Here is a 57,671-nt window from a genome sequence, read left to right as displayed (position 1 = left end):
ATCGACATTTTGCTGCGGCGATGGCCAGATCAATTTCCTGAAATCGCCGAGGGGCTGCCGACAATCCTCTCGAACCCCGATGGATACCAGGCTGTGCTGGCAGCCATCAGGGCCGCGGCGCCCTGGAGAGCCAATCTGTTGGTCGCGCTGGGCCAAACCCCCGACGGGCTCGATTTCGCAAATCGGCTGCTGCTCGATTTGACTGGATCAGATGCGCCACCAAACTCGAGCGAAGTGTCCGCTGTGATCAATGGGTACATTGGTCACAAAGAATATGAACAAGCGTATCGGTTGTTTCTTTTCAGTCTGTCCGATCAGGAACGGAAATTGGGCGGGTACATTTTCAACGGCACATTTGAACCGGTATCTCGCGGCAGGCCTTTTGATTGGCAGGTCGGCAATCAGTCTGGCCTGGAAGTTACGTTTGCAACATCCCGAGATGCGGTCGAAGGTGAGGGCGGAGCGACGGTCCGCTTCCTGAATACGCCCGTCAAGAACACGGCTCTTCAGCAGTATATCCAACTGCCTCCAGGCTCCTATAAGATTTCCCTGGCTGCGTCTGCAAGCAACCTGAAGCTTCCAAAGGAGTTGTTCTGGTCGATCAGGTGCGTGGGGTCTGCTGGTGAAATAGCGCGGTTCAATATTCCGGAGGGTACATATAATCGTAAGGCGCTCAGTCTGGATTTTTCGGTTGGACCGGCTGGGTGCCCCATGCAATTATTGAAGCTGGAAACTGCCGCCATTGCCGAGAGCTGGCGCTTTCGATATGTCGGCACGCTGGTAATGCACAAATTGAGCATCGAGAGACTTTCATCTTGAGCGACCGGCCATCGGAATGGGATAAATATCTCCTCGGATCGGTTCTGTTTATATCGCTGCTGATCGGCGGTGGCACTGCAAGCGGCCTTTACACGGACACGCTGATTGAGGTCGCGGCAATTGTCTCGGCGGCGGCGGTCTTTTCACAGACCTCCGGCCAAAGGATCCCCCATTCTGTTCTGTGGCTGCTTATGTCCGCTGTGGCGCTGGTGATTTTGCAAATCGTTCCGCTGCCTGCGGCGATATTCAGCCGATTGCGACCGGAGCAGTTGCTCGCAGATTCCGGGCTGGTTGGAGAAACCCGAGTTCGGTTCGTCAGTGTCGGTGTTGGACGGACGATCGAATCTCTGCTGTATCTGGTGGCGTTGGCAGCGTTTTTCTTGAGCGTATTGCGTTTGCGTGCCGAGCAGGTCCGTGCGCTTCTGCCGTTCTTTTTTATGGGTGTTATCTGCAACGGCTTGGCAGGCGCGATTCAATATTCGCTCTCGGATGACATCGCCATAGAGGGATTGTTGCCTTTCACGATCAATGCCGGGCTTTTTGCCAACCAGAATCATTTTGCGGCGTTGCTTTTTGTGTCTGTCCCCTTTGTCGCTTATTACGGTCTGTTCCGAGGACATCTTTTGTCCGGATCGCTCGGGCTGGCCACGCTTTTGCTGCTCCTGTTGGCCGCCGGTTCGCGTGCCGGCGTTCTGATCGGATTAGCGATCACCGTGCTGTCGATAGTCTTTCTTTCAGCGCGTTCCAGGGCGAGTCGGCTCAGCATCCTTGCTGTTTTCATAGGACTTTCGGCCTATACGATAGGCGCATGGACGAAGATCGAGGCCGACGCGATTGATCCAGCTTTCGGGCGAGGAGAGTTTGCTCGCACCACCATCGAGGGGATCAAAGAGAATTGGGCAACCGGCGTTGGGTTTGGAAATTTTCAAAAGGCCTACCAGATATATGAAAAGGAAGAGATGATTTTCAAGAAATATGTAAATCATGCTCACAATGAATATCTTGAAATAGCTTTCGAAGGCGGAGCTCTTGCTGTTCTGTTAATGGCGCTTTATTTCATAATGCTTTTTATGGCACTTACTAAAGTTCGCCGCGATCCCCTTCAAAAGGCGGCGTTTCTCTCGGTGTCGTTTCTTCTCATCCATTCACTCGTCGATTATCCATTGCGGACCGAGGCGCTTGCAATGACGTTCGCCTTTATGAACGCCATTATCTTCCACAAAGGATTTGCAGGCCGTTCGGCCCAGAAGAACGAATTGATCGAGATCGACCACAACGGTGACAAGTTGTTTGTTCCGATCGGAACTTCGTCGTAGCGCCTCTTGGCGACGGCTCCGATCTTCCATCAGCGGCAGGTAGGTAGGTCCTGACCCAGGAAATGTCCCTGAAACCAGGAAGATCATCAGGACCGCGTCCAGAGAGGATTGCGATTGTCCCAGCCCGCACAGGCTGATCTCGGCCCTTCAAGAATATTTTTCTTGGGCCGCCAAGCCCATCAGCCCGCTGAGCAGGAATTTTCGGGTTCTGGTCCCCGCGTGGAAAATTCATTCCCGAACCACTCCAGGGCAGGTCTGTCTTGCATTGTTATAAACGATGGCGATCTGCTAGAAGGCCCGCACGAAGACACATTGTCCAGAAGTGAAGCTTGAACCGGGCCGCTGAAAATTGCGCCTGATGCATCGATGCAAGGTCTGGATTGGCACGAGAGAACGCTTACAGTCCATGAATATCGCGCTTACGCACCTTCAGCGGCTTGAGGCTGAATCCATCCATATCTTTCGCGAGGTAGCGGCGGCCTTCGCCAAGCCGGTCATGCTCTATTCGGTCGGCAAGGATTCCTCGGTGCTGATGCATCTTGCGATGAAGGCGTTTTATCCGGCCAAGCCGCCCTTTCCCTTTCTCCACGTCGACACGACCTGGAAATTCCGCGAAATGATCGCGTTTCGCGATCAGATGGCGCAGAAGCTCGGCTTCGATCTCCTCGTCCACGTCAACGCCGATGGTGTGCGTGACAACATCAATCCCTTCGACCATGGCTCGAACACCCATACGCATGTGATGAAGACGGTGGCGCTGCGGCAGGCGCTCGACAAATACGGCTTCGATGCAGCCTTCGGCGGGGCGCGGCGCGATGAGGAGAAATCGCGCGCCAAGGAGCGGATTTTCTCCTTCCGCAACACCCAGCACGTCTGGGATCCGAAGAACCAGCGGCCGGAGATGTGGAAGATATTCAACACCCGCATCGCGACCGGTGAGTCGATCCGGGTGTTTCCGTTGTCGAACTGGACCGAACTCGATATCTGGCAGTATATTCTCCAGGAAGACATCCCGATCGTGCCGCTCTATTTCGCCAAGGAGCGACCGGTCGTCGAACGCGACGGCATGCTCATTCTGAAGGATGACGACCGGATGGAACTGCGTCCCGGCGAGACGGTTGAGAACCGGCTGGTGCGGTTTCGCACGCTCGGCTGCTATCCGCTGACCGGCGCGATCGAATCCGACGCCGATACGCTGGAGGCCATTGTCGGCGAAATGCTGACGGCGCGCACCTCCGAACGGCAGGGCCGCCTGATCGACCGTGATGAAGCCGGCTCGATGGAAAAGAAGAAGCGCGAGGGGTATTTCTGAGCATGCGCCACATCACGGCCGAGAGCCTCGCGCCCACCGACGGCATTCGTGACTACCTGGCGGTGCAGGAACAAAAGTCGCTGCTGCGCTTCCTGACCTGCGGTTCGGTGGACGACGGCAAGTCGACGCTGATCGGGCGCCTGCTTTCGGATACCAAGCAGATTTTCGAGGACCAGCTTGCCGCGCTCGAGCGTGATTCGCGCAAGCACGGGACGACGGGCGACGACGTCGATTTCGCGCTGCTGGTCGATGGCCTCGAGGCCGAGCGCGAGCAGGGCATCACCATCGATGTCGCCTATCGCTTTTTCGCCACGCCGAAACGCAAATTCATCGTTGCCGACACGCCCGGCCACGAACAGTACACGCGCAACATGGCGACGGGCGCATCGACCGCCGATCTGGCCATCGTTCTGATCGACGCCCGGCAAGGCGTGCTGCGCCAGACAAGGCGTCACTCGATCATCGCCTCGCTGCTGGGCATCCGGCACATCGTGCTCGCCGTCAACAAGTTCGATCTCGTCGGCTTCGACAAGGCCGTGTTCGAACGGATCATCGAAGACTATCGACAATTTTCGCACAAGCTCGGCTTCGACACGATCGTGCCCATCCCGATGTCTGCCCGTTACGGCGACAACGTCACCAGCCGCTCGGACGAGACGACGTGGTATTCCGGGCCGACGCTGATCGAGCATCTGGAAGCCGTGTCGGTCGATGAAGCCGTTGTCGAACTGCCGTTCCGTTTTCCGGTGCAGTATGTGAACCGCCCCAATCTTGATTTTCGCGGTTTTGCCGGCACGATTGCGTCCGGCTCCGTCTCACCAGGCGACGAGGTCGTTGTCGCCAAATCCGGCAAGTCTTCTCATGTCAGGCGCATCGTCTCGCATGGCGGCGATCTGAGCCGAGCGGTGGCCGGCCAGGCCATCACTCTTGTCCTCGACGACGAGGTAGAGGTCTCGCGCGGCAATATGCTGGTGTCGCCGTCGGCGCGGCCGCAGGTCGCCGATCAGTTCGCCGCCAACATCGTCTGGTTCGACGAGCACGCGCTGCTGCCGGGCCGCTCCTATATCCTGCGGACCGAGACCGATCAGACCAGCGCAACCGTCACCGACCTGAAATACCGCGTCAACGTCAACGACTTTGCCCATGAGGCGGCCAAGTCGCTCGAAATGAACGAGGTCGGCATTTGCAACATCTCGACGCGGGCGCCGATCGCCTTCGATACGTTCGCCGAGAACCGCACGACCGGCGCCTTCATCCTGATCGACCGCATCACCAACGCCACGGTCGGCGCCGGCATGATCCTGCATTCGCTGCGGCGTGCCGAAAACATCCACTGGCAATCGCTCGATGTCGGCAAGCACGGCCGCGCCGATCTGAAGAACCAGCGGCCTGCCGTGTTCTGGTTCACCGGTCTCTCGGGCTCGGGCAAGTCGACCATCGCCAACCTTTTCGAGAAGAAGCTGTTCGCCACCGGCCGGCATACCTACATCCTGGATGGCGATAATGTCCGCCATGGCCTCAACCGCGATCTTGGCTTCACCGACGCCGACCGTGTCGAAAACATTCGTCGCGTTGCGGAAGTGGCGCGCCTGATGGCCGATGCCGGGCTGATCGTCATTGTTTCCTTCATTTCGCCATTCAGCGCCGAGCGGCGCATGGCCAGGGAATTGATGACCAATGGTGAGTTCGTCGAGGTGTTTGTCGACACACCCTTTGAGGAATGCGCCAGACGCGATCCGAAGGGCCTCTATGCGCGGGCGTTGAATGGCGAAATCAAAAATTTCACCGGCGTCGATTCACCGTATGAAGCCCCGGAAAACCCCGAAATCCATCTCAAGACACTCGGCAGGTCTGCCGAGGAGATGGTAGAGGCCCTGGAACTCTGGCTGAACGAGCGCGACATTGCCGAAAACCAATATGATAGCGGCGGCGGCATCTGACGACGAAGCGATGCTCGGCGTGTTCGAGCGCCTTGCCTTGGCGGCGGGGCGAGAGGTGATGCGCGTCTTCGATGCCGGCTGCGCTGTCGACCAGAAATCAGACGCCTCGCCGGTGACCGAGGCCGATCGCGAGAGCGAAAAGATCATTCTCGACGGGCTGCGCGCGGCGTTCCCCGATATCCCTTGCGTGGCTGAGGAAGAGGCATCGGCCGGCATCGTGCCGCCCGATCTCGACGACGCCTTCTTCCTGGTGGATCCACTCGACGGCACCAAGGAATTCGTCAATCGCAGGACCGACTTCACCGTCAACATCGCACTCGTTCGCCACGGCGTGCCGGAGATCGGTGTGGTCTTCGCGCCATGCACCGGACGCTTCTTTTCCGGCCGACCGGGCAGCGCGGAAGCAATCGATGTCAATGGTGACTACCAGATCATCGGCCGTCGGCCGATCTCGGTGAGGGCGGGTGTGGCGCCACTGACCGTCGTCGCCAGCCGGTCCCACAATACGCCGGAGACCGAAGCCTATATTCGCACGGTGGGCGCTGCCGAGATCGTCTCGGTCGGCTCGTCGCTGAAATTCTGTCTTGTCGCCGGCGCCGAGGCCGACGTCTATCCGCGCTTCGGCCGCACCATGGAATGGGACACCGCGGCGGGTGACGCGGTGCTGCGCGCTGCAGGCGGCATAACGCGCACGCTCGATGGTCAGCCGCTCGCCTACGGCAAGCGCAACCAGAGCGATGACGTGGACTTCGCCAATCCGCATTTCATCGCCAGCGGCAAGGTAGCCAGGCCAATCTGACGCCATGCAAGCGCGTCCTCGAAATTGCTGACGGAAGCGCTCCCACAAAACCTTATGCTCTCCTGATGGACGGTTGCCATCACGTGTTGGCATTATTATATTCACGTCTACACACAGGAGATTCGCTATGCCGCTCAACATTCGCAGTGAAGAGGTAAACCGGCTTGCCGAAAAGCTGGCGGCGCGCACGCGGTTGAACAAGACGGCTGCCGTGAAGCTGGCCCTGGAGAACGAATTGCGCCGTGCCGAGGAGGCGATCCCTCTGTGGGAGCGGCTGAAGCCTTTGCGCGCAAAGATCGCGGCCTATCCGGACACCGGCCTTGCGGCGGACAGGGCGTTTTTCGATGACCTCAGCGGAGACTACTGATGTTCGTCGATGCGTCTGCAATCCTCGCCATTATGACGGAAGAGCCTGAGGCCGAGGACCTTGCGGCGGCGCTCGATGCCGCGCGCTCGCCGCTGCCGATCACATCGGTCGTGGCTGCATGGGAGGCGACTGTTGGGCTGTTTCGCAAAAAGCGCATTCCCATGGCAGAAGCTGAAGCGCGAGTGCAGGAGTTCCTTGAAGCGGCTGGGGTCCAGGTTCTGGCGATTTCGAGCCGTGAGTTGACCGCCGCGCTGCAAGCCTTTGATCGCTATGGACGGCACCGCTATCCGGACGCTGAACGGAATAGTGCGCTCAATCTTGCCGACTGCTTCCATTATGCCACCGCGAAATCCTACCGGGCGCCGATCCTGACCATAGATGCGGGATTTGCGCTTACCGATGTCGCGACTGTGGGTGCCAAGACCTGAGACCTCGGAGGACTTGGTGCCCGAGCTCGCGGAAACGAGATGCCGTCATTGGCCTTTCTTCCGGAATTTCGCGATGGGCTATTCTTCAATCAGTGAAGGAGATTGAAGTTTCGCTTCGACGCTACGCGCGAGATCGGCTGATGCCCATTGTCGATGCCGCGATCGGCGTATTGCTGGAGGGTATACCGGTGATCGCGCCTGTGAGGCTCTATGCTGCGGCGATTTGCGCCGAATTCGAGCCGATATAGTTGCGGATCGTCTCGATGATCCGGTCCTGGTCGGCTTCGCTCAGATAAGGGTGCATCGGCAGGCACAGGATGCGCTTCGGCAGCTCTTCCGAGACGGCAAGACCTGTCGGCGTGCGCGGATAATTGCGGTAGGCGATCTGGCTGTGCAGGGGCTTCACGTAATAGATCACCGACGGGATGCCTTTTTCGCCAAGATGTGCCTTCAGCCCGTCGCGCATCGGTGTCTCGATGGCATATTGCGCCCAGGCCGAACGGCTGCCTTCTAGGTTGCGCGCCGCCTTGACGATGTCGCCGAGGCCTTCGGCATACCGGTTGGCGACCGCTTGCCGGGCGACCATCTCGTCTTCGAGAATGGCCAGCTTCTCGATCAGGATCGCCGCCTGCAGCGTGTCGAGCCGCGAATTGATGCCGACGCGGACATTGTCATATTGGGTTTCGCCCTTGCCGTGGAAGGCGAACGAGCGGAGCTGTTCGGCCAGCGCATCGTCATTGGTGAACATCGCGCCGCCGTCGCCATAGCAGCCGAGCGGTTTTGCCGGGTAGAAGCTGGTCGAGCCGACCGCGCCGAACGAACCTAACATCTTGCCGTCGATCGAGCCGCCGATCGCCTGGGCGGCATCTTCGATCACCATCAGCCCTTCGCGGCTGGCGATGGCCATGATTGGCTCGTAGTCGGCGGCGAGCCCGAACAGGTCGACGGGAATGATCGCCCTCGGCTTCAGCCGCCCTTCCGCCTTGATCATGGCGACGGCCGCTTCGAGGCTGGCGATGTCGATGTTGTAGGTCTCGGGATCGACATCGACGAAAACCGGCTCGGCCTTGGCCAGCGCCACCACTTCCGCCGTGGCGGCGAAGGTGAAGCTCGGCACGAACACCGCGTCACCTGGGCCGATGCCGGCCGCAAACAGCGGCAGCAGCAGTGCGTCGGTGCCGTTGGCGCAGGCGACAACATGCTTGGTGCCGATATAGGCGGCGAGCTTGTTTTCGAATTCGGTAACTTGGGGGCCGAGAATGTAACGTCCCTCGTCGACGACGCGGTCGATGGCTGCTTTCAGCCTGTCGCGGATTCGTTCGCGCTGCGCGCCTAGATCGATGAACTGCATGTCGGCCTCAAAACGGTACTAGCCAGATAACCGGCCGCTGGTAGCAGACTTGGCGCGGCCGAGAAAGCTGCACGAACAAAGCCGCGAATTGCTCAAATGTCGCAGCCTGTTACCTCTGATTCCGACAGGTCCGCGTCGGACGCCGGAAATCCGGGGCTTTGTTGCGCACGATACGACACTTGTGTCGCACGCGCTCGGCTGGGCGAAACATAAAGTGATCGATGTTTAGCGCACCTTCAGCGCATCGCCGTCCAATCAGGCGATTTCATGCCGCCAGGGCGGATTGGCGCCGGCCCGCGACACGGTTACCGCCGCAGCCTTGGCGCCAAGCGCCAGCGCCTTGTGGATGGCGTCTTCCGGCAGCTTGGCGATCGCCTCCTTCGACAGCAGGCCTTGCTCGTGCAGCGAGGCCAGGATGCCGGCGTTGAAGGTGTCGCCGGCGCCGACCGTATCGACCACCTCGACCTTGTCCGGCACGACCGTGACCTTGTGATCCCTCGTATAGCCGACGGCGCCTTCGCTGCCATGGGTGACGACGATCAGCGTCGGACCGCGATCCAGCCAGTTGCGGACGACGTCTTCGTGTGAGCCGGCTTCGCCGAACCAGTTTAGGTCCTCATCCGACAGCTTCACGACATCGGCCATGGCCATCATCGAGCGGATGCGCCTGAGATGCTTGGCCTTGTCCGGTATGAAATTCGGCCGAATGTTGGGGTCGAGCATCATGACGCGGTGGCTGTGCTCGCGCCGCATGAATTCCTCGTAGGCTGATCCGGCCGGCTCCGAGATCAGGCTGATGGCGCCGAACAGCATGGCTTCGATCTCGCTGCCGAGTTCCGGCAGATCGTCGATGGTCAGCATGCGTCCGGCTGTGTTTTCATCGTAGAACGTGTAGGTCGCGTGGCCGTTGTCCAGCCGCACGAAGGCGAGCGTGGTCGGCCGGGGCGATGTGTGCGCATAGGTGGAACTGACCTGGCTTGCCCTCAGCGCGTCCTTGAACTGGCTGCCGAACAGATCCGTCGACAGGCCGGAAAAGAAACCGGCGGGTGCTCCCAGCCGGCCGAGCGCTATTGCCGTGTTGAAGACCGCGCCGCCGACATAGGGGGCAAAGGCCGGCTCGCCCTGTGTCGTGGTGCGTGGCAGCATGTCGATCAGGGCTTCGCCGCAACAGAGGATCATGATTTCCTGGTCTCCGGCGGATAGATCACACCCTTGCGGATGATGATGTTGGCGTAGAGCCGCGGCTCGCTTGTCGCGACGATCGCGTGCGCAGACCTGACCCGTAAATAGAAGTCGGCGCCGGCAAGCGCAACCACCTCGCGGCCAGGCGCGCGCGTGGCGCAGATCGCCTCCATCTCGTGATGAACGGGATCGGCAAGCATGGGATCGCCTTTGACCGAGGCGCGAAACAGCGCCGCCGGCACGGCGTCATCGACAGGTAATAGGCTGAGGATGGCGTCGAGCATCGGAACAAGATGGTGACCGTCGGCGCGGATGAGCCGGTGTGCCTGCTCCTTCGCCGGGTAGTTTCCGTCGACAAGGGCGATCTCGTCGCCATGGCCCATGGCACGCAGCATCGCCAGAAGCTCCGGGCCGAGCAGGGCCGGGATTCCGATCAGCATTCAGGTGCTCCTGGAAATCGTGGTCGAACCGATGAGGAAGCGCTCGGAAAGCGGCAGGCTGGCCCCGCCCAGGGCACGTGCATGAATGCCGACAGTCCCCTCGCGAACGTCCGGAAGCTTCAGGCCTTCACCGTCGATCTTGCCGATGGCTTCGATAACGGCATCGACGAGCCGGCGCCGCACGGCCTTCGGCATCCATCCGTCGATCACCGCTGTCTCGAAATCGATAACCGAGGACGCCGCCACGATGGCATAGGCGAGCGCCTGCGAGGCGCAGGCGATCCAGTCGTCGAGCTCGACGCCGATCTCGCCCCAATCCTCCGGTGACGTCCACAGATGCGAGGCTTCGACGCCGCGCGCGTTGAGCGCCTTTTCCAGCATGGCGATCGACGCCACGTCGATCAATTGGGTCGGCTTGCCGTCCGGTCCGGGCACCGGCATCGAACCCAGCGCGCCGGCATTGCCGGTCGGCCCGCCGAAAAGGTGACCGTTCAGCACGATGCCGCCGCCGGCGAAGGCACCGATATAGAAATAGACGAAGTCGCGCGCCACGCCCGCCTTGCCGAACACCAGTTCGGCGCCGCAAGCCGAGGTGGCGTCATTCTGCAGGTAGACCGGGAATTCGCACTGCGCCTGGATGTCGGCGCGGATGTCTCGGTGGCGCCATTCGTCCATGACCTCGCGCGGCGCACCTGCCGTATCGGCCCAGTTCCACAATTCAAACGGCATGGCGATGCCAAGTCCGGCAATGCGCTTGTCCTGCGCCGGGGTGAGTTCGCCGCGCATCGTCTTCATGCCGGAGGTGACGAATTCGACCGTCTCGCGCGGTGCCGGATAGCGGTAGGAATGCTGCAGCATCGAGCGTACATTGCCGAGAAAATCGATCAGCACGAGTTCGGCGCTGCGACGGCCGATCTTCAGGCCGATGAAATAGGCACCATCGGGATTGAGCGCCATCGGAATGGAAGGTTGGCCGATCTTGCCGCGCAACGGCGCCTGGCGGACAAGGAGGTTGTCCTCCTCGAGTTCACGCATGATGACCGAAACCGTCTGGGCCGAAAGTCCGGTCATGCGCGCAATGTCGGACTTGGCCAGGCTGCCGTGCCGGCGCACCAGCGACAGCACAAGCCGCTCATTGTGGTCACGCATGCCGCTCTGGTTGGTGCCGCGGTGAATGCGGCTCTCGGCTGCCTCGGGCGAACCGTGCTTTGTAGTGCCGGTCTCCACCCCTGTTCCTCCGTCTTTTCCCCTCAATGCTTTTGGGCCAGAATGAGTGAACGATGCAGCGCTGTCAATAATAAATAAGAGTGATTTAATTATTGACAGGACCCTCGGTCTGGTATTCTGTTGGGGCAGGCGTCCACGCCGGGAGAAGTCGTCTGAATGCTTTGTGCAGATGCCGGTTGGCCGGCATCCGAAATGGTTCCACTGGGAGGAAATCGTGACCAAGACAACACTACTAAAATCCACCGTGTTTGCCGCGGCCGGACTGGGCCTGATGGCGTTCACCTCGGCTGCGTCCGCCGCGGATGTCGGAGCTTGCCTGATCACCAAGACCGACACCAACCCGTTCTTCGTCAAGATGAAGGAAGGCGCGTCCGCCAAGGCCAAAGAACTCGGCGTCGAGCTCAAAGCCTACGCCGGCAAGATCGACGGCGACAGCGAGAGCCAGGTGGCGGCGATCGAAAGCTGCATCGCCGACGGCGCCAAGGGCATCCTGATCACCGCGTCGGATACCAAGGGCATCGTCCCGGCGGTGAAGAAGGCACGGGACGCCGGTCTGCTCGTGATCGCGCTGGACACGCCGCTTGATCCGCTCGACGCCGCCGATGCGACCTTCGCGACCGACAATCTGGAGGCCGGCAAGCTGATTGGCGCGTGGGCCGCCGCGACGCTCGGCGACAAGGCGAAGGATGCCAAGATCGGCTTCCTCGACCTGACGCCCTCGCAGCCGACGGTCGACGTGCTGCGCGACCAGGGCTTCATGATGGGCTACGGCATCGACGTGAAGGACCCCAACAAGATCGGCGATGAGGACGATCCGCGCATCGTCGGCCACGACGTCACCAACGGCAACGAGGAAGGCGGCCGCAAGGCGATGGAGAACCTTCTCCAGAAGGACCCCGGCATCAACGTCATCCACACCATCAACGAGCCGGCAGCCGTCGGCGCCTACCAGGCGCTCAAGGCCGTGGGCCTCGAAGGCAACGTGCTGATCGTGTCGGTTGACGGCGGCTGCCCCGGCGTGAAGTCGGTCACCGAGGGCGTGATCGGTGCGACCTCACAGCAATATCCGCTGCAGATGGCGGCACTCGGCATCGAAGCGATCGCCGCTTTCGCCAAGGACGGGACGAAGCCCAAGCCGACCGAAGGCAAGGATTTCTTCGACACGGGCGTCAACCTCGTGACCGACAAGCCCGCGGAGGGCGTGAAGTCCATCGACACCAAGGAAGGCCTTGCCAAGTGCTGGGGCTGATGCCGGTCTGACAGGCAACAGAACCGATCGGCCGGGGCTTGATCCCCGGCCGCTTCGGGTGGACGATGCGGTAATCGCAAGCGCGAGCAATCCCGGCGGCAGATCGGGAATGGTTGGACGGGCGTCGGCGTGGCTGAAGCCCCACGGGAGGAAACATGGCTCAGGTTCAGGAATTCGAAAAGGCTCTCTCGAACAGCGAGACAAGCGTTGCTGCTTTTGACGAGCACGGCACGTCGATCGTCAAGCGCATCCAGCATTTCCTGCATTCCACTCCGGCTGCAGTGCCGCTGATCGTGCTGGTTCTGTCGATCGCTGTCTTCGGCGTCACGATTGGAGGACGGTTCTTTTCGTCCTACACGCTGACGCTGATCCTGCAGCAGATCGCCATCGTCGGTATTCTCGGCGCCGCGCAGACGCTGGTCATCCTTACAGCCGGCATCGACCTGTCAATCGGCGTGATCATGGTGATTTCGGCCGTGATCATGGGCAATTGCGCGGTCACCTATGGTCTGCCGACCTTGCTTGCCGTGGTGATCGGGCTTGCCGCCGGCGCGGCCTGCGGGCTGCTCAATGGCCTGCTGGTCGCGTACATGAAGCTGCCGCCCTTCATCGTCACGCTCGGCACCTGGAACATCGTCATGGCCACGAACTTCATCTATTCGGCCAATGAGACGATCCGCGATGCCGACGTCGACGTCCAGGCGCCGCTGCTGCATCTGTTCGGCCTGAACTTCAAGGTCGGCACGGCGGTGCTGACGTTCGGCGTCATTGCCATGGTCGTGCTGGTGCTGATCCTGTGGTACGTGCTCAATCACACGGCCTGGGGCCGCCATGTCTACGCCGTCGGCGACGACCCGGAGGCGGCCAAGCTGTCGGGCATCCAGACCAAGAAGGTGCTGATCTCGGTCTACACCCTTGCCGGGCTGATCGCCGCTTTCGCTGCCTGGGTCTCGATCGGCCGCAACGGCTCGATCTCGCCGTCCGCAGCCGTCACCGACTATAATTTGCAGGCGATCACCGCGACGGTGATCGGCGGCATTTCCCTCTTCGGCGGGCGCGGCTCGATTCTGGGCACGTTGTTCGGTGCGATGATCGTCGGCGTCGTCTCGATGGGCCTCAACATGCTGGGCGCCGATCCGCAATGGAAAGTGCTGCTCACCGGTGTGCTGATCATCGGCGCCGTGGCGATCGACCAGTGGATCAGAAAGGTTTCGGTGTAACCATGACCCAGGAGCCCATCCTCACCGCGCGTGGCCTCGTCAAGCGCTACGGCCGCGTTACCGCACTGAACAGCTGCGACTTCGATCTCTATCCGGGAGAAATCCTGGCCGTGATCGGCGACAATGGCGCCGGCAAGTCGACGCTGATCAAGGCGATCTCGGGCGCCGTCGTCCCGGACGAGGGGATCATTGAGTTGGACGGCAAGCAGGTGCTCTTCAAGTCGCCCATCGAGGCCCGCGAAGCCGGCATCGAAACCGTCTACCAGAACCTGGCGCTGTCGCCAGCGCTGTCGATCGCCGACAACATGTTCCTCGGTCGCGAGATCCGCAAACCGGGTTTTCTGGGCGACTGGCTGCGCATGCTCGACCGCCCGGCAATGGAAAAGCGCGCGCGCGACAAGCTCACCGAACTTGGCCTGATGACCATCCAGAACATCAGCCAGGCCGTGGAAACGCTCTCGGGCGGCCAACGCCAGGGCGTGGCGGTGGCGCGCGCCGCCGCCTTCGGCTCGAAGATGGTCATCATGGATGAGCCGACGGCGGCGTTAGGCGTCAAGGAGAGCCGCCGCGTGCTCGAACTGATCCTCGACGTGAAGAAGCGCGGCCTGCCGATCGTGCTGATCTCGCACAACATGCCGCATGTCTTCGAGGTGGCCGACCGCATTCACATCCATCGGCTGGGCCGTCGCCTCTGTGTCATCGATCCCAAGCAATATACGATGTCCGACGCCGTCGCCTTCATGACCGGGGCGAAGCTTCCGCCGGAGGCGGCACTGGCGGCCTGATGCATGTCGCCCCGCAGCGGTTTTGGGATGACGACATGCACATAGTTAAGAACTAAGGCGCGTCGCAGAGGCCGCCCAAACGCGACGCCTTTGAGTTTCTAATTGCCGTTGGGTAAGCTTCCCCGCGGCAATCTAACTCGATTGAACGCTTAACAATATGCGCTAGCATGGGCTGGGAGGAATGGTGAAAGCCGGTATGATCATGGCAACCGCACGAGAGGCAGCATGACGCGCGCGATGACATCCAAAGCTCCCATTCTCGAAAACTCCGATCCAAAGGCGCTTGCCGACGAAGTCTTGAAGGCCCTCAAATACAGGCTCGGCAAGGGGACCAGCGTCGCGACGCAATACGACTGGCTCACGGCCTCGATAAAGGTCGTGCGCGACCATATCGTCGATCATTGGATGCAGGCAACGCAAGAGGCCTACGCCCATCAGGAAAAGCGCGTCTATTACTTGTCACTGGAATTCCTCATCGGCCGCCTGATGCGCGACGCCTTCTCCAATCTCGGCCTGATGGACAATATGCGCGAAGCGCTGCGGTCTCTCGGCGTCGACCTCGACCTCATCGCGGCCCTCGAACCAGATGCAGCGCTTGGCAATGGCGGCCTCGGCCGGCTCGCCGCCTGCTTCATGGAAAGCATGGCAACCGTCGACATTCCCGCGCATGGCTATGGCATTCGCTACGCCAATGGCATGTTCCGGCAGGAAATCCATGGCGGCTGGCAGGTTGAGCTGCCCGAGACCTGGCTCGATCACGGCAACCCCTGGGAGTTCGAGCGGCGCGAACGCTCATTCGAGGTCGGTTTCGGCGGCTCGGTGGAATCGATCACCTCGAAGGACGGCAGGCTTGAGCGCCACGTCTGGAAGCCGATCGAACATGTTCTGGCGGTTGCCTACGATACGCCGGTGGTTGGCTGGCGGGCCAACCGCGTCAACACGCTGCGGCTCTGGTCCGGCATGCCGATCGATCCGATCCTGCTCGACAAGTTCAACGCCGGCGACCACATCGGCGCGCTCGCCGAGAGCAACAAGGCCGATGCCTTGTCGCGCGTCCTTTACCCTGCTGATTCCCACAAGGCCGGTCAGGAGCTGCGGCTCAGGCAAGAGTATTTCTTTTCCACCGCATCGTTGCAGGACATCATTCAGCGTCATCTCAGCCAGTATGGCGACCTGCAGTCGCTGCCCGACAAGGCGGCGATCCATCTGAACGACACCCATCCGGCCATCGCAGTGCCCGAGCTGATGCGCCTGTTGATGGATGTCCACGGCATGGATTTCGACCAGGCCTGGAGCATCACCAAGCGCACTTTCGGCTATACCAACCATACGCTGCTTCCAGAGGCGCTCGAAAGCTGGCCGGTGCCGCTGTTCGAGCGGCTGTTGCCGCGCCATATGCAGATCGTCTACGCCATCAACGCAGAAGTGCTGCTGGAGGCGCGCGCCTCCGACCAGTTTTCTGACGAGCAGATCAGTCAAATCTCGCTGATACAGGAAAACGGCGAGCGCCGCGTGCGCATGGGCAATCTGGCCTTTGTCGGTTCGCACTCGATCAACGGCGTCTCTGCCCTTCACACCGAGCTGATGAAGGAAACGGTGTTTGCCGAGCTCCACCGGCTCTACCCCGACCGCATCAACAACAAGACCAACGGCATCACGCCGCGGCGCTGGCTGATCCAGTGCAATCCCGGTCTTACCGCGCTCACCCGCGAGGCGATCGGCGACCGCTTCCTCGACGATATAGACGCGATCAAAGAGCTCGATGCCTTTGCCGACGACGCCGCCTTCCGCGACAAGTTCGCGGCAGTCAAGCGGGCGAACAAGGCCAAGCTTGCCAACCTCGTGGCCGACCGCCTCGGCATCAAGGTCGATCCCTCGGCGCTGTTCGACATCCAGATCAAGCGCATCCACGAATACAAGCGCCAGCTCCTGAACATCCTCGAAACAGTCGCCCTCTACGACCAGATCCGCTCCCATCCGGAGCGCAACTGGATGCCCCGCGTCAAGTTCTTCGGCGGCAAGGCGGCGCCCAGCTATCACAACGCCAAGCTGATCATCAAACTCGCCAACGACGTCGCCAAGGTCATCAACCGCGACCCGGCCGTTCGCGGCTTGCTCAAAGTGGTGTTCGTGCCGAACTACAATGTCAGCCTGGCCGAGATCATGATGCCGGCCGCCGATCTTTCAGAGCAGATATCGACTGCCGGCATGGAAGCCTCCGGCACCGGCAACATGAAGTTTGCGCTGAACGGTGCTTTGACCATCGGCACGCTCGACGGCGCCAATGTCGAGATCAAGGAATGCGTCGGCGACGACAACATCTTCATTTTCGGCCTGACCACCGAAGAGGTCGCCGAGCGGCGCAGCAACGGCTACGATCCGCGATCGGTGATCGAAGCCTCTCCCGAACTGGCGCAGGCAGTGGCTGCCGTTTCGTCGGGCGTCTTTTCGCCTGACGATCCGGAACGCTATCGCGACCTGATGAACGGCCTCTATCAGAGCGACTGGTTCATGGTCGCCGCGGATTTCGATGCCTACGCCTCCACCCAGCGCGATGTCGACGCCGTCTGGCGCAACAGCCCGGATTGGTATGCCAAGGCAATCCGCAATGTCGCTCGCGTCGGCTGGTTCTCGTCCGATCGTACGATCCGCCAATATGCGAAAGAAATCTGGAACGTGCCCGTCTGATATGATTGCATGAGGCCACGAACAACGTGGTCCGGGTGCCGGGGAGGGTCACTGCCTGATGAGGAAGCCGCGCGCGACCGCTGCGACAAGCGGGCCGGATGGACTGGCGTCAGCCGGTGATGTCTCGGCAATTGTCGCCGGCACGCATGGTGATCCTTTCGCTGTCCTCGGTGTGCACGAGGTTGACAAGGGCTTTGTCGCCCGCTGCTTCGTCCCTCATGCCGAGTTCGTCACTGCCTACACGCTGACCGGCAAGAAAGTCGGCGAACTCTCCAGGCGCGACGAAGGCGGCTTCTTCGAGGGCAGCCTGTCGCTCAAAAAGCGTCAGCCGCTGCGCTATCACGCGCGCAATGCCGGCGGTGACTGGTGGCTGACCGATCCCTATTCGTTCGGTCCGGTGCTCGGTCCGCTGGACGACTATTACATCGCCGAAGGTTCGCACCTCAGGCTGTTCGACAAGCTTGGTGCGCATCTCATCGATCACGAGGGTGCGTCCGGCGTGCATTTCGCCGTCTGGGCGCCCAATGCAAGGCGCGTTTCGGTGGTCGGCGACTTCAACGAATGGGACGGCCGCAGGCATACGATGCGCGTCCGCCGCGACACCGGCATCTGGGAGTTGTTCATTCCCGACATCGGCGCCGGCCGACCCTACAAATACGAGATCATCGGGCCCGATGGCGTGAGACTCCCGCTGAAGGCCGATCCGTTTGCTTTCAAGTCCGAACTGCGCCCGGCCACCGCTTCGGTGACGGCGCTTCCGCCGGCTCATCAATGGGGTGACGAGGCGCACCGCAATTTCTGGCGCAACGCCGATCCCAGGCGCGAGGCGGTGTCGATCTACGAGGTCCACGCCGGCTCCTGGCAGCTTCACGACGACGGCAGCTTCCTGTCATGGGACGAGCTTGCCGGCCGGCTGATCCCGTATGTCGTCGACACGGGCTTCACCCATATCGAATTCATGCCGATCTCCGAACATCCCTATGACCCGTCCTGGGGCTACCAGACGACGGGCCTCTACGCACCGTCGGCCCGCTTCGGCGATCCGGACGGTTTTGCCCGGTTCGTCGACGGCGCCCACCGCGCCGGCGTCGGCGTCATCCTCGACTGGGTGCCGGCGCATTTTCCGGTGGATGCGCATGGCCTGGCCAATTTCGACGGCACCGCGCTCTATGAGCATGCCGACCCGCGCAAGGGCTTCCATCCCGACTGGAACACCGCGATCTACAATTTCGGCCGGCGCGAGGTGGTCTCATTCCTGGTCAACAATGCGCTGTTTTGGGCCGAGAAATACCATGTCGACGGTTTGCGCGTCGATGCCGTCGCTTCGATGCTCTACCTCGACTATTCGCGAAAGGCCGGCGAATGGATTCCCAACGAAAAAGGTGGGCGCGAAAACCTTGAGGCGGTCAGCTTCCTCCAGAGGATGAACAAGGAAGTCTACGGCCATCATCCGGGTGTGATGACGATCGCCGAGGAATCGACCTCATGGCCAAAAGTTTCGCAGCCGGTGCATGAGGGCGGGCTGGGTTTCGGCTTCAAGTGGAACATGGGCTTCATGCACGACACGCTGGAGTATTTCTCCAAAGAGCCGATTTTTCGCAAGCATCACCACGGCGACATCACCTTCGGTCTGGTCTACGCCTTCTCAGAGAATTTCGTGCTGCCGCTCTCCCATGACGAGGTCGTGCACGGCAAGGGGACGCTGCTCGGCAAGATGGCCGGCGACGACTGGCAGAAATTCGCAACACTGCGCGCCTACTACGCCTTCATGTGGGGCTACCCCGGCAAGAAGCTGTTGTTCATGGGGCAGGAATTCGCCCAGCGCCGCGAGTGGAGCGAGGCGCGCGCACTCGACTGGAACCTGCTCGATTTCCGGGCCCATCGCGGCGTCTGGCAGACGGTGCGCGATCTCAACTATCTCTACCGCTCACGCCCGGCGTTGCATGCGCGCGATTGCGAGCCGGAGGGCTTTTCCTGGCTGATCGTCGACGATAGCGCGAACTCTGTCTTTGCCTGGCTGCGCAGCGCGCCGGGCGGAAACCCGGTCGCCGTCATCTCCAATTTCACACCGGTGCCGCGTGACGATTATCGCGTGCCGTTGCCGACGGCTGGAAGATGGCGCGAGATCATCAACACGGACGCCACCGACTATGGCGGTTCCGGCAAGGGCAATGGCGGTGCCGTCGAGGCTCGGGCGGAAGGAGGAGGCATCTCGGCGACGATGCTGTTGCCGCCGCTGTCGACGATCATGCTCGAACTTGCTCCGGACTAAGCGATGTCTCGCAGCGCGTAACTTGGGAGGATAAAAATGGCAGAGATAAAACGGACCCAGCCGCTGGCGCGCGATGCCATGGCCTATGTTTTGGCCGGCGGCCGTGGCAGCCGCCTGAGGGAGTTGACCGACCGGCGCGCCAAGCCCGCGGTCTATTTCGGGGGCAAGACGCGCATCATCGATTTTGCGCTCTCCAATGCGCTCAATTCCGGTATTCGCCGCCTCGGCGTCGCCACCCAGTACAAGGCACACTCGCTGATCCGCCACCTGCAGCGCGGCTGGAACTTCCTGCGGCCCGAGCGCAACGAGAGCTTCGACATCCTGCCGGCCAGCCAGCGCGTATCGGAAACGCAATGGTATGAGGGGACGGCCGATGCCGTCTACCAGAACATCGACATCATCGAGGCCTACGGCCCCGAATACATGGTCATCCTGGCCGGCGATCACGTCTACAAGATGGATTACGAGCTGATGCTTCGCCAGCATGTCGACGCCGGCGCCGACGTCACTGTCGGCTGCCTCGAAGTGCCGCGCATGGAGGCGACCGGCTTCGGCGTCATGCATGTCGACAAGAAGGACACCATCATCTCCTTCATCGAGAAACCCGCCGATCCGCCCGGCATTCCCGACAAGCCGGATTTTGCCCTGGCCTCGATGGGCATCTACGTGTTCAAGACCAAGTTCCTGATGGAGCAACTGCGCCGCGACGCGGCCGAACCGGGCTCAAGCCGTGACTTCGGCAAGGACATCATCCCCTATGTCGTCGAGCACGGGAAGGCGATCGCCCATCGCTTCGCCAAATCCTGTGTGCGCTCGACCGCCGAGAACGAAGCCTACTGGCGCGACGTCGGGACCGTCGACGCCTATTGGGAAGCCAATATCGACCTCACCGACATCACGCCGGAGCTCGACCTCTACGACCGCGACTGGCCGATCTGGACCTATGCCGAGCTGAAGCCGCCGGCAAAGTTCGTGCATGACGAGGATGGCCGCCGTGGCTCGGCGGTATCCTCGCTCGTCTCGGGAGATTGCATTGTCTCAGGCGCTTCGCTGAAGCGAAGCCTGATCTTCACCGGCGCACGCATCAACTCCTATTCGACGCTCGAGGACGTCGTCATGCTGCCTGACTGCCACGTCGGCCGCAGCGCGAGATTGAAGCGCGTGGTGATCGATCATGGTGTCAGGATTCCCGAAGGCCTCGTGGTCGGCGAGGATCCCGTCCTCGACGCCAAGCGCTTCCGCGTTTCCGAAAAGGGCATCTGCCTCGTCACCCAGGCCATGATCGACAAACTGGGATTGTCGTGAATGCAGGTCTTGTCGGTTACGCCCGAAATATTCCCTCTGATCAAGACTGGCGGGCTTGCCGACGTGACCGGCGCGTTACCCATCGCATTGGCGGGTAAGGGCGTGACAATGCGCACGCTTGTTCCCGGCTATCCCCAGGTCATGGAGGCCTTCAAGAAGAAAAAACCCGTACACCACTATCCGCTGCTGCAAGGCGGCAAGGCTTCGGTCCATGCCGTCCAGATCGCCGGGCTCGACCTGTTCGTGCTCGACGCGCCGCATCTGTTCGACCGTCCCGGCGGCCCCTATGGCAATGCGACCGGCGCCGACTGGCCGGACAATTGGCGGCGTTTCGCGGCCTTGAGCCAGGCTGGTGGCGACATCGCCGGCGGCGCCATCTCGGGCTACCAGCCGGATATCGTCCATGCCCATGATTGGCAATCGGCGATGACGCTGGCCTACATGCGCTTCGGCAAGGCGGTCGGCACGCCGTCGATGATCACCGTCCATAACCTCGCTTTCCAAGGTCAGTTTGGCGCCGGCATCTTTGGCGAGCTTGGCTTGCCGGCGGCGGCCATGGCGCTCGACGGTGTCGAATATTACGGCGGCGTCGGTTTTCTCAAGGCTGGCCTGCAGGCTGCCTGGGCCATCACCACAGTCAGCCCGACCTATGCGCAGGAGATCCGCTCGCCGGAATTCGGCATGGGGCTCGATGGCCTCATCAACATGCGGTCCGTCGATCTCTATGGCATCGTCAATGGCATCGACACCGAGATATGGAACCCTGAAACCGACAAGCATCTGGTCTCCAACTACACGGCCAAGACATTGAAGGCGCGGCACCCCAACCGGACCGCCGTCGAGGATCGTTTCAATCTCGACCGCGACGACAGTCCGATCGTCTGCGTCATCAGCCGGCTCACTTGGCAGAAGGGCATGGACATACTGGCAGCGGCCGTCGACGGGATCGTTGCCAGGGGTGCGCGCCTGGCGATCCTGGGGTCGGGCGATGCCGGCCTCGAAGGCGCGCTGCTGGCCGCCGCCGCCCGCCATCGCGGTCGCATCGGCGTCGTCGTCGGTTACGACGAGGCGCTTTCCCACACCATGCAGGGCGGCTCTGACGCCATCGTCATCCCGTCGCGCTTCGAGCCTTGCGGGCTGACGCAGCTCTATGGCCTGCGCTATGGCTGCGTGCCGGTCGTTGCCCGCACCGGCGGTCTTGCCGACACTATCATCGACGCCAATGAAGCGGCCGTTTCGGCAGGTGTGGCGACCGGCTTCCAGTTCGCGCCCGCCGATGCCGGCGCCTTGCTGCACGCCATCCGCCGGCTGGTCGAGGCGCATGCCAACCCCACGATCTGGACGTCGATGCAGCGGCAAGGCATGAAGGCCGATGTGTCGTGGGACAAAAGCGCGGAAAAATACCTCGAACTCTATCGCTTGCTGCTATCGAAAAGGGCTGTCTGACGCATGATACGAACCGTCGCCACCAAACCCTACTTAGACCAGAAGCCCGGCACTTCCGGGCTGCGCAAGAAAGTGCCGGTGTTCCAGCAGGAGCACTATGCCGAGAACTTCATCCAGTCGATCTTCGATGCGTTGGACGGATTTAGGGGCAAGACCCTGGTGATCGGCGGCGACGGCCGCTTCTACAATCGCGAGGTAATCCAGAAGGCCATCGCCATGGCGGCGGCCAATGGCTTCGGCAAGGTGATGGTTGGGCAGGGCGGCATCCTGTCGACGCCGGCCGCTTCCAACATCATTCGCAAATACAAGACCTTCGGCGGCATCATCCTGTCGGCCAGCCACAATCCGGGCGGCCCGCACGAGGATTTTGGCATCAAATACAATGCCGGCAATGGCGGGCCGGCGTCGGAAAAGCTGACCGACGCGATCTTCGCCAAAACCAAGATGATTTCGAGCTTCAAGATCGCCGACATCGGCACGGTCGATCTCGACACGATCGGCACGGTCGAGGCGGGCGGCATGACGGTCGAGGTGGTCGACCCGGTCGCCGATTATGCCGAGCTGATGGAAAGCCTGTTCGATTTCGATGCCTTGCGCGCACTGTTCAAATCGGGTTTCCGCATGCGCTTCGACGCAATGCATGCCGTGACCGGTCCCTACGCCAAGGAGATCCTGGAGAACCGGCTCGGCGCGCCGAACGGCACCGCCCGCAACTTCATTCCCCTGCCGGATTTCGGCGGCCACCATCCAGACCCGAACCTGGTCCACGCAAAGCACCTCTATGACGAGATGATGAGACCGGACGCGCCGGATTTCGGCGCCGCTTCCGATGGCGACGGCGACCGCAACCTGATCATCGGCAAAGGCATTTTCGTCACCCCGTCGGATTCGGTGGCCATGCTCGCCGCGAACGCCCATCTGGCACCGGGCTACAAGGCCGGCCTGAAGGGCATTGCGCGTTCGATGCCGACCAGCGGTGCGGCCGATCGCGTCGCCGAAAAGCTCGGCATCGGCATCTATGAAACGCCGACCGGCTGGAAATTCTTCGGCAATCTGCTCGATGCCGGCATGGCAACGATCTGCGGCGAGGAAAGTGCCGGAACCGGTTCCAACCATGTCCGCGAAAAGGATGGGCTGTGGGCCGTGCTTTTGTGGCTCAATATCCTTGCTGCCCGCGGCGAAAGCGCCAAGCAGATCGTCACCGAGCACTGGGCCGCCTATGGCCGCAATTACTACTCGCGCCATGACTACGAGGAGATCGAGACCGACCGGGCCAATGCGCTGGTCGACGAATTGCGGCCGAAACTCGCTTCCTTGCCCGGCACCAGTGTGCGCGGTATGAAGATCGCCAGCGCCGACGATTTCGCCTACCACGACCCGGTCGACGGCTCGATAGCCAGGAACCAGGGCATCAGGGTGCTATTCGAAGGCGGATCGCGCGTCGTCTTCCGTCTCTCCGGCACCGGTACCTCGGGGGCGACGCTGCGTGTCTATATCGAGCGCTACGAGCCGGACAAGTCCAGGCACGATCTCGACACGCAGGAGGCGCTTGCCGACTTGATTGCGGCAGCCGATGATATCGCCGGGATTCGTAGCCATACCGGCCGCGTCAAGCCGAGCGTGATTACGTGAAGCTGGCGCGGCGCGCCTTTCCTTCTCCCCTTGTGGGAGAAGGTGGATTGGCGCGTAGCGCCGAGATGGTTGAGGGGTGTTGGACGGATCGTCGTAGGTGCCAGGCTGGAGCACCCCTCATCCGTCGCCTTTGGCTCCCCCTTCTCCAAGGGGAGAAGGGGGAGCCAACCTGCCAACCGCTCAAACCGTCTACGATCTGCTGTTGTGAGTGCGCGTGAGCCAGCTCGGCGCAATCATCGCCAAAGAAGGCGTTCGCTTCGCCGCATGGTCCTCGTCGGCTCGGCGCATCTGGGTCTCGATCTTCGACGATGAAGGAACCCGGGAGATCGACCGGCTCGAACTCCAGTCGGAAGGCGAGGGCGTTCACGCGGTTTTCGTTGCCGGCCTCGCCGCCGGCACCCGATACGGATTTCGCGCCGATGGCGAGTATGCGCCCGAGAATGGGCTTTGGTTCGATCCCGACAAGCTGCTGGTCGACCCCTATGCCGTCGAGGTCGACAGGCCCTATGTCTATGACGGCAGGCTCGCCGCGCGCCGGGGCGAGGGCACCGATACCGCGCCGCTGCTGCCGAAGGCGATTGCCGCCACCCTGCCGCAACCGGTGCCTGCCTTGCCGCCGCTATTCCAACCCGGTGGTCTGATCTACGAAGTGCCGGTGCGCGCCTTCACCATGCTGCATCCGGACATCCCGAAGCCCCGGCGCGGGACGATTGCAGCGCTTGCCCATCCGGCTATCGTCGAGCATCTGAAAAAGCTCGGAGTCGGGGCGGTTGAACTGATGCCGGTGACGGCATCGATCGATGAGCGGCATTTGCCGGCGCTCGGGCTGCGTAATGCCTGGGGCTACAATCCCGTGACCTTCATGGCGCTCGATCCGCGCCTCGCGCCCGGCGGTCTCGCGGAATTGCGGCAGACGGCCGCCACACTGCGTGAGGCCGGCATCGGCGTCATCCTCGATCTTGTCTTCAACCACACCGGCGAATGCGACAGGCTTGGGCTGACGCTGTCGCTGCGCGGACTCGACAGCCGCGCCTACTACCGGCATTGGCCGGACGGCAGCTTGGCTAACGACACCGGCACCGGCAACACCGTCGCTTGCGATCATCCGGTCGTCCAGGAAATGGTCCTCGAAACGCTTCGTCACTTTGTCTGCCATGCCGGCGTCGACGGTTTCCGCTTCGATCTGGCGCCCATTCTGGGTCGGGTCGATGGCGTGTTCGACGCTGCGGCACCGTTGCTGAGGGCTATTCGGAACGATCCGGTCCTCGGCGGCCGGGTGCTAATCGCCGAGCCCTGGGATATCGGCCCGGACGGCTATCAGCTTGGCAATTTTCCGCCGCCCTTCCTCGAATGGAACGACAGATATCGCGACGACATCCGCCGCTTCTGGCGCGGCGATAGCGGCATGGTCGGCGCGCTGGCGACCCGGCTTGCCGGCTCGTCCGACGTGTTTGCCAAGCCAGGCCGGCAGACAAGCCGCAGCGTTAATTTCATCGCCGCGCATGACGGCATGACGCTGGCCGACATTGTTGCCTATGAGCACAAGCACAATGAGGCCAATGGCGAGCAGAACCGCGATGGCCACAACGACAACCTGTCCTGGAACAATGGCGTCGAGGGTGAGACCGGCGACCGGGCGATCGTTACGGCCCGTTTCGATGACCAGTGTGCGCTGCTGGCCACGCTGTTTGCCTCGCGCGGCACGATCATGCTGACGGCCGGGGACGAATTCGGCCGCACCCAGAAGGGCAACAACAACGCCTATGCGCAGGACAACGAGATCACCTGGCTCGACTGGGCCGGGCGCGACCAGGCGCTGGAACAATACGCCGTTCTGCTCGCCGCGATGCGTCGTTCCGTGCCGGCGCTTTCCGACACGCGCTTCCTGACCGGAGAGCCGCCGCCGGGATCAGAAAAACCGGACGTCGTCTGGCTCACTGAAACCGGCACGCCGCTCGACGAGGCAGGCTGGCACGATCCGGGGCGGTACCGCCTGGTCATGATGCTCGGCGGCGATGATTGCCGCCTTGCCGTGGTCATCAATGGCGATCGCCGGGCGTGTATGTTCACGCTGCCGGAGCGCGACGGATTTCGCTGGGAGCCAGCCATCGAAACACCGGGCGGCGCAGCAGGAATTTCACGGCCGGTGCCAGGGCGAACGGTGATTTTCATGATCGAACACAAAGCCGCGCAACCTCAGATAAAGGAGAACGGCGGTGGCAAGTGAGAACGGCCAGTGGTGGCGCGGCTGCGTCATCTACCAGATCTACCCGCGCTCCTTCCAGGACACGACAGGGGACGGCAGCGGCGATCTGCGCGGCGTTGCCTCAAGGCTGGCTCATGTTGCATCGCTTGGCGCCGACGCCGTCTGGCTGTCGCCCTTCTTCAAGTCGCCGATGGCCGATATGGGCTACGACGTATCCGACTATACAGCCGTCGATCCGATGTTCGGCACATCAGAGGATTTCGACGCGGTGACCGTCGAGGCCCACCGTCTCGGCCTGAAAGTCATTATCGACCAGGTCCTGTCGCATTCGTCCGACCGGCACGAATGGTTCGTCGAAAGCCGCGCGAGCCGCGATAACCCCAGGGCGGACTGGTATGTCTGGGCCGATCCGAGGCCTGACGGCACCGCGTCCAACAACTGGCTGTCGGTCTTCGGCGGCCCAGCCTGGGAGTGGGACGCGACCCGCAGGCAATATTACATGCACAATTTCCTCGCCTCGCAGCCGGACCTCAATTTCCACAATCCGGAGGTTCAGGACGCCCTGCTGGAAACGGTGCGGTTCTGGCTGGAGCGCGGCGTCGACGGGTTTCGGCTCGACACGGTCAACTACTATGTCCATGACCGCTGGCTGCGCAGCAATCCGCCTTTGGCTTCGAGCGTTGCCGGCACCAACACCGAAACCAATCCCTACCTCTATCAGGAGCATCTGTTCGACAAGACACAGCCCGAAAACCTCGCTTTCCTCCGCCGTTTTCGGGCCCTGCTCGACGAATATGAGGGCCGCGCCGCTGTCGGTGAGGTTGGCGACGAAACCCGTTCCTTGCAGACGCTCGCCGCCTATACCAGCGGCGGCGACAAGCTCGACATGTGCTACACATTCGACCTGCTCGGACCGCAATTCTCGGCCGCACACGTGCGCGGATGCGTCGAAGCGTTCGAGAGTGCTGTCTCCGACGGCTGGGTCTGCTGGGCGTTTTCCAACCACGATGTCGTGCGCCACGTGACGCGCTGGACAAGGCCCGGCGGCAATCCGGAGGCGGTGGCGAAATTCTCGATCGCGCTGCTGTCATGCCTGCGTGGATCGATCTGCCTCTATCAGGGCGAGGAGCTCGGGCTGGAGGAAGCCGAATTGGCGTTCGAGGATCTGCGCGATCCATACGGCATCCGCTTCTGGCCGGGGTTCAAGGGCAGGGATGGATGCCGCACGCCGATGGTATGGGAGAAAGGCGCCGAGAACGCCGGGTTTTCAACAGGCAAGCCGTGGCTTCCGATCCCAGAAAGCCATCGCGACCGCGCCGTCGATGTCCAGAACGGCGAGGCAAAGTCGGTTCTAGCCAGCTACCGGGCGATGCTGGCCTTGCGCAGGCAGCATGCCGCGCTGGTACAGGGTTCGATCCGCTTTCTCGATGCCGAGGGCGATGTGCTTGCCTTCATTCGCGAAGGCGGCGGCGAGAAGCTGCTCTGCCTTTTCAATTTCGCCGAGGAGCCGGCCAAATGGCCGTTGCCGCAGGGTATCGATGTCGCAGAGACGATCGATCTTGGCGCTGGTGCCGCCTGGCAGGGAAAAATTCTGTCGCTGCCGCCTTTGGGCTGCTTCCTCGGACGAGCCGGCTGATGTCTTCATTTGTCAACTCATTGAACGAGCACGGAGCGCCCGCAAGTCGCGCCCATGACCCGGACATCTGCCTCGCCGACATGCACGCCCAGTGCCGCAAGCACGTTATAAACCAATTCGTCGACCGGCGCCGTCACAGCGTTCAGAGCCACAATCACCGCCGGCTTTACCGTTCCAAGCAGGGCGGTTACGTTCAGCAGCCCTAGTCCCAGCGCATTGATCGAGAGCGACAGTTCATCGACAAGCGATGTGGTGAGAGGGATTGCGTCAGGTTTTTCGTAGAAGCGGTCTTTATCGTCTTGTTGGCGATTTCGGTGCTGTTGAAGGTCAATGTCGTCGGATCGTTGTTGGTGATATCAAGCGCTGCAGACCCGTTCACCGACAGCAATGGAATGAGCAAAAGCCTCACTGCCGCGATCTGTGCATTAGAGAACGACTGTGGATTGCTGAAATCGGCAAAGGCGGTGGGGCTGCTGTCGGCATCGCTGGCGCAAGATGCAGCGAGGCAACGCCCGGGCGCGCCGCGATGGAAACCTCCAAACTGTCCGGGCGCCCCGTCGGGCAACTAATGTCGGTCAGCTTGGCCTCGGCGTAGGCCACTTCGATATGCAGCGGAAGATTGACGGCCAGGAGAGTGGTGCCGCCTCCGAGATTCGAATTGCCGATGCCGACGGAGGCAACCAGCTTAATTCGTGTCTGCGCCGTGCGCACCACGGCGCCCTTCTCGCCGATTGTCAGCCACGGCGAGAATTGCGCAGGTTCGCCGATGGCGATGGCAAGTGTGGTCGAGGTAAGCCCCGGAATGGTGGCTCCGAGATTGAGCTCGACCTGCTTCGAGCCGTTGGCCAGTGCAGCGGCGGTGGTCAGCATACCCATGACGCTAGCGTCGACCGAAAAACCGGCCGACTTTTGTCCGAGGCCCAGTTGGCCCATTGATCCAAGGTCGACAAGATGATTGAGCGGTATCTTGACCGTGCTGGTGGTCCTTGATGCGATTGTCTGCAAAGCAAGCTTGCTGGTGCTGCCAACAGGTGAAACATCAGCCATGGCGGTGGCTATCTGGCCCGCCGTCGCTTTCGAAGCCAGCACCTCCGAATAGCTGACACCTGTCAGTTTGCAACTGGACGGCAAGTGCGTCGAAGAACGAGAGAAGGTTGACGTCAGCAGCGATCAGCGCGTTGTAGTCTATGACGCTGAGCGAGATGTTGCCGCCCAGTAGCCCGCTGAGAAGCGAGTTGAGGATGCCGCCATTGACGCTGAGCAGCCTGGACCCGACAGAGAACATCGCCTGCGGCGCTACGCTGGCAACGGCTTGGGTGCCGATGACCGGCGTAGGGATAAGCGAACTTGCGAAATAGCGGGCAGGAATCTTTTTCAGCGTGACATGGACGGCGTTGTAGGGCGTCTTGCCGGCCTTGAAGCGCTTGTCGACGCCGAGCGACGACTCTGGTGAATATCGGCCGGCGGTGACCCGACACGACGGTTTTTCCGAGGGCAGGGGTGATCGTCTGCCCTGCCTTCTGAACAACGATACCCGGCATTCCGTTGTCGCCGAGCGTGGTCACCACCGCGGCCTCAATGTTGTTGATGTTGGAGGCGGCGGTGATTGCCGCAAGATCGACCAGCGACTGAGCCTCCCGGCGCTCCACATAGATCGAGCCTTCATCGATGGTGAAGGCGGCCAGCGCCAGCGCGAACGGTGCGCACAGCGCCGTCATGACGGTGAAGTTCGCCTTCAGGTCGCCAAGCATCGAGCGGGCGGCCCGGCCGATCCTCCCCGGCAAAGTTTCCGACTTTCAGATGCCACCGACCCGTATTGTCGACTCGCGTGAGATCGTGGTTCCAGGCATGGGCAGCGCCGGGAACAGATTCCAGACCGGCAAGTTACGGGCATCGTATTGGATGGACACGACGAACTGGTTTCCGTCGGCGGTGCTGTCCTTGGCCTGATGGGTCAGCTTGGTGGAATCGACGAACGGATATCCGCCGGCATTGGTGTTGACGAAACCGGTCACCAGTGCCTGGCGCTCGCCCTCATTCAGCCCGGCTATCGCCGTGCGGGCGGCGTCCGCCGCGATCTGCTGCACCGAGTTGCTTGGATCAAAATAGATTCCGTATGCAACCATTCCGAGCAAAAGTAGGATAAAAATGGGTGAAAGCAGCGCGAACTCGATCGCAGAAGTACCGAACTGATCTCTAAACTGGCGTAATTTGAGTGTTAACGGGTGCATTTTACGCTGTTGTATAGAGATTGTCTTAGTTTCTGTGCTGTTCATGTCCTTCGCCCATCGGGACATACCGAAGCCCGCGCAAGATGTAACCCGTGGTTGCTTAAAGGCGGCTTAAGACATTTCGACAAAGTGGAATCGACGACAGATTTCTTGCCGGAAACGAATGCTTGAGTGGGAGAAACGGAGCCAAGTCAATGGTTTCGACCGCTGTTCTGCCGGTCGCAAAGTGGCTGTCGCTGCGCCTTACTTAGGGTGACCTCACGAGTCTGTTGAAATAAAAAATCGCCACGTTACTGTTTGGCCACCAGCTGCCGGAAAGGGAACCGGCGGCGCGCTCAAAGGAGCCATCTAATCGGTCTCGGGGCGTCAACACTCATGAGGCGTAGCTGAAGGGCCGCCTCGACAGGGAGAACTTCATGCTGAAAAACATGCTGAAGGCGACGGTGTTCGCCACAACCATGGCCTTGGCCGCCGGCACGTTCTACACGCCGGCCTTCGCCGAGGTCGTCTATAACCGCGGCAGCGCCGCCGAATCGGAGTCGCTCGACCCGCACAAGACCTCGACAATCTACGAAGCAAATATTTTGCGTGACCTGTTCCAGGGGCTGACCATGCAGGACGCAAAGGCGAACCTCATCCCGGGCGCCGCCGAAAGCTGGACAGTATCGGACGACGGCACCGTCTACACCTTCAAGCTGCGCAAGGGCGCCGTCTGGTCGGATGGTGCTCCGGTCACAGCAGATGACTTCGTCTACGCTTTCCAACGGCTGGAAGATCCGGCCACCGGCGCCGAATACGCTTCGATGCTCTATCCCGTGAAGAATGCCGAGGAGGTGAACACCAAGAAGGCGAAGCCCGAGGAGATGGGCGTCAAGGCAATCGACGCAAATACACTGGAAGTGACGCTGAAGGCGCCCACGCCCTATTTCCTCGAAATGCTGACCCACCAGGCGGCCTATCCGGTCAGCAAGGCCTCCATGGAAAAGCTCGGCGCCGAGTGGATCAAGCCGGGCAATTTGGTCTCCAACGGCGCCTTTACACTGGTGGAGTGGGTTCCCAACGACCACATCAAACTGGTCAAGAATCCGAAATTCTGGGATGCTGCAAGCGTCAAGCTCGACGTCGTCAACTACATCCCGACCGAAGATCGTTCGTCGGCGATGAAGCGCTTCGAGGCCGGCGAACTCGACAGCTACGACGACCTCCCGACCGAGCAGCTCGCCGACCTCAAGGCCAAGTTTGGCGATCAGATTCGCGTCGGGCCTTACCTCGGCACCTACTATTTTGCGATCAAGACCGACAAGGCCCCGTGGGACAACGTCGAACTGCGCAATGCCATCTCCATGGCAGTCGACCGCGATTTCCTTGCCGAAAAGGTCTGGCAGAACTCAATGCTGCCCGGCTATTCGATGGTGCCTCCAGGCATTGAGGGCTATACGCCGGCAATGGCCAAATACGCGGAGATGTCGCAGATCGACCGCGAGGATGAGGCCAAGAAGGTACTCGAGAAGCTTGGATATACGCCCGAGAAACCGCTGAAGATGGAAATCCGCTACAACACGTCGGAAAACCACAAGAACACTGCGGTCGCCATCCAGGAGCAGTTGAAGCCGCTCGGCGTCGAAGTCACGCTGCTCAACACCGACACCAAGACCCACTACTCCTTCCTTGAGCAGAAGGGCGACTACGACGTGGCGCGTGCCGGCTGGATTGCGGATTACAAGGATCCGGAAACCTTCCTCGGCATCTCCCGCAAGGCAAGCGGCAACAACTATTCGGGCTACAACAGCCCGGAATTCGAGAAGGCTATGGACGAGGCTGCCGCCGCCGGCGGCAAGCCCGAAGAGCGCATGAAAGAACTCGCCGAGGCCGAGCGCATCCTCGTCGACGAGGTCGGCAACATCCCGCTTCTCTACTATAGCTACAAGGATATCGTTTCTCCGAAGCTTCATGGCTTCGAGGATAACGTTATGGATGTGCATCCGTCCCGCTTCATCTCCAAGGACTGACCTCCTTGGCGGACTGCCGCTCCTTTACAGCGCCGCGCGTCCTTTGGGACGCGCACAGGGCGCTGTAACGCCTTGATTTTGCGCATGATCCTTTCCGAACCTTCGGTTCGGGTCATGCGTTAGGGGCGGCAGCTCCGGTTTGCCATCGCATCGGCCCGAAAATCGGAATCGATTTTCGGGAAGCACGATGCGAAGATTGAAGCGCTAGAGCGTACTTTGTGCGTCCAAGTGGACGCACGTCGCTCTAGGTCAAGCGGGGAACCGATGCTGCGATACGTATTCCGGCGGCTCCTGACCGCCATCCCGACGCTGTTCGTCATCGTGACCATGGCGTTCTTCCTGATACGTGTCGCGCCTGGCGGCCCGTTCAATCAGGAGCGGGGCCTGAGCCCCGAGATCAAGGCTAATCTTGAAGCGCAGTTCGGCCTTAATGACCCGCTCTGGCTGCAATATGTCCACTATCTCGGCAATCTGCTGCGCGGCAATTTCGGTCCGAGCTACAACATGCCGGATTTCACTGTGGGCGAATTGTTCAGGGAAGGTCTGCCGATCTCGGTCCAGCTCGGCGCTTCGGCGCTCATCCTGGCGCTGTTGCTCGGCAGCGTGCTCGGCACCGTTGCCGCGCTCAACCAGAACAAGCTTGCCGATTACTCGGTGATCGCGCTGGCGACCGCCGGCAGCACCATCCCGACCTTCGTCATCGCGCCGGTGATTCAGCTCTTGTTCGGTCTGACCTGGAAACTGCTGCCGATCGGCGGCTGGGGCGACGGCGCCTTGATCAACAAGATCGGCCCGGTGCTGACGCTCGCCCTGCCGCAGATCGCTATCGTCGCCCGCCTGATGCGCGGCTCGATGATCGAATCGCTGCGTTCGCACCACATCCGCACCGCCCGCGCGCTCGGTCTGTCCGACTGGTCGGTGGTGGTGAAACATGCGCTGCGTGGCGCCATCCTGCCGATCGTCTCCTTCACCGGTCCGGCGGCGGCAGCGCTTCTCACCGGCTCGATCATCGTCGAGACCATCTTCTCCATTCCAGGCATCGGCCGCCATTTTGTCGTTGCTGCGCTCAACCGCGACTACACGTTGGTCATGGGAACGGTGGTGGTCATCGCGCTGTTCACCATCATCTTCAACCTGATCGTCGACGTCATGTATGCCGTCGTCGATCCGAGGGTGCGCTATGACTGACATCGCAGCCACCGCTCCGGCCGTCGTCGGCCGCTCCCTGTGGGGCGATGCCTGGGCGCGCCTCAAGGCCAATCGCGCGGCCATGTTCAGCATCTATTATCTTGCCTTCATCGCCGTCATCAGCGTGTTTGGGCCCTATTTCGTGCCGCACCAATACACCACCATCTATGCCGACTATGTCCGTACGCCGCCGAGCTTTTCCGCCTATCCGAAGGCCGACATGATCGAAGGCGCTCTCGATGAGGCGATCAGGCGTATGCGCGTCGACATCAAGGAGTGGCGGCAGGAGGGCAGCCGTGTGTTCGTTACCGTCAGATCGTCGAAGCCGATCGACGACCGCAACATTCGCTACCTTGATCGTTCCGATACATTTGATGACACAAAGATCGAGAGCAAATCGCCGGACGGTCTCGAAATGGTGATGAGTGCCTCGATCAAGCAGCAATATTTCCTGTTCGGCACCGACAATACGGGCCGCGATCTCCTGTCCCGAACGCTGATGGCAGGGCGCATATCGCTGGCCATCGGCCTGCTTGCCGGCATTGTGGCCGTGGTCATCGGCGTGCTCTACGGCGCCACCGCCGGCCTTGCCGGCGGCAAGATCGACGAGGTGATGATGCGTATCGTCGACGTGCTCTATTCTTTGCCGTTCATCTTCTTCGTCATCATGCTGGTGGTGTTCTTCGGCAGGAATTTCGTGCTGATGTTCCTGGCCGTCGGCGCCGTGCTGTGGCTCGACATGGCGCGCATCGTGCGCGGACAGGCGCTGTCGATCCGCCGGCAGGAATATGTCCAGGCGGCCGAAGCCATGGGCGTCGGCCAGCGCGGCATTCTGCTGCGCCATGTGATCCCCAATTTGCTCGGGCCGGTGGTGATCTACATGACGCTGCTGGTGCCGCAGGTCATCATCCTGGAGAGTTTTTTGTCGTTCCTTGGGCTTGGAGTCCAGGAGCCGATGACCAGCTGGGGCGTGCTGATCTCGGTCGGCGCCCAGAACATCGGCTCGGCCAACTGGCTGCTTTTGTTCCCGGCCTTCTTTCTCGTCTCCACGCTGTTCGCGCTGAATTTCGTCGGCGATGGGCTGCGCGACGCGCTCGACCCCAGGGATCGTTGAGATGGTCGCTTCCGAAACGATCCTCAGCGTCAAGGACCTTCGGGTCCGCTTCCGAACGCTCGACGGCGCGGTCGAAGCCGTCAAAGGCATCAACATCCACGTCAATGCAGGCGAAACCGTTGCCGTGGTCGGCGAATCCGGGTCCGGCAAGAGCCAGACGATGATGGCGGCGATGAGCCTGCTGGCCTCGAACGGCGAGGCGACAGGCGTCGTCGACTATCGCGGCCGCAATCTTTTGACCCTAAGCAAGTCCGAGCTCAATCAGATCCGCGGCCGCAAGATCAGCATGATCTTCCAGGAGCCGATGACCTCGCTCGATCCGCTCTATTCGATCGGCAATCAGCTGATCGAACCGATCCGCCGGCATCGCGGGCTTAGCGCCGCCGAGGCACGCGAAGAGGCGCTAAAGCTCTTGCGGCTGGTCCATATTCCCGATCCGGAGCGGCGGATGAAATCCTATCCGCACGAGTTGTCGGGCGGCCAGCGCCAGCGCGTCATGATCGCCATGGCGCTGGCCAACGACCCCGACATACTGATCGCCGACGAGCCGACGACCGCGCTCGACGTGACGATCCAGGCGCAGATCCTCATGCTGCTCGCCGAACTGCAGCGCAAGCTCGGCATGGCGATCGTCTTCATCACCCACGATCTCGGCATCGTCAGGCGCTTTGCCGACCGGGTCTATGTCATGCGCTATGGCGAGGTGGTCGAGGAGGGCGAGGCGGAAGCGATCTTCGCCAACCCGCAGCACGCCTACACCAAGATGCTACTCGCCGCCGAACCGACCGGCACCAAGGCGCCGCCGCCTCCGAATGCGCCTGTCCTGCTTGAAGGCAGGAACGTCGAGGTGACCTTCAAGATCGGCGGCGGATTTCTTGGCGGCGAGCCGCTGCTGCTGCGCGCCGTCGATCGCATTTCGATCCGGCTGAAGCGCAACCAGACCATCGGCATCGTCGGCGAATCGGGTTCGGGAAAATCGACGCTCGGCCGGGCCTTGCTGCGGCTGCTGCCAAGCGATGGCCTCATCCGCTTTGGCGATCGCGATATTTCCGCCGCCGACCGTCAGGCCATGCGGCCGCTGCGGCGCGAATTGCAGCTGGTCTTCCAGGACCCGTTCGGTTCGCTGTCGCCGCGCATGACCGTCGGCCAGGTCATTACCGAAGGGCTTCTGGTGCATGAGCCGACCCTGTCGGGCAGGCAACGCGATCTGCGCGCGGTCGAGGCCTTACGCGAGGTCGGGCTCGATCCGAATGCGCGCAATCGCTACCCGCACGAATTCTCCGGCGGTCAGCGCCAGCGCATCGCCATCGCGCGGGCGATGATCCTCAAGCCCAAAGTGGTCGTCCTCGACGAGCCGACGTCGGCGCTCGACCGCTCCGTCCAGAAACAGATCGTCGAACTGCTGCGCAAGCTGCAGGCAGATAATGAACTGTCCTACCTGTTCATCAGCCACGATCTCGCGGTCGTGCGCGCCATGGCCGACTACATCATCGTCATGAAGCAGGGCAAGATCGTCGAGGAAGGGCCGACCGAGGCGATCTTCAGCAATCCGCAAGCTACCTACACGCAGACGCTGATGGCCGCGGCCATCGACGTCACACGGTTTCGGTTGAGTGCATAGCGCGGCCGGTCAGGACTGCAGCAGGTGGTGGGTGAAAGACACGTCCCTCGGTATCCTGCATCAAGAAACACACGAGGCAGCGCTGAAGCGGGAGGCCGAAACTTGAGGGCAAGGTCGAGGCTTGGCCTGAGTGCTACCGAGCCTGCCACCTGGTCGTCGCCGGCCCGAGAATCTGGACACGGCGATTTCTTTGAGGCCGCGTCCCTTCGATCGACAGACGCGGCAGGCCTTGCATGAACATCGTGATGTTTACCAACACATTCACCCCGCATGTCGGCGGCGTTGCACACAGCGTTGCGTCGTTGTCGGAGATGCTGCGTGAGTTGGGGCATGCAGTCCTGATCGTCGCGCCGGACTATGCGGAAGCAGCTCAGAAAGCGACATCCTCCGCGTCCCGGCGATCCAGAATTTTAACGGGAGCGATTTTTCAGTGCCGATCCCGTTCACCCGCTCCCTTGAGAAGACACTGAACGCCTTCAAACCGGATATCGTCCATTCGCACCACCCGTTTCTTCTCGGCGACACCGCCCTTCGCATCGCGGCTTCACGAGCGTTGCCGACGATATTTACCTATCACACCCGCTACGAACTCTACGGCCACTACGTTGCGCAGGATGCACCGGTCCTCCAACGCCTCGTGCTCAGCCTCGCGGCTGGCTACTGTGATCTGTGCGAGCATATCATCGCTCCAACTCGCAGCATTGCCGACCTCTTGTGCCACCACGATGTCACCAAACCGATCACCATAATCCCGACCGGGATCGACCTGGCCAGGTTCGCCGAAGGAGATCGGCTGAGATTGCGGAGCCGGTTGGGACTAGCGAAAACCGATTTCATCGTCGGGCACGTAGGCCGGCTGGCGCCGGAGAAGAACCTGACTTACCTCACTGAAGCAGTTTGCCTGTTTCTTTCGCAAAATGAGCGCGCGCATTTTGTTGCCGCCGGCGACGGTGCGTCAGCGTCCGAAATGCGCCGAATGCTGGACGAGGCAGGTCTTCAGGACAGATGCCATCTGCTAGGCGTGGTCGAAGGCGCCGAACTGGCCGACGTCTATGCCGCCATGGACGTCTTCGCCTTCTCGTCGCGTTCCGAAACCCAAGGTCTTGTGCTTGTCGAGGCGATGGCGACCGGCGTTCCCGTGGTCGGGCTCAATGAACCTGGAGTCCGTGAGGTGGTACGCAACGGAAAGAACGGCTATCTCCTGTCAGCCGATGCGTCCCCAGGCCAATTCTCCAAGGCTCTCGCCAGAGTCCGCGCGATCACTGCGCCGGGCCGAGCGGCATTGCAAGAAGAAGCCAGACAGACCGCGGCCTCCTATTCACGATCCTCAACCGCGCAGCAGACCGTCGATCTCTATTCGCAGGCTGTCGCAAGCCATGCCGGTGCCAGAGCTACCCGCACTCGTTCGTTTGAGGCGACGCTCGAAGGTCTCAAGCAGGAATGGAGAATCCTCGCTAACCTTGCCAATGCCGTCAAGGACGCGGTGGCGACGCTCAGTGATTCCGAAAGTTGACGGCTGTGGGACGCCGCGGTTGCGCCCCGTCTTCGCCTGCCCCTATCCGTTCCGCTGAATGAGGAATTTCATCGGCACGATCCGAGCGCGCCTGTTAGTCTCGACGCATCATCGATGCTTTTGGCCGAGACATCAGCTCCGCCCTAGGAGCAGACGCCCCCAAAACGGATCTGAATCTGGTCACCGATGCGATATTTGCTTCGTCAAATGGCTTGGCCGCCTGCGAAACACCTTGTTGAGGTCAGGCATGTCGCGGACAGCGCCGCCAAACTTCGAGGGTGCGGTCACTGAACCCTGTGGCACGGCTCCCGGGCGACCGTGATGGCTTCGACCGACTGGTGCGCAAAGCGCTTTCCGTAGGCATTGCTTCTTCGGTGCGCAGATTTGTGACGGCGGTCGTGATCTGGCTCGCCGAGCCCATAAAGCAACGCTGATGTTGATCCCTGGGATCATCGCCGTGTGATGCCAAGCCGGCGTGTGGCCAGATGCGGCAACATTAGCAAGTGGAACAATCCGACAGCCGGTGAGTTTTCAGGGTGAAGGGCGATCTGTTTCGGAGGAAGACCAGAATGAAACGCGTCCTTGCACAAAATGCGGTACGACTGATGCTGGGCGGCGTGACCGCCTGTCTGCTTATGGTCGTCGAGATTCCCAACCCGGTTGCACCATTGGCGCTTGTGTCCGAGGCAAGGGCAGCCACCGACGTTTCCATTTCGATCAGCACATTCTATGACGACCTGTCTTCCCATGGTGATTGGGTTTCCTACCAGGGAGCGCCCGTTTTCGTCCCGGTTGATGTCCCTGACGATTGGCGTCCGTATACCATTGGACACTGGGTCTATACCGAGCAGTATGGCTGGCTCTGGGTGTCCGACGAGCCGTTCGGCTGGGCGACCTACCATTACGGCCGGTGGGGCTATGCCGACGACATCGGCTGGTACTGGGTTCCCGGCACTCGTTGGGCGCCAGCCTGGGTGAGCTGGCGGCGTGAAAGGGAGCACATCATCTGGGCTCCGCTGCCGCCACGCCGCGATCCCGATTTGATTTCAATCGAGGTGACCTTCGACACCACGCCGGATTTTTACTGGGTCGTGGTCCCCACCCGCGAATTCCTTGCTGAGGACATTTCCGTCGTCGTTATCCGTGATGAGCCGGAGTTTGTGCGCATTGTCGAAGCGGCCGAGCCTGCCGGCGACGTGACGATCCAGAACAACGTGGTGATCAACAACGTCATTGATGTTGATGTGATCGAGAAAGAGACGAGCCAGGAGGTGACCGTCGTCGAGGTCAGCGAGACCGAGACGCCCGAGCAGGCCGGCAAATTGGAAAACAATACGGTCACGGTCTTTGAAGGTGAAGTGAAAGCCGATCCCGATGCCAAACCAGCTGAGCTCAAAGACATCGAGGAGGTGAAGCAGGTTCAGGCAGGCCGGAAATCGAAGCCGACCGAAGGCGCAGCAACGACCGAACAGGCGCCGGCGACCGGCGAAGAGGTTGAGCCGGAAGAGACCGCCAAGCCTGAGAAGCCGACGAGCGAGGAGCAACCGACCATTGAGCAGCAGCAGGCCGAACCGGACCAGGCGGCCAAACCTGAGAAGCCGAAGGCCAAGGAGCAGCCCGCAGCCGAGCAGCAGCAGGCCGAGCCGGAACAGGCGGCCAAGCCTAAGAAGCGGAAGGCCAAGGAGCAGCCCGCCGCCGAGCAGCAGCAGGCCGAGCCAGAACAGGTGGCCAAGCCTAAGAAGCGGAAGGCCAAGGAGCAGCCCGCCGCCGAGCAGCAGCAGGCCGAGCCGGAACAGGCGGCCAAGCCTAAGAAGCGGAAGGCCAAGGAGCAGCCTGCCGCCGAGCAGCAGCAGGCCGAGCCGGAGCAGGCGGCCAAGCCTAAGAAGCGGAAGGCCAAGGAGCAGCCTGCCGCCGAGCAGCAGCAGGCCGAGCCGGAACAGGCGGCCGAGCCCAAGCCACAGAAGCAAGAAAACAAGGCGTGCGACCCGCAGACTGGGGCGAACTGCTAGTGTGCGGGTACAGACTACGGCACCGCGATCGTTCCACCGCGGTGCCCGCTGAACGGCATCGCACGCCAAAGCTGCGAACCCTTGCCATGCGGACGATCGCGTCCTTGACGGCTCGGCGCGCCGGCTGAACGGCAGTCGGCGGTAATTGGGCAGTCATTTCGCGGAATATCGCGCCATCCAACGTTCTCCGCCGCGCACGAGCGTGTGGAGTCCAGTCCGGAGCATCCATTGCGAGCACCTCTTCGGAACGGACTTAACCATCTCGCCGTCGGAACCGCGAACCTGTCTTCAGGAGCGTTGGTGGTAGTTCTCGCGAGGTCAACTTCTAGCGTTCACCTCAAGCACCCCGAAAGACCGCTGTTGGGGCACTTGCCGACATCGCTCAGTTTCGAGGACCTGTGCCTTGCCTCGCTTGACAGAGGACTTCTCGCGACCGCAAAGTCTCGTGATGCAGACGATTAGTTGGAATAGAATTGCGCGTGGTGCGGCCGTCGGGGCAATCGTGCTGATGATTGGCACAAATGTGCCTGGGTCGGCGCGTGCCGACGGCTCGCTCCTTCTCACAAGCCCGTCTCAGCCAGCCAATGTCGGCGACGCGATGCTGGCGGCCGCCAGTTATCATGATTCCGGCGCATATGATCGCGACCTTGCCGCCGTGGCGAAGCAGGCCGGCGATTGGGTCGTCAAGCGCGCAATGGAGGTGCCTCGCCCCGCACTGGTGCTCGATATCGACGAGACGGCTTTGGCCAACTGGGAAGTGATCACACGTGACAATTTCGGCCGCCCGATCGGCGGCGCCTGCGACATCGCAATCGACGGTCCCTGTGGCTGGGCCGCCTGGGACCAACTCGCGAAGGATCCGGCCATCGACCCCGTGCTGGAGGTTTTCCGGCAGGCGCGAACGGCGAAAGTCGCAGTATTCTTCATCACCGGACGTCCGGAGGACCAGCGTCAGGCGACCGAACAGAACCTGCAATCGGCCGGCTATGCCGGCTATGAGCAACTTTATATGGTCCAGCCGGGAGCCAAATATGGTTCCGCCGCTGATTTCAAGGCACCCGTAAGAGCCGAAATCGAAAAGGCCGGCTACACGATCATTGCCAATGTCGGTGATCAGCCATCCGACCTGTTCGGGGGACACGCCGAGAAGCTGTTCCTGCTGCCGAATCCGTTCTACAGGGTTCGCTGACGACGTGTACGGCGAAAACCCGAACGCTAGGGCCCCTGCCACACAACGGCAGGCCGTGACCCGTTGTTTAGCTTGAGCAGCAACGAACGACGGCTGTTGGGCGGGCAGACATGCCGATCATATTCATCTCCGGGTACGGCAACGTGCCGATATCAGCCCAGGCGGTCGAAGATTTGACAGCCGCATATCGGCACGACCAAGAGGGGCCCCCTGGTCGGGCCTGACCACAGACGATCGATTGCGGCTAATGTCATGGCCGGAGCAGAAGTTTCGGCTGATTGCCTGGAAAGGCAAATCATCGACCTCAAAGGGCACGGCGCCGGCGATGCCTCCTCCAGCTTCAACCTGCCTTAGACGTTCTGGCTGATGCTATGGCCGATACCGCCATCTACTCGCTTTGTACCATCCCGCACCCGGAAAGCGAGAGCGCGCTGGCTGAGTTCCGCCGCGTCCTGAAGCTCGGCGGGCGGCTGGTGTTTATGGAGCATGGAGGCGGAGAAATTCCGCTCCCCGAGCACGCTGCAAGGGCGTCTTGTCGGACTGTGGGGCTGCCTCCCGGTGCTGCCATCTGACGCGCGGGCCAGCGTGGCTGATCTCGGACTCCGGTTTCACTATCCAGCGCCAGGAAAGAAGGCGGTTTCCCGCGCGACTCTGGCAGCTCGCAGTCCACACCGCGCGGAAAGCGCTCCCCGGCGCTGAAACAAACGAAACACTTCGCGTTCGGCGCGGAAAAACGCCTGAAACAGGGATGGTTTAAATGCAATGGCATCGCTGCACCCGCGGCGCCAATCAATGGAGTGTTGCAATGTCGATAATGCGAGCAGCTTACCGCTCTTTCCGGGACTACCGGGTTCACCGTATGGCGGAACGGACGCTTGCGGCAATGGACGATGCCTTCCTGAGGGACATCGGGATCAGCCGGTCCGAAATTGGTTTGATGGTCCGCGGCTTGAAGCGCGGCCAAGAAGACAAGGCGGGCTGAAACCATGAAGCTTTCATTTAGGCTCCCGCTACTGGCCTGTGCCAGCGTGGCCGCCCTTCTGGCGGCGCCCGCCGCCAATGCCCATGAAACGGGCGTTCCGCATCGCCAGGCCAAGGCGGCGGTTGCAGAGGATTCGACAAGCGTCCCGCTGTTCGAAAACCTCGGCAGTCATTCCTACCCTGTCACCACCGCCAACCCGCTGGCGCAGGCCTATTTCAATCAGGGCCTGCGCTGGGCGTGGGCATTCAACCACGCCGAGGCGCAACGCGCTTTCAGGGCCGCCCAGAAGCTGGACCCGACCTGCGCCATGTGTTTCTGGGGCGAGGCCTACGTGCTCGGCCCCAACATCAACGCCGGCATGGGCCAAGAGGCGGCCGCGAACGCCGCCGAAGCCGTAGCGCAGGCGCGCAAGCTAGCGCACCTCGCCTCCAGCCGGGAAAAGGATCTTATCGCCGCGCTCTCCAGGCGCTACAGCGCCGATACTTCGGCCGATCAGGGCGCCCTGAACCAGGCCTATGCTGCGGCGATGGCGGAACTGGCAGACCGCCATCCGCAGGACGACGAGATCGCCACGCTCTACGCTGACGCCCTTATGAACCTGATGCCCTGGGACTACTGGCTTGACGGCGGAGCAACGCCAAAGCCGGACACGGTCAAGCTTGTGGCCTCGCTGGAGCGGGTGCTGGCGCGCAATCCGGATCATGCCGGTGCGATCCATCTCTATATCCATGCCGTCGAAGCGTCGACGACGCCGGAAAGGGCCGAAGCCCATGCCGACCGGCTTGCCGCCCTCATGCCCGGCGCCGGACACATCGTGCACATGCCAGCGCATATCTATCACCAGGTCGGCAGGTGGATCGACAGCCTGGAGATCAACCGCAAGGCGGTGGCGGCGGACGAGGCCTATTTCGAGCGCGTCGGCATAGCGCCGGAGAGCACGCCCGGTGTCTACACGGACGGCTATTATCCGCACAACCTGCATTTCCTGATGACCTCAGCACAGATGGCGGGCGACATCGAGGCAATCGCCGAGGCGGCCAAAAAGCTCGAATCCCTGGTCTCCAACACCACGGCCAGGAAGGTGGCCGGGCTGCAGCCGATCAAGGCGGCGACCTATTTTGCGCACGCCCAGTACAGCGGTCCCGAGGTCATACTCGCGCTGCCGCTGCCGGCAAACGCCCTGCCTTATGTCGAGGCAACCTGGCGATATGCGCGGGGCATCGCCTTCGCCGCAAAAGGCGCGAGCGAGGCGGCGCGCGCCGAGACCGCGGCAATCCGCGAGCTCGCCGCCGAGACCGATTTTTCCACGGAAACGGCGGGAGGACTTCCGGCGCCGGATTTGCTGGAATTGAGCGCGCTGATCGTGGAGGCCCGCATTGCCCAGCACCAGGGCAACCTGCGGGAAGCGCGCAATAAGCTTGAGGCGGCGGTCGCGATCGAGGACGGCCTTGCCTATATGGAACCGGCCTACTGGTATTATCCGGTCCGACAGACCCTCGGCGCGGTCTACATGGCCATGGGTGAGCACGAGGCGGCCGCGGCAGCCTTCGAGCACGTGCTGGAGCAGACTCCAAACAACGCCTGGGCGTTGTGGGGCCTGCGCGAGGTTTTCCGCAGGACCGGCAGGACAGCGGACGCCGAAGAGATGGATGCGCGCTTCAAGGCCGCCTGGGTGGGAGCGCCGGATTTTCTCGGCATCGAACGGCTCTGACCCGCGCTTAAGGTGCCGGCGTCCTTGTCGGCTCAGGAAACGTGTCGCAGCCTCGCAACCCCGGCTGCGATACACAATCCAAGGTTGAAAAAGACTTTGGCCGGCACGCCTGCCTTTCAGTGCCACACGTCATAGTGGAAACGCAACGCAGCTGGATCCCGAAGATCAGAGGTTGAGCGGGGCAATCCCCTGGAGCCACAAAATCGCATAAAGCGCAAGGGACGAGGCGCTGGTCCAACCCAGCGGCGGCGCGCTCAAGCGTAGAGGTAACCCATGCCGCGGATCGTCCTGATCACCTCCGGCTTGGAGGGATCGACCTCGATTTTCTTCCGCAGGCGCGAAACGCGAATGTCGATGCTGCGATCGAAGGGATCCCAGCCGCGGTCATGGGCGAGCTCGAGCAGTTGATCGCGGTTGAGTACTCGTCCACGATGTTCGCTGAATACTTTCAGAAGCCGGAACTCCATCGCGGTGATCGCTATTTCGACCCCCTCGGCGTTGTATAATTTGTGTTCGTCCGGGTCGAAGCGGCACTTGCCGAACTGGACCTGGTGAGGACCCGGAGTACTCGCTTTCTCCGCAGCTCGTTCACTCGCCGACGTCCTGCGCAGCACGGCCTTCACCCGCGCCAGCAGCTCCCGCAGGTCGACGGGCTTCGCGACATAGTCGTCGGCGCCAATCTCCAATCCGACAACGCGGTCGACGATTTCCGCCGATCCGGTCAGCATGATAATGGCAACGTCTGAGTGCTCTCGTAGATATCGCGCCAGGGAGAGGCCATCCTCACCTGGCATTCGGATATCCAAGATGACCACGTCGACGTGCTGGCTATCAACAAGTTCACGCAGGGCGGGCCCCGCGTTGGCCGGCGTCACGGCATAGCCATGATGCTCCAGATATTCCGCTACCGTGTCGCGGATATCCGGTTCGTCATCGCAGACAACTACGTGTGCGTGCGTCGTCAAAATCGACCACCGAGCAACTAGCCTAATGGATAAGCTGCCCCTAAAGTGACGTGCAAATCAACGGATCTGTCAAGTATTGTTGTTGACCAGATTCGAGACAAACGAACGGAGCTCGTTAGGTTTGATCGGTTTCTCAAGATAGGGCCGTTTCGCGGCGCGCAGGAACATCTGCGCGTCCGGGCTGATCGTGTCCCCCGTCAGGAAGGCCAACCTGTCGAGCTCGGCCGGATGGAGCTTGGCAATCTGGTTGAACAATCCCCGTCCATCCATGTCCGGCATTTTCAGATCGCTCAGGATCAGCGCGAAGGTGCGGTTCTGGAGATGCAGCAGCGCTTCTTCGCCGGATCTGGCAATGGTGACCTTGAAACCATCCCGCCTGAGCACCTCAGCGACAAGCTCACCCACTTCCTCTTCGTCGTCCACCACCAGACAAGCAATGCCGGTTGAATTCGGGAGCTCGTCTTCGGCCGTTTCGGCTCGTTCCTCGAGACGGTCCGAAGCAGGCAGCGAAAGTATGAAGGTCGAGCCACCCTCCTCGGGGGATTCGACCTCGATGGTTCCTCCATGGGATTGAACGATCCGATGACAGAAGGACAGCCCGATCCCGGTCCCTGACCCAATCTCTTTGGTCGTGAAGAACGGCTCGAAAATGCGGGGAAGTATCTCTTTGGGAATTCCCGGGCCGGTGTCGGCAACGCTGACGACTATGTTGCCGGTCGTGGGCTGAAGCCGCGTTGAAACCGTGATTGTCCGTCGCCCTTCCCAGCCGTGCAGCGCCTGTTCTGCATTAACCAGCAAATTGATCAGCACCTGGGCAAGCTGATCGGGATCCGCCCAGATCGGGGGAAGGCCAGGTTCAAGATGAACTGAAAGCCCGATGTCCGACGATCGAATCGAATAGCTCGCCACTTCCACCGCCTCGGAAATAATATCATCGATCGCAACGTTTGAGGTTCGCGTCGGCTGCTGTCTGGCCATAGCCAGGAAAGTCTTGACGATCCTGGCGCAGCGTTCGGCTGCCTTGCTCATCTTGTCGGCGCGTTCCACGACCTTGGCGTCGGTAGCAGTCTCCTTCAACAGCGATGACAGGCCAAGCACCACCGAGAGTGGATTGTTGAGCTCATGCGCCACCCCCGCCAGCAATCCACCGAGCGCCGACATTTTTTCGTTCTGGTGCAGCGTCTCGCGCTGCCGCTCCAATTCCTGCTGCATTTCGATACGGTCGGTGAGATCGTAGGCGTGGGAAACGATCACCTTCTCACCATGGTAATCGATCAGTCGAGACGAAATCGAGCACCAGCAGGTTCCACCGTCCTTGCGTTTGAGCTGGGTTTCGAAATCGTCGACCAACCCCGTCGCGAGCAGCCGCTCGACGTATCGGATCCGCTCTGAAGGATCGACATAATAGTCGACGGCGCTGGTGACGTCGCCGAGCAGCTCAACGGTGGCGGGGCTGCGGTAAAGCAGCTTCCCGTCATGGGCGCGGGTCATCTGGATGTTGACGGGGCAGGCTTCGAGGACTTTACGGACCAGTTCATCCGCTTCCTTGGCGGCCTCCTCGGCCCGCTTGCGCTCTGTAATGTCGACACGGGTGACCACGAATCCGCCTTCGCGGGTCGGACAGTTCGAGACGAAAAACCAACGCCCGTCCGTATGACGGAATTCCTGTTGCCGGAATTCGCGGCGGTCCCGTGCCCTCTCGGCAAGCCAGTCGTCGATCTTGTCCCGAGGAACCGGAAACTGGTTGCGCTCTGCGGTCACGCGGAGGAAATCGAACCAGTTCACCCCGGGAACGAGCACATCCGCGCTTATCGCGTGCATCTGGCGGTACCTGCTGTTAGCCAGCACTAGGCAATCATTCCTGTCGTAGAGGGCAAATCCTTCGGCCAGAGATTCGATCGCGTCGATCAGCCGCTCGTTGGCCTTGCGCGTTTCTTGCTGGGCGGCGATCATGTCGGTGATATCAGTCGTGTTCGATACGATCACCTGCCTTCCCTGGAAATCGATCAGGCGAGCGGAAATCGAAGCCCAGAAGGCCTTGTTCTCGGTGTCGTACTGCTGGACCCGAAAATCATCGATCCTGCCCTTTTCGATCAGGGTGCGCTCCAATATTGCGCTATAGTCTGGATCGACATAGTGGTCGGTTATTCGAGGACGGTCGGCGTAGAGATCTCTGGTAGCGGGATTGCGGTAGAGCGTTTCTCCCTCGAACGTGGTCATGCGTATTGGCGAAGGGCAGGCATCGAGCACCTTTTGCAGCAGTGCCGTCGCGTCGCGCTCGGCAGCCTCGGCCTTCTTTCGCCCGCTGATGTCGGCGCGCGTTACGACGAAGCCGCCAAGATCGGTGGGATGTATCGAAACCGAGTGCCATTTGCCGTCGGAGAGGGGTACCTCGAAATGGGAGTGGAACTCGATCCGGCCTTGAATCCGCTCGTCGAGCCACTCATCCTCACGCCCAACCGCATTGCGGTACACGCCGCGCTTGGCGGATTCGCGAAGGAGTTCGCCCCATTCCACACCCGGTTCAACGAGATCCCGCACCGGGTGGTTCAGATCGCGGTAAAGGCTGTTGCACATGACCAGGCGGTGATCTTCGTCGTACAGCGCGAATCCCTCGGAGAGTGATTCAACGGCGTCTGCGAGCATCTCCCGCGCCGCAGCGACTTCGCCGTCACGCTTCTTCTGCTTGGTCACATCGGCGATGCCGGCCAGAACCACTCGCCGGCCCTGGAACGCGACGATCCTGAGATTGCCCGTGGCCCAGAACTCCTGGCCGTCGGGTCTTTTAAGAAGCACCTCGCAATTTTCGACGACGCCCTTTTGCATGAGCTCCCGATTGATTTCCCGGTGTTTCTCGTCGACAAAGTAGTCGCCGAGCCGCACCGTCTCACGTTGCGCCTTTTTGCTCCATCCAAGCAGCCGTTCGGCAGCATTGCTCTGATAGATGAGTTCCCCCGAACTTGCATCGTTCATCCATACCGGCAACGGATGATGCTTGATCAGGAAACCGAACAGATCCTCGCGCTGCTTCCGTTCCGTGATGTCCAATACCCCGATGATGAGCGAGGGGCGCCCGCCATAAACGCCTCGACGGCAGTTGGTCGAGCACCAGACGGTCGATCCGCTTGTATTTCTGAGCTGGATTTCGTGATCCCGCACGATGTCGCTGTTGCTGGCGAGAGAACTGATTTCATCGAATTCGCCAGTATTCACGAAATGACCCGTCAGGAATTGCGGCTCGTTCGGGGTCCATTTTCGGCCAAGCAGGTTCGACGCATCGAGGCTTTCGTAGAGGATCTGCCCGCTTCCCGCGTCCACCACCCAAACGGGCAGCGGGTGACTGTCCGTGATGCAGCGGAATATCTCCGCGTTTTCCCGGTGCGCGATCTGCGCTCGCTTCATGTCGGTAATGTCGACGCTTACCAGGGCCACGCCGCCATCAGGCCGAGGATGTGCGGTGAGCAATTTCCACCGGCCATCCAATGTCTCAGCTTCAACTGGAGCGTCGTCGATTTGCGTCCATCGCGCCGCGGCGCTTTCAACGAACGCGTTGCCGGGCTCGATGGGGCGGCCGTCGAAACTTTTCAGATATGAGAGGGCTTCGGCGACTGCGGCAATGGCGTCCATCGGCTGCATCCCGCCGCGGTCGAGGCGCTGGCTTCCAAATATCTCCAGATTGCTCCCAACGAGGACATTGTTGGCGTCAAAGAGGGCATAGCCTGTGTGTGTGGATGTGACCGGATTATCAGGCCGCATGGTCGTTCCCCTTTATTCGCGTGATCGCCCGAGGGCGGATACTAGACCCTCTTTGTTTCAGCACACATTCAGACGCTGCGTGATTTGTTTCAACTGTTTCGGCGGGAGTCATCGCCAGCGCTGACGTGAAAACGAAACTCTATCCAATCCTTCGGAAAAAACGGCCGAAACACGAATGGCCTAGGTTGCACGGCCGATATCACGGATCGAGCAAACGACTCGGACCAGTCACAAAACGCCGCCTGTCATCCCGTCGCGCGCGCCGCTGAAACAAACGAAACACTCCCACCGCTCTACAGAAAAACGCCCGAAACGAAAGCGGTGTATGACAATAAGAACCGCAGATGCGGCAGATTCACTGGCGAGACGCAAATATCCAGCGCCCTGGACAAACATCTAGTCTTGTCGAGGTGTCGACGCGTCTTGCTCCGAAACCTGAGGTTCAAAATGCATAAACCAGTTACTTCGTACGATTTCCCCGACCGGCTCCGCGCGAGCCTTATTGACCAAAACCATCCGGCCCATGAAGAGGCTCGCCGGCTCTTACAACGCCATGATCGACAAGGGGCAGACGTCAACCCCATCACGCGACGGCTGATCGGGAACAGCCGCCATTCATACAGGCCGCGTTGACGCCGCCGAATGGTGATGATCTCGGCTGCTATCAAGCAGCCCTCCGAACACCGCACGAACCTAACAAGACAACCGTGCGCTGAACAACCTGCCGCCGCAGGACAGGGGATCTGGGGGCGCTGATAACAGCGTTCGGCCGGCACCGTCGAGATTAGACAAGCGGCGACTCGTCCGCCGCTTGGAAAGCGGTGGCGGCGGCTTCGACCGGAGCACCCGATCGGGCATCAGCTTGGTTGGGGTTGCGCAGCCCGATCGGGTGCGTTTCAGTAGAACTCCCCTCGGCTTCAGCTTTGAGAGCTGCGTCGTTAGTCCGTAGCCGCGCCCAGTCGTGAGTAAGCACCGCCAAGCGCCACCAGTTCATCATGCAGACCTTGTTCGACGATGCCGGTATCGGCGACCACCACGATGCGATCGGCATTGGCGCCGCGCGTGAAGGGCCAGCCTTGCTGCGGCCGCGGCTAAAACTAAACTACGATTGTCATGTTATCCTAGTCAGGTGCGCGGATCAACCTCCGAAGGCGGTCATCTGGGCAATGCCACCGCGGCTCATCTGGACAGTTCGGTCTCGGCCGCGATTGCCCTTTCAGCCGAAACGGTTGGCGCGGAAGGTTGCAAGCATGGGGTGCGGATTGCCGGAGGCGATTTCTTTGGCTAGCAATTCGCCGACGATCAGTCCAAGCGTGGCGCCGCTGTGGCTAAAGGCGACGTGAAGATCGGCGACGGTCTCGACGGAGCCAAGCACCGGCTCGCCATCGCCGGGGATAGGCTTCGGGCCAACGGCGTAGGTTGCGAGTTGGAGCCGCGGATTGCCGTCGAGCACGGCGCTAGCTTCGTCGAGCAGTCCTTTGACGGTTTTGTTGTGCACGGTGTAGGTGTCGTCCGAGTTGACCACGACTTCTTCCTCCGACCATGCCGAATCCAAAACAAGTGCGCCATCCGGCGTCGGGCGCACCGCCACGCGCGGCGTATTCAGCACGGCACGGAGGTCGGTCTTGACGGGCTTGGTCTTCAAGAGAAGTGAAATCGGCGTGGCGTCGGGGACATGGACTCCAATCTCCGCAAGCATGGAAGGCGTCGCTGGCCCAACGGCAAGGATCACTGCATCCGCCTCGACCGCCGCACCGCCAGCAGTGACGACGCCACGTGCGCGACCACCTGTGGCAACTATCTGCACCCGTCCAGCGTCCTGAACAAGCTTGCCGCCGTGGGAGCGGAATTCATTGAGCAGCAGATCGATCAAAGAGGGCAGGTCAACCCATCCTTCGCCAGGATTGAAGATGGCGCCCTGCGGGGTGATTGCACTGGCATTGACCCCGGGCGTTATTGCGCCAACTTCGGCAGGGCCGAGCAGAAGCGCGTCATAACCAATATCCTGCTCCAGCTGCCAGATGGACGCGATCTGGTTCGCCTCATCATCCGCATCCCAGGTGAGGCCGCCGTCAAAGCGAAGCCAGGACGCGGTTTCCGGCCTTGTGGCGGCCAGGGTCCGATAGCGGTCGACGCCTGCAAGCCTCAAGCGGTGATAGGCAGTCTCCGCGCGTCGCGCTGAGTTCAGCCAGGAAAGTGAACGGCCGGATGCACCGTTGGATGGCGCGCCGTCGTTGACAATGGTCACATCAAAGCCAAGGCGGGCAAGGTGCAGCGCGGTCGAGGTGCCAAAGATGCCTGCGCCGACAACGACGACATGGCGCGGCTTTGAGGATGCAGTCATAGAGAAATCCTTCTACGCAGAAGATGGGCTGGGAGTTGTGAGGTCGCCACAAAGCGCGGCGGAACTAGTAGTCCGACAGCTTCTTCATGTAGCGCCGGCCCTCGAGCATCGGCCGATCGCGCAGACCTGCCAGCTTGTAGGCAAAACGCCATAGAGTGTCGAAGAAGACCAAAGGCACGAGATAGGGTTTGATGTGTTCGGACATACCGCCGAGGTCGAGTTCCGCTCCATCGAGCACCAGGATGTTTTCCCGGCTGCCGTACTTGATAAGGAAATCACGGGCACGTTCGGAAAGGCTCCGCGTTTCGTCCAAACCCAGCAGGACCACGAAGCAAGCATCCCTATCCACCACTTCGAATGGGCCATGAAAGAACTCGTTCGCGTGTATTGCCTGCGAGTCGTACCACTGCATTTCCATGAGCACGCAGATGGCGTACGAATAGGCCGCACCGTAGCTGGCACCGCTGGCCAGTGTGTAGATTGCCTCTCGAGGTGCGAAGCGAGCGGCGAAGGTCTCGAACCGGTCAGCATAGGCCCGGTGCGCGCGCTCGATGGCCGGTTGAAGATGGCTCAGGCTGATCAGCAGGTCGTCGGTTAGCCCGCCGTCCTCCCGAGCATCGATCAAACCGGCGAGCAGCATGTAGAGCACGCCGTAATTGCTGTAGGCTGCATTGATTGCTTTGCCCGTCGTATACGAGGCCTGGTAGGCAACCGGGTGGTCGACCGCCCGCGCGAGGGGCGATGTTTGGTCGAGCGTCATGCCGATTGTCGTTGCGCCTCGGTCTTTTGCGTGATTGGCCGCCCGCACGGTCTCCTTGGTGGTTCCTGTCTGCGAGCAAAGGACAACAAGCGTGTCAGGTCCCAACCGCCGCGGATCTCGGCAGACGAACTCATCCGCGTTGTAGATGTCGCAGGCGAATGTGCCATTGTGGCGGTCGAGGAAGTATTTGCCTGCCATCATGATCGAGAGCGAGCCGCCGCACGCCACGAGAAAGAGGTGCGAAAACTGCCTGCCCGCCGCAGCGTTCAGAGCGCGTTCTAGGTCGGCGGGCAGGGCGGAAATCATGAGATTCCTCGTCTCGATTGACAGAGCTTGGGCCGGCGCACAATTGACAGATAGCAGCCATTGTGCGAACGTTATCACATCCTTTTAAGCTGAAAGTCCTGCAATGGTCAAGATTGCCGCGATGGGCGATAACGTGGTCGATTGCTATCTTGCTCGCGGCGAGATGTATCCTGGCGGAAACTGCCTCAATGTCGCGGTCTATGTGAGCCGCTTCGGCGGGCAGTCGGCCTATGTGGGAGCGATCGGCAAAGACCGGGCCGGGGACCTGATCTGCACTGCACTGGCGTCGGAGCGCGTTGACGTCACCCGATTGCGGCGCCTCGAAGGGCCGACCGCTTACTGCCTCATAGGTCACCACAACGCCGACCGGATTTTCCTGGATTTCGATCTCGGCGTTTCGATGTTCACGCCGACGCAAGAAGATCTGGATTTTCTCACAGGCTTTCAGGCCGTCCACATCGGCCAGTCCAGCGGGTTAGACCCATGGGTTGCCGTAGTTTCGAGTAAATCACTGTTATCTTACGATTTTTCCACGCGGCGGGAACCGGAACACCGGCGCGAGGTTGGACCCCATTGCTATCTGGCTTCCGTTTCAGGGGATGGTCTTGACGACAAGGAATTGGCCGTAATCGCATCCGAGCTGCTTGCGTGTGGTCCAAAGTGGGTTTTGGTGACTCGCGGTCGAGCCGGCGCGGTGCTTCACAGCGACACCGTCTCCTACCGTACGCCGGCGCGGCTGGTCGAACCCATCGACACCCTGGGCGCGGGCGACACCTTCATAGCCCGAACGCTACTCGGCCTGCTTACGGATGAGGCGCCTCAGGACATTCTCCGCCATGCCGCAGAGGCGGCGGCTGCAACCTGCCAGTACTATGGCGCGATCGGCCATGCGTCAGCAATCGATATAGGCAACATGACGCCCGAGATCCTCCGCGGAGCGGGGCACGTTCAACACGGGAAAACGGTCTAGCTGCGAAATTCCTCGAAACAATTGACGCGAGAAACGGACAATGCTAGGTAAAGTGATAACGTTCTCATCCATCTAATTAAACGCCACCTAAGAGCATTTTGATGGATCAGACGTCGAGTGGGAAGGCCGGGTTCGGCCAATCGTAAGAGGAGAAGACATGCAAACGAATTCGAGCAGGCGCCAACTGGTGAAATGCGGTCTGGCGCTGACTATCGCCTTGGTGACAGGACTTAGCACGTTGGCCGCGTCAACGCAGGTAAAGGCGGCCGACAACCCTTACAACCTCATCGATCCAACAACGATCAGTGTCGGAACGATGGGCGATGCGAAACCCTACGTCTTCACCGACGCCAACGGCAACTTCACCGGCTTCGACGCTGAGCTCTTCCGCGACGTGGCGCACCGGCTCGGGTTCAAGGAGGAGCAGGTCGTCTTCACCGGCCAGGAATTCTCGGCGTTGCTGCCATCCGTCGCCAACGGCCGCTTCGACGTCGCTGTCGCCGCCATTGGCACGACCGCGGAGCGCAAGAAGACCGTGGATTTTGGCGATGGCTATCTCGCGGGTTACCTTTCGATCATTTCGGCCGATCCGGCTCTGACGAGCAATGAGAGCACCGCCGGAAAGCGCATCGGCGTGATCCAGGGGACGCTGCAGGAAATCTATGCCGAGAAGAATCTGAAGGGCGACATCGTCAAGTTCCCCGACAACAACACCGCGGTGGCGGCGCTGAACAACGGGACGATCGACGGCCATTTCACCGACTATGAGTCGGCCAAGCAGTATGTAGAACGCTATAAAAACCTGAAGATAACAATGAACGTGCCGTCCTTCGATGCGCCAGCCGGGTTCGTGGTCAAGAAAGGCAACGATGCCTTCCGCGAGGCACTGAACAAGGCACTGCGCGAGGCCATGGACGATGGCACTTGGAAACGGCTGCACGAAAAATGGTTCGCGGGCACCCCCATGCCAGATCAATATCTGCCCAAGAAGTGAATTCGAGCGACTTCGCTGTGTTTTCCGGCCGGGCCCGTGAGCAACGGTGCCCGGCCGTGTTATAGATGGACTTGATATGAGCTGGTTCGATACCTTCTCCCGCAGCTTCCTTGATTTCCAGGCGATGGCAGAAGTTCTGCCAAACATGGTGATGGTCGGCCTCAAGAACACCCTGATCCTGGCCGTCGCCTCGACGTTTTTCGGGACGCTGATCGGTATCGTTCTCGCCGTGATGGGGATTTCCGAGAACCGGCCGCTGAAGCTCCTCGCGCGGGTCTACACCGATATCTTCCGTGGGCTTCCCGCCATTGTCACTATTCTGATCATTGGCCAAGGCTTCGCACGGTTGGGCCGGGACCTGTTCGGTCCATCGCCTTATCCGCTGGGCATTCTGGCACTCAGCCTTATTGCCGGCGCCTACATCGGAGAAATTTTCCGAGCCGGCATTCAGAGCGTCGAGCGCGGTCAGATCGACGCCACCCGCACTCTCGGAATGACGTATGGCCAAGGCATGCGCCTGGTGGTGATCCCGCAAGGCATCCGCCGCGTCCTGCCGGCACTGGTCAACCAGTTCATCGGCAACGTCAAGGACTCCAGCCTGGTCTATTTCCTTGGCCTGCTCGCCTCCGAACGCGAACTGTTCCGCGTCGGCCAAGATCAGGCCGTGCTGACCGGCAACCTGTCACCACTCTTGCTGGCCGGCGTGTTCTACCTCGTGATCACGGTGCCGCTAACCCACCTGGTCAACTACATCGACGCGCGCATGCGCGTCGGCAAGCGTATCACCGGCGTGCAGAGCGGCCTCAAGGAAGTCGCCGAGCTTGCGGAAGCCGGTGTGCCGGGCACAGAGAAGTCGGCCGCAGCCGCGCCCGCTCGCTTCAACGGCGGCAGCATCGAGGTCACGAATATCGATATGGCCTACGGCGCCGTCCAGGTGCTCCATGACGTCAGTCTGAAAGTCGAGCCGGGGACCGTCACCTGCCTGATCGGGCCATCCGGCTCGGGCAAGTCGACCTTGCTGCGTTGCCTCAACCGCCTCGTCGAGTGTCGAGCCGGAGACATCCTGCTCGATGGCGAAAGCATCTACAAGCAGACCCCTGACCAGCTCCGGCGGTGTGTCGGCATGGTTTTCCAGCAATTCAACTTGTTCCCCGACCGCAGTGCGCTCGCCAACATCACCCTGGCGCTGCGCAAGGTAAAAGGCATGTCGCGCCAGGAGGCTGAGCGCGCGGCCTTGGCGAGGCTGCATGAAGTCGGACTCTTGGAGCGCAAAGACCATCGGCCGGCAAATCTTTCGGGCGGACAGCAGCAGCGGGTGGCCATCGCGCGCGCCCTGGCCCTCGAGCCCGAAGTCATGCTGTTCGACGAAGTCACCAGTGCTCTCGATCCGGAATTGGTAAAGGGTGTCCTGAACTTGATGGCCGACCTCGGACGGGGCGGGATGACGATGGTGGTCGTTACGCACGAGATGAACTTCGCTCGCAAGGTTGCAAACCAGGTCGTATTCATGGACGAGGGGCGGATTGTCGAGGCAGGGCGACCAGGGGACCTTTTCGACAATCCGAAAAGCCCACGTCTTCGGCGCTTTCTGTCTGAGGTGCTGTGATTGCAATGGTGTGTGCAACGGCGAGTGCTGCGGTGTTCGGACTTGCGGGGTGGGCCTAACTGCCACTAGCTCGTCTTTACGACGCACGAATGGGCGGCGGGGGCTTGCTGAGTGATTCAAAGATCGTCGAAAAACGCAACCATCATAGAAGTGGCTCGCCGGGCCGGGGTCAGCTCCGCCACGGCGGGGCGTGTGCTTGGCGACTACGGCTACAGCAGCCCCGAGGTTCAGGAGAAAGTGCGCGCCGCCGCAGCTGCGCTGGGCTATCGCCCCAATCGCCTGGCAAAAGGTCTGATCACCGGTAAGACGCAGACTATCGGAGTTGTGGTCGGCGATATCGAAAGCCCATTCTACGCGAGCGTTTTGCGTGGAATAGGGGATGTCGCGCGCCGTGGCGGCTTCGGGGTTATCGTTACGAATAGTGACGAAAATGCCGAACTCGAGCGGGAGGCGGTGCAACTGCTGCTGGAAAAGCAGGTCGACGGTTTGATCGTCTCGTCGACCTTCGTGGACGAGCCGGATCATCTTCGTGAGGCAGTCGCGGCCCGCTGTCCCGTCGTGCAGTTCGACCGCATCGTGGCGGGCTTGGAAACCGATTCCGTGGTGGTCGACAACGTTTCTGCGACTCGCAGCAGCATCGCTGCGATGATCGGGGCCGGACACAGCCGCATCGGCATACTGGCCGAACTGGGTCCGGGCCAGCGCGATGATGTCGGCTCGTTTGTGGCGAACGTCGATCTCTCCAGCGCTGACGTTCGCTACCACCATCCAAGCTGGCAACGGCTGTTGGGTTATCTGGAAGCTCATCGTGCCGCAGGTATCGAGCCGGATCTGCAGTTGGTCCGCCGGGTGGCGGTCTATTCCAGCGAGGCAGCCCGCAAGGAGGCGCTCGATCTGCTGACAATGCGCAATGCACCGTCCGCTCTATTTACCGCCGACGGTGTGATGTCGACAGGCGTTCTGGAGGCGACTTCCGCACTGAAGCTTGCGATTCCAGGAGACGTTTCGCTGCTTTGCTTCGACGATCTCGACTGGATGCAGTTCGTGGCCCAAGGTATCACAGCCATCGCGCAGCCAGCGCACTTGATCGGAGCGGCGGCGGCGGAGCTTCTCTTGAAGAGGCTTGCGGAGGCTACGTTACCTTTCGAGCACCGTGTCCTGGCGGCCCAAATCGTGGAGCGCAATTCGATTGCCGTGCATGTCTAGCTGCAGGCTGGATGTTCTGAGGTCCCTGAGCGGAAGCGGGCGTGTCCCTGACATTCAACCCGTGGCTGCGTTGACCTAAAACGATCGCAGGTCATGCTGGAAAACATCGGCAGGTCAGTTTGAAACCGCTGACCTGAGCTTGCCCGGCTCGTTCGTTCACCAACACTGGCGGCCCATCGGTGCTCGTCACTGCCAGCCAGTCTGTGAAATATATTTCAGCATGTGAATTTTATTGACACTCGGGCCAACTCCTGCGAATGATCAGCTGCTGGGCCTCGGGAGGAGGTTCGGTCTCATCAACCACAAGCGGCGGCACGTAAGTGTCAGGCCGCCCAATTGACCAGGCTTCGGCCGAGGGAGGACTCTTGCGCAAATTTTTGAGCATGCTCGCCATTTCGGCAGCAGCGACCACAGTGTTGGGGGCAGGCCACGCCGCGGCCCAGGCCGCTAACCCGTTCAAGTGCGAGCCGGGTGAAAAATACGTCATGAACGTCATGGTTTCCGGCGTCGAATACTGGTTCCCGGTCTACGAGATGTTCAAGCAGGCTGGACAGCAGTTCGGTTGCGAGACCGAATACACCGGAACGCCCGAATACGATGTGAACAAGCAGATAGCGACATTCGACCAGGCGCTGGCTCAGAAGCCGGCGGGCATCCTGGTGCATCCGATGAACTCCGATCCGTTCATCGAGCCAATCAACCGGGCCATCGACCAGGGAACGGCAGTAGTCACATTCGCCGCGGATTCGCCCAACTCCAAACGAGTGTCCTACATCACCTCCGACAACGTCGCCGAAGGTACCTATGCAGCCGATGCAGTCGCCAAGGCGATGGACGGCAAGGGCGAATACGCGGTCCTTGAAAACCCCGGACAGGACAATCACGACAAGCGCATCGCCGCCTTCATCGCCCGCATGGAAGCCAAATGGCCGGATATGAAGCTCGTCGGCCGCGCGGCGTCGAATCAGGATGCGACGAAGGCCTATCAGGCCGTGCTCAGCCTTGCCCAGGCGCATCCCGAACTGGGCGCGGTGTTCATGCCGGAAGCCAACTCGGCAATCGGCGCCGCGCAGGCCGCGAAGGAGGGCGGCGGCAAGATCCGGGTTATGCTGGCGGACGTCAACGCCAAGATCCTCGATATGATCAAGGCCGGCGAAATCTTCGGCTCGGTCAACCCGAACCAGGGCATGCAGGGCTATATGGGCTTCATGCTGCTGTGGCTGGCCAAGCATCCTGAGCTGATCGATCCGATGAACGACGCCCGGCGGTCGGGCTTCAACGGCATGGGCGTGCCTTTCGTCGACAACGGCTTTTCCATCGTCACTGCGGAAAACGCCGATGATTTCTATTGGGATGCCTACCTCACGCGGCGCGGCACCAAGGGCATCGAGGAATAAGTCCGACTTTATGCCTTCGGGCTCTTCGGAGATGCTCGAAGCGGGACGGGGGGGGGGGGGGGGGGCCCCCCCCCCGGGGGGGGGGGAGGGAGGGGAGAGGGGGGGGGGGGGGGCGCGCCCGGGCCCCGGGGCGCCGCCCCCGCCGCGGACCGGGGGGCACGGCGAGGGGGGGCGGGCCCA

Annotated in this window: 46 protein-coding genes (1 of these 46 cut by a window edge); 33 read left to right on the top strand and 13 right to left on the bottom strand. The window is 61.2% G+C overall.

What is annotated here, in order from left to right; genetic code table 11:
* The 7 genes from AC0L3I_RS07200 to AC0L3I_RS07170 all read left to right on the top strand — a co-directional run.
* Positions 1 to 819 carry the 3' portion of a tetratricopeptide repeat protein gene (locus tag AC0L3I_RS07200; protein ID WP_473526433.1) on the top strand. Its footprint begins 441 nt before the window's first position, so 819 of the gene's 1,260 nt are visible here — the last part of the coding sequence; the start codon falls outside the window, past its left edge; the stop codon is at positions 817 to 819.
* Entirely contained in the window at positions 816 to 2,135 is a 1,320-nt protein-coding gene (locus AC0L3I_RS07195) for an O-antigen ligase family protein (RefSeq protein WP_473526432.1), read from the top strand. The genes AC0L3I_RS07200 and AC0L3I_RS07195 overlap by 4 nt, the downstream gene beginning before the upstream one ends.
* Positions 2,136 to 2,541: 406 nt before the next feature.
* Positions 2,542 to 3,447: a sulfate adenylyltransferase subunit CysD gene (cysD, locus tag AC0L3I_RS07190; RefSeq protein ID WP_473526431.1), complete on the top strand. Its 906-nt coding sequence runs from the start codon at positions 2,542 to 2,544 to the stop codon at positions 3,445 to 3,447.
* A gap of 2 nt (positions 3,448 to 3,449) precedes the next feature.
* On the top strand, positions 3,450 to 5,387 hold the full coding sequence (gene cysN, locus AC0L3I_RS07185) for a sulfate adenylyltransferase subunit CysN (protein WP_473526430.1): 1,938 nt from the start codon (positions 3,450 to 3,452) through the stop codon (positions 5,385 to 5,387).
* 10 nt (positions 5,388 to 5,397) lie between these two features.
* A complete protein-coding gene (gene cysQ, locus AC0L3I_RS07180; protein WP_473526513.1) occupies positions 5,398 to 6,186 on the top strand; it encodes a 3'(2'),5'-bisphosphate nucleotidase CysQ in 789 nt (262 codons plus the stop codon).
* A 127-nt stretch (positions 6,187 to 6,313) separates the two neighbouring features.
* The gene (locus AC0L3I_RS07175) at positions 6,314 to 6,553 is read left to right on the top strand and encodes a type II toxin-antitoxin system VapB family antitoxin (RefSeq protein WP_292407872.1); all 240 of its coding nucleotides are present in this window, start codon (positions 6,314 to 6,316) and stop codon (positions 6,551 to 6,553) included.
* On the top strand, positions 6,553 to 6,981 hold the full coding sequence (locus tag AC0L3I_RS07170) for a PIN domain-containing protein (protein WP_473526429.1): 429 nt from the start codon (positions 6,553 to 6,555) through the stop codon (positions 6,979 to 6,981). The genes AC0L3I_RS07175 and AC0L3I_RS07170 overlap by 1 nt, the downstream gene beginning before the upstream one ends.
* Before the next feature lie 208 nt (positions 6,982 to 7,189).
* Here AC0L3I_RS07170 and AC0L3I_RS07165 read toward each other — a convergent pair whose 3' ends face one another.
* The 4 genes from AC0L3I_RS07165 to AC0L3I_RS07150 form a co-directional block, all read right to left on the bottom strand.
* Positions 7,190 to 8,332 (bottom strand): DegT/DnrJ/EryC1/StrS family aminotransferase, encoded by a 1,143-nt coding sequence (locus tag AC0L3I_RS07165; protein ID WP_473526428.1) that lies wholly within the window; start codon positions 8,330 to 8,332, stop codon positions 7,190 to 7,192.
* Positions 8,333 to 8,587: 255 nt separating this feature from the next.
* Positions 8,588 to 9,511, bottom strand: a complete 924-nt coding sequence (locus tag AC0L3I_RS07160; RefSeq protein WP_473526427.1) for a carbohydrate kinase family protein — start codon at positions 9,509 to 9,511, stop codon at positions 8,588 to 8,590.
* Positions 9,508 to 9,954 (bottom strand): RbsD/FucU family protein, encoded by a 447-nt coding sequence (locus AC0L3I_RS07155; protein ID WP_473526426.1) that lies wholly within the window; start codon positions 9,952 to 9,954, stop codon positions 9,508 to 9,510. The genes AC0L3I_RS07160 and AC0L3I_RS07155 overlap by 4 nt, the downstream gene beginning before the upstream one ends.
* Positions 9,955 to 11,181, bottom strand: a complete 1,227-nt coding sequence (locus AC0L3I_RS07150) for an ROK family transcriptional regulator (RefSeq protein WP_473526425.1) — start codon at positions 11,179 to 11,181, stop codon at positions 9,955 to 9,957.
* Between the two features lie 271 nt (positions 11,182 to 11,452).
* On the opposite strand from AC0L3I_RS07150, the gene AC0L3I_RS07145 reads away from it, so the two are divergent.
* The 10 genes from AC0L3I_RS07145 to bglA all read left to right on the top strand — a co-directional run bounded on the left by AC0L3I_RS07145 (position 11,453) and on the right by bglA (position 27,620).
* Complete coding sequence (locus tag AC0L3I_RS07145; protein WP_473526512.1) at positions 11,453 to 12,430, top strand: substrate-binding domain-containing protein; 978 nt, start codon at positions 11,453 to 11,455, stop codon at positions 12,428 to 12,430.
* Positions 12,431 to 12,585: 155 nt separating this feature from the next.
* Positions 12,586 to 13,650, top strand: coding sequence for an ABC transporter permease (locus AC0L3I_RS07140; protein WP_473526424.1), 1,065 nt, complete (start codon positions 12,586 to 12,588; stop codon positions 13,648 to 13,650).
* Positions 13,651 to 13,652: 2 nt separating this feature from the next.
* Positions 13,653 to 14,435, top strand: coding sequence for an ATP-binding cassette domain-containing protein (locus tag AC0L3I_RS07135; RefSeq protein WP_023802796.1), 783 nt, complete (start codon positions 13,653 to 13,655; stop codon positions 14,433 to 14,435).
* A 225-nt stretch (positions 14,436 to 14,660) separates the two neighbouring features.
* The gene (locus tag AC0L3I_RS07130) at positions 14,661 to 17,123 is read left to right on the top strand and encodes a glycogen/starch/alpha-glucan phosphorylase (protein WP_473526423.1); all 2,463 of its coding nucleotides are present in this window, start codon (positions 14,661 to 14,663) and stop codon (positions 17,121 to 17,123) included.
* Between the two features lie 58 nt (positions 17,124 to 17,181).
* Positions 17,182 to 19,395 (top strand): 1,4-alpha-glucan branching protein GlgB, encoded by a 2,214-nt coding sequence (gene glgB / locus AC0L3I_RS07125; RefSeq protein ID WP_473526422.1) that lies wholly within the window; start codon positions 17,182 to 17,184, stop codon positions 19,393 to 19,395.
* Between the two features lie 36 nt (positions 19,396 to 19,431).
* Positions 19,432 to 20,700: a glucose-1-phosphate adenylyltransferase gene (glgC, locus tag AC0L3I_RS07120; protein WP_473526421.1), complete on the top strand. Its 1,269-nt coding sequence runs from the start codon at positions 19,432 to 19,434 to the stop codon at positions 20,698 to 20,700.
* Complete coding sequence (gene glgA, locus AC0L3I_RS07115) at positions 20,701 to 22,146, top strand: glycogen synthase GlgA (protein WP_473484690.1); 1,446 nt, start codon at positions 20,701 to 20,703, stop codon at positions 22,144 to 22,146.
* A gap of 3 nt (positions 22,147 to 22,149) precedes the next feature.
* Positions 22,150 to 23,778 carry an alpha-D-glucose phosphate-specific phosphoglucomutase gene (locus AC0L3I_RS07110; protein WP_473484692.1) on the top strand — a complete coding sequence of 543 codons (1,629 nt, stop codon included), beginning with the start codon at positions 22,150 to 22,152 and terminating at the stop codon, positions 23,776 to 23,778.
* Positions 23,779 to 23,992: 214 nt separating this feature from the next.
* A complete protein-coding gene (glgX, locus tag AC0L3I_RS07105; protein ID WP_473526420.1) occupies positions 23,993 to 26,005 on the top strand; it encodes a glycogen debranching protein GlgX in 2,013 nt (670 codons plus the stop codon).
* A complete protein-coding gene (gene bglA / locus AC0L3I_RS07100) occupies positions 25,995 to 27,620 on the top strand; it encodes a beta-galactosidase BglA (RefSeq protein ID WP_473526419.1) in 1,626 nt (541 codons plus the stop codon). The genes glgX and bglA overlap by 11 nt, the downstream gene beginning before the upstream one ends.
* 17 nt (positions 27,621 to 27,637) lie before the next feature.
* On the opposite strand, the gene AC0L3I_RS07095 is transcribed toward bglA, so the two are convergent.
* Positions 27,638 to 27,772 carry a hypothetical protein gene (locus AC0L3I_RS07095; protein WP_473526418.1) on the bottom strand — a complete coding sequence of 45 codons (135 nt, stop codon included), beginning with the start codon at positions 27,770 to 27,772 and terminating at the stop codon, positions 27,638 to 27,640.
* A 253-nt stretch (positions 27,773 to 28,025) separates the two neighbouring features.
* A complete protein-coding gene (locus AC0L3I_RS07090; protein ID WP_473526417.1) occupies positions 28,026 to 28,553 on the bottom strand; it encodes a hypothetical protein in 528 nt (175 codons plus the stop codon).
* 34 nt (positions 28,554 to 28,587) lie between these two features.
* Here AC0L3I_RS07090 and AC0L3I_RS07085 point away from each other — a divergent pair, with 34 nt between their 5' ends.
* Positions 28,588 to 28,719 carry a hypothetical protein gene (locus AC0L3I_RS07085; protein ID WP_473526416.1) on the top strand — a complete coding sequence of 44 codons (132 nt, stop codon included), beginning with the start codon at positions 28,588 to 28,590 and terminating at the stop codon, positions 28,717 to 28,719.
* A gap of 61 nt (positions 28,720 to 28,780) precedes the next feature.
* On the opposite strand, the gene AC0L3I_RS07080 is transcribed toward AC0L3I_RS07085, so the two are convergent.
* Positions 28,781 to 29,371, bottom strand: a complete 591-nt coding sequence (locus AC0L3I_RS07080) for a pilus assembly protein TadG-related protein (RefSeq protein ID WP_473526415.1) — start codon at positions 29,369 to 29,371, stop codon at positions 28,781 to 28,783.
* 45 nt (positions 29,372 to 29,416) lie between these two features.
* Positions 29,417 to 29,851 (bottom strand): TadE/TadG family type IV pilus assembly protein, encoded by a 435-nt coding sequence (locus AC0L3I_RS07075; RefSeq protein WP_473526511.1) that lies wholly within the window; start codon positions 29,849 to 29,851, stop codon positions 29,417 to 29,419.
* Positions 29,852 to 30,267: 416 nt separating this feature from the next.
* Here AC0L3I_RS07075 and AC0L3I_RS07070 point away from each other — a divergent pair, with 416 nt between their 5' ends.
* From AC0L3I_RS07070 to AC0L3I_RS07025, 10 genes are all read left to right on the top strand, one after another.
* On the top strand, positions 30,268 to 31,860 hold the full coding sequence (locus tag AC0L3I_RS07070; protein ID WP_473484702.1) for a peptide ABC transporter substrate-binding protein: 1,593 nt from the start codon (positions 30,268 to 30,270) through the stop codon (positions 31,858 to 31,860).
* Between the two features lie 264 nt (positions 31,861 to 32,124).
* Entirely contained in the window at positions 32,125 to 33,048 is a 924-nt protein-coding gene (locus tag AC0L3I_RS07065; RefSeq protein WP_473484705.1) for an ABC transporter permease subunit, read from the top strand.
* Complete coding sequence (locus tag AC0L3I_RS07060; protein WP_473484708.1) at positions 33,041 to 34,162, top strand: ABC transporter permease; 1,122 nt, start codon at positions 33,041 to 33,043, stop codon at positions 34,160 to 34,162. Before AC0L3I_RS07065 ends, AC0L3I_RS07060 begins: the two co-directional genes overlap by 8 nt.
* 1 nt (position 34,163) lies before the next feature.
* The gene (locus AC0L3I_RS07055) at positions 34,164 to 35,783 is read left to right on the top strand and encodes an ABC transporter ATP-binding protein (RefSeq protein ID WP_473484711.1); all 1,620 of its coding nucleotides are present in this window, start codon (positions 34,164 to 34,166) and stop codon (positions 35,781 to 35,783) included.
* A gap of 233 nt (positions 35,784 to 36,016) precedes the next feature.
* Positions 36,017 to 36,253: a glycogen/starch synthase gene (locus AC0L3I_RS07050; protein ID WP_473526414.1), complete on the top strand. Its 237-nt coding sequence runs from the start codon at positions 36,017 to 36,019 to the stop codon at positions 36,251 to 36,253.
* On the top strand, positions 36,166 to 37,296 hold the full coding sequence (locus tag AC0L3I_RS07045; RefSeq protein ID WP_473526510.1) for a glycosyltransferase: 1,131 nt from the start codon (positions 36,166 to 36,168) through the stop codon (positions 37,294 to 37,296). The genes AC0L3I_RS07050 and AC0L3I_RS07045 overlap by 88 nt, the downstream gene beginning before the upstream one ends.
* 569 nt (positions 37,297 to 37,865) lie before the next feature.
* Positions 37,866 to 39,305 (top strand): DUF6600 domain-containing protein, encoded by a 1,440-nt coding sequence (locus tag AC0L3I_RS07040; RefSeq protein ID WP_473526413.1) that lies wholly within the window; start codon positions 37,866 to 37,868, stop codon positions 39,303 to 39,305.
* Positions 39,306 to 39,813: 508 nt separating this feature from the next.
* Positions 39,814 to 40,494, top strand: a complete 681-nt coding sequence (locus AC0L3I_RS07035; protein ID WP_192365727.1) for an HAD family acid phosphatase — start codon at positions 39,814 to 39,816, stop codon at positions 40,492 to 40,494.
* Between the two features lie 757 nt (positions 40,495 to 41,251).
* Complete coding sequence (locus AC0L3I_RS07030) at positions 41,252 to 41,476, top strand: YjiS-like domain-containing protein (protein ID WP_473526412.1); 225 nt, start codon at positions 41,252 to 41,254, stop codon at positions 41,474 to 41,476.
* A gap of 4 nt (positions 41,477 to 41,480) precedes the next feature.
* On the top strand, positions 41,481 to 43,187 hold the full coding sequence (locus AC0L3I_RS07025) for a tetratricopeptide repeat protein (RefSeq protein ID WP_473526411.1): 1,707 nt from the start codon (positions 41,481 to 41,483) through the stop codon (positions 43,185 to 43,187).
* Positions 43,188 to 43,441: 254 nt separating this feature from the next.
* On the opposite strand, the gene AC0L3I_RS07020 is transcribed toward AC0L3I_RS07025, so the two are convergent.
* The 5 genes from AC0L3I_RS07020 to AC0L3I_RS07000 all read right to left on the bottom strand — a co-directional run bounded on the left by AC0L3I_RS07020 (position 43,442) and on the right by AC0L3I_RS07000 (position 51,318).
* Entirely contained in the window at positions 43,442 to 44,152 is a 711-nt protein-coding gene (locus AC0L3I_RS07020; protein WP_473484724.1) for a response regulator, read from the bottom strand.
* A gap of 69 nt (positions 44,153 to 44,221) precedes the next feature.
* Entirely contained in the window at positions 44,222 to 47,908 is a 3,687-nt protein-coding gene (locus tag AC0L3I_RS07015; protein ID WP_473526410.1) for a PAS-domain containing protein, read from the bottom strand.
* 784 nt (positions 47,909 to 48,692) lie between these two features.
* Positions 48,693 to 48,959 (bottom strand): hypothetical protein, encoded by a 267-nt coding sequence (locus tag AC0L3I_RS07010; RefSeq protein WP_473526409.1) that lies wholly within the window; start codon positions 48,957 to 48,959, stop codon positions 48,693 to 48,695.
* Positions 48,960 to 49,124: 165 nt separating this feature from the next.
* A complete protein-coding gene (locus tag AC0L3I_RS07005) occupies positions 49,125 to 50,252 on the bottom strand; it encodes an NAD(P)/FAD-dependent oxidoreductase (RefSeq protein ID WP_473526408.1) in 1,128 nt (375 codons plus the stop codon).
* A gap of 64 nt (positions 50,253 to 50,316) precedes the next feature.
* Positions 50,317 to 51,318 (bottom strand): SIS domain-containing protein, encoded by a 1,002-nt coding sequence (locus AC0L3I_RS07000; RefSeq protein WP_473484732.1) that lies wholly within the window; start codon positions 51,316 to 51,318, stop codon positions 50,317 to 50,319.
* A 103-nt stretch (positions 51,319 to 51,421) separates the two neighbouring features.
* On the opposite strand from AC0L3I_RS07000, the gene AC0L3I_RS06995 reads away from it, so the two are divergent.
* The 5 genes from AC0L3I_RS06995 to AC0L3I_RS06975 all read left to right on the top strand — a co-directional run bounded on the left by AC0L3I_RS06995 (position 51,422) and on the right by AC0L3I_RS06975 (position 57,491).
* A complete protein-coding gene (locus AC0L3I_RS06995; protein WP_473526407.1) occupies positions 51,422 to 52,288 on the top strand; it encodes a PfkB family carbohydrate kinase in 867 nt (288 codons plus the stop codon).
* A 157-nt stretch (positions 52,289 to 52,445) separates the two neighbouring features.
* Positions 52,446 to 53,282, top strand: coding sequence for an ABC transporter substrate-binding protein (locus AC0L3I_RS06990; RefSeq protein WP_473526406.1), 837 nt, complete (start codon positions 52,446 to 52,448; stop codon positions 53,280 to 53,282).
* Positions 53,283 to 53,358: 76 nt separating this feature from the next.
* Positions 53,359 to 54,888 carry an amino acid ABC transporter permease/ATP-binding protein gene (locus AC0L3I_RS06985; protein WP_473526405.1) on the top strand — a complete coding sequence of 510 codons (1,530 nt, stop codon included), beginning with the start codon at positions 53,359 to 53,361 and terminating at the stop codon, positions 54,886 to 54,888.
* Positions 54,889 to 54,999: 111 nt separating this feature from the next.
* Entirely contained in the window at positions 55,000 to 56,094 is a 1,095-nt protein-coding gene (locus tag AC0L3I_RS06980) for a LacI family DNA-binding transcriptional regulator (RefSeq protein ID WP_473526404.1), read from the top strand.
* 365 nt (positions 56,095 to 56,459) lie between these two features.
* The gene (locus AC0L3I_RS06975; protein WP_123147196.1) at positions 56,460 to 57,491 is read left to right on the top strand and encodes a substrate-binding domain-containing protein; all 1,032 of its coding nucleotides are present in this window, start codon (positions 56,460 to 56,462) and stop codon (positions 57,489 to 57,491) included.
* Positions 57,492 to 57,671: the final 180 nt, after the last annotated feature.

The organism is Mesorhizobium sp. WSM4840 (assembly GCF_055811755.1).
Note: the sequence above shows the minus strand (reverse complement) of the source record. Positions and strands in the feature narration are given on the sequence as shown.

Bases quoted from the DNA above. Each gene is read 5' to 3' on its own strand.
- cysD (WP_473526431.1), top strand. From the start codon at position 2,542: ATGAATATCGCGCTTACGCACCTTCAGCGGCTTGAGGCTGAATCCATC.
- cysN (WP_473526430.1), top strand. From the start codon at position 3,450: ATGCGCCACATCACGGCCGAGAGCCTCGCGCCCACCGACGGCATTCGT.
- cysQ (WP_473526513.1), top strand. From the start codon at position 5,398: ATGCTCGGCGTGTTCGAGCGCCTTGCCTTGGCGGCGGGGCGAGAGGTG.
- AC0L3I_RS07175 (WP_292407872.1), top strand. From the start codon at position 6,314: ATGCCGCTCAACATTCGCAGTGAAGAGGTAAACCGGCTTGCCGAAAAG.
- AC0L3I_RS07170 (WP_473526429.1), top strand. From the start codon at position 6,553: ATGTTCGTCGATGCGTCTGCAATCCTCGCCATTATGACGGAAGAGCCT.
- AC0L3I_RS07165 (WP_473526428.1), bottom strand. From the start codon at position 8,332: ATGCAGTTCATCGATCTAGGCGCGCAGCGCGAACGAATCCGCGACAGG.
- AC0L3I_RS07160 (WP_473526427.1), bottom strand. From the start codon at position 9,511: ATGATCCTCTGTTGCGGCGAAGCCCTGATCGACATGCTGCCACGCACC.
- AC0L3I_RS07155 (WP_473526426.1), bottom strand. From the start codon at position 9,954: ATGCTGATCGGAATCCCGGCCCTGCTCGGCCCGGAGCTTCTGGCGATG.
- AC0L3I_RS07145 (WP_473526512.1), top strand. From the start codon at position 11,453: ATGGCGTTCACCTCGGCTGCGTCCGCCGCGGATGTCGGAGCTTGCCTG.
- AC0L3I_RS07140 (WP_473526424.1), top strand. From the start codon at position 12,586: ATGGCTCAGGTTCAGGAATTCGAAAAGGCTCTCTCGAACAGCGAGACA.
- AC0L3I_RS07135 (WP_023802796.1), top strand. From the start codon at position 13,653: ATGACCCAGGAGCCCATCCTCACCGCGCGTGGCCTCGTCAAGCGCTAC.
- AC0L3I_RS07130 (WP_473526423.1), top strand. From the start codon at position 14,661: ATGACGCGCGCGATGACATCCAAAGCTCCCATTCTCGAAAACTCCGAT.
- glgB (WP_473526422.1), top strand. From the start codon at position 17,182: ATGAGGAAGCCGCGCGCGACCGCTGCGACAAGCGGGCCGGATGGACTG.
- glgC (WP_473526421.1), top strand. From the start codon at position 19,432: ATGGCAGAGATAAAACGGACCCAGCCGCTGGCGCGCGATGCCATGGCC.
- glgA (WP_473484690.1), top strand. From the start codon at position 20,701: ATGCAGGTCTTGTCGGTTACGCCCGAAATATTCCCTCTGATCAAGACT.
- AC0L3I_RS07110 (WP_473484692.1), top strand. From the start codon at position 22,150: ATGATACGAACCGTCGCCACCAAACCCTACTTAGACCAGAAGCCCGGC.
- AC0L3I_RS07090 (WP_473526417.1), bottom strand. From the start codon at position 28,553: ATGGGCCAACTGGGCCTCGGACAAAAGTCGGCCGGTTTTTCGGTCGAC.
- AC0L3I_RS07080 (WP_473526415.1), bottom strand. From the start codon at position 29,371: ATGCTTGGCGACCTGAAGGCGAACTTCACCGTCATGACGGCGCTGTGC.
- AC0L3I_RS07075 (WP_473526511.1), bottom strand. From the start codon at position 29,851: ATGCACCCGTTAACACTCAAATTACGCCAGTTTAGAGATCAGTTCGGT.
- AC0L3I_RS07070 (WP_473484702.1), top strand. From the start codon at position 30,268: ATGCTGAAAAACATGCTGAAGGCGACGGTGTTCGCCACAACCATGGCC.
- AC0L3I_RS07065 (WP_473484705.1), top strand. From the start codon at position 32,125: ATGCTGCGATACGTATTCCGGCGGCTCCTGACCGCCATCCCGACGCTG.
- AC0L3I_RS07060 (WP_473484708.1), top strand. From the start codon at position 33,041: ATGACTGACATCGCAGCCACCGCTCCGGCCGTCGTCGGCCGCTCCCTG.
- AC0L3I_RS07055 (WP_473484711.1), top strand. From the start codon at position 34,164: ATGGTCGCTTCCGAAACGATCCTCAGCGTCAAGGACCTTCGGGTCCGC.
- AC0L3I_RS07050 (WP_473526414.1), top strand. From the start codon at position 36,017: ATGAACATCGTGATGTTTACCAACACATTCACCCCGCATGTCGGCGGC.
- AC0L3I_RS07040 (WP_473526413.1), top strand. From the start codon at position 37,866: ATGAAACGCGTCCTTGCACAAAATGCGGTACGACTGATGCTGGGCGGC.
- AC0L3I_RS07035 (WP_192365727.1), top strand. From the start codon at position 39,814: ATGATTGGCACAAATGTGCCTGGGTCGGCGCGTGCCGACGGCTCGCTC.
- AC0L3I_RS07030 (WP_473526412.1), top strand. From the start codon at position 41,252: ATGCAATGGCATCGCTGCACCCGCGGCGCCAATCAATGGAGTGTTGCA.
- AC0L3I_RS07025 (WP_473526411.1), top strand. From the start codon at position 41,481: ATGAAGCTTTCATTTAGGCTCCCGCTACTGGCCTGTGCCAGCGTGGCC.
- AC0L3I_RS07015 (WP_473526410.1), bottom strand. From the start codon at position 47,908: ATGCGGCCTGATAATCCGGTCACATCCACACACACAGGCTATGCCCTC.
- AC0L3I_RS07010 (WP_473526409.1), bottom strand. From the start codon at position 48,959: ATGCCGATCGCATCGTGGTGGTCGCCGATACCGGCATCGTCGAACAAG.
- AC0L3I_RS07005 (WP_473526408.1), bottom strand. From the start codon at position 50,252: ATGACTGCATCCTCAAAGCCGCGCCATGTCGTCGTTGTCGGCGCAGGC.
- AC0L3I_RS07000 (WP_473484732.1), bottom strand. From the start codon at position 51,318: ATGATTTCCGCCCTGCCCGCCGACCTAGAACGCGCTCTGAACGCTGCG.
- AC0L3I_RS06995 (WP_473526407.1), top strand. From the start codon at position 51,422: ATGGTCAAGATTGCCGCGATGGGCGATAACGTGGTCGATTGCTATCTT.
- AC0L3I_RS06990 (WP_473526406.1), top strand. From the start codon at position 52,446: ATGCAAACGAATTCGAGCAGGCGCCAACTGGTGAAATGCGGTCTGGCG.
- AC0L3I_RS06985 (WP_473526405.1), top strand. From the start codon at position 53,359: ATGAGCTGGTTCGATACCTTCTCCCGCAGCTTCCTTGATTTCCAGGCG.